The sequence below is a fragment of the Flavobacterium pygoscelis genome (assembly GCF_023162025.1).
Lineage (GTDB): Bacteria > Bacteroidota > Bacteroidia > Flavobacteriales > Flavobacteriaceae > Flavobacterium > Flavobacterium pygoscelis.
Genome location: NZ_JALNUB010000006.1, coordinates 173,014 through 230,684 on the forward strand (window position 1 = coordinate 173,014; position 57,671 = coordinate 230,684).

Annotated in this window: 46 protein-coding genes and 1 tRNA gene (2 of these 47 only partly in view); 32 read left to right on the forward strand and 15 right to left on the reverse strand. The window is 33.3% G+C overall.

The genetic code is table 11. From position 1 onward, the window contains the following. A protein-coding gene (nagB, locus tag MW871_RS11410) for a glucosamine-6-phosphate deaminase (protein WP_248428615.1) crosses the window boundary here: on the reverse strand, nucleotides 1-1,193 show its 5' portion. Its footprint begins 733 nt before the window's first position; 1,193 of the gene's 1,926 nt are visible here — the first part of the coding sequence; it begins with the start codon at nucleotides 1,191-1,193; the stop codon falls past the left edge of the window. 126 nt (nucleotides 1,194-1,319) lie between these two features. Then, nucleotides 1,320-2,069 (reverse strand): DeoR/GlpR family DNA-binding transcription regulator, encoded by a 750-nt coding sequence (locus tag MW871_RS11415; protein ID WP_248428616.1) that lies wholly within the window; start codon nucleotides 2,067-2,069, stop codon nucleotides 1,320-1,322. Between the two features lie 215 nt (nucleotides 2,070-2,284). Between MW871_RS11415 and MW871_RS11420 the strand changes: the two genes are divergently transcribed. The 24 genes from MW871_RS11420 (at nucleotide 2,285) to MW871_RS11535 (ending at nucleotide 35,852) form a co-directional block, all read left to right on the forward strand. Next, a complete protein-coding gene (locus MW871_RS11420; protein WP_248428617.1) occupies nucleotides 2,285-5,551 on the forward strand; it encodes a SusC/RagA family TonB-linked outer membrane protein in 3,267 nt (1,088 codons plus the stop codon). A gap of 24 nt (nucleotides 5,552-5,575) precedes the next feature. Beyond that, the gene (locus tag MW871_RS11425; RefSeq protein WP_188050740.1) at nucleotides 5,576-7,303 is read left to right on the forward strand and encodes a RagB/SusD family nutrient uptake outer membrane protein; all 1,728 of its coding nucleotides are present in this window, start codon (nucleotides 5,576-5,578) and stop codon (nucleotides 7,301-7,303) included. Between the two features lie 223 nt (nucleotides 7,304-7,526). Further along, nucleotides 7,527-8,732 (forward strand): exo-beta-N-acetylmuramidase NamZ family protein, encoded by a 1,206-nt coding sequence (locus MW871_RS11430; protein WP_248428618.1) that lies wholly within the window; start codon nucleotides 7,527-7,529, stop codon nucleotides 8,730-8,732. Nucleotides 8,733-8,798: 66 nt separating this feature from the next. Continuing rightward, nucleotides 8,799-9,626, forward strand: coding sequence for an N-acetylmuramic acid 6-phosphate etherase (gene murQ / locus MW871_RS11435; RefSeq protein WP_210646065.1), 828 nt, complete (start codon nucleotides 8,799-8,801; stop codon nucleotides 9,624-9,626). Nucleotides 9,627-9,679: 53 nt separating this feature from the next. Continuing rightward, nucleotides 9,680-11,188 carry a sodium:solute symporter gene (locus MW871_RS11440; protein ID WP_248428620.1) on the forward strand — a complete coding sequence of 503 codons (1,509 nt, stop codon included), beginning with the start codon at nucleotides 9,680-9,682 and terminating at the stop codon, nucleotides 11,186-11,188. An 86-nt stretch (nucleotides 11,189-11,274) separates the two neighbouring features. Continuing rightward, nucleotides 11,275-14,274, forward strand: a complete 3,000-nt coding sequence (locus MW871_RS11445; protein WP_248428622.1) for a serine hydrolase domain-containing protein — start codon at nucleotides 11,275-11,277, stop codon at nucleotides 14,272-14,274. Between the two features lie 172 nt (nucleotides 14,275-14,446). Next, the gene (locus MW871_RS11450) at nucleotides 14,447-15,655 is read left to right on the forward strand and encodes an anhydro-N-acetylmuramic acid kinase (RefSeq protein ID WP_248428624.1); all 1,209 of its coding nucleotides are present in this window, start codon (nucleotides 14,447-14,449) and stop codon (nucleotides 15,653-15,655) included. A 28-nt stretch (nucleotides 15,656-15,683) separates the two neighbouring features. Next, nucleotides 15,684-16,955 (forward strand): acyltransferase family protein, encoded by a 1,272-nt coding sequence (locus tag MW871_RS11455; protein WP_248428626.1) that lies wholly within the window; start codon nucleotides 15,684-15,686, stop codon nucleotides 16,953-16,955. Nucleotides 16,956-17,106: 151 nt separating this feature from the next. Then, entirely contained in the window at nucleotides 17,107-18,639 is a 1,533-nt protein-coding gene (locus tag MW871_RS11460) for a glycoside hydrolase family 10-like protein (protein ID WP_248428628.1), read from the forward strand. Nucleotides 18,640-18,664: 25 nt separating this feature from the next. Next, nucleotides 18,665-19,975 carry an MFS transporter gene (locus tag MW871_RS11465; RefSeq protein ID WP_248428630.1) on the forward strand — a complete coding sequence of 437 codons (1,311 nt, stop codon included), beginning with the start codon at nucleotides 18,665-18,667 and terminating at the stop codon, nucleotides 19,973-19,975. Between the two features lie 145 nt (nucleotides 19,976-20,120). Next, nucleotides 20,121-21,731, forward strand: a complete 1,611-nt coding sequence (locus tag MW871_RS11470; RefSeq protein WP_248428632.1) for a glycoside hydrolase family 3 protein — start codon at nucleotides 20,121-20,123, stop codon at nucleotides 21,729-21,731. A 220-nt stretch (nucleotides 21,732-21,951) separates the two neighbouring features. Continuing rightward, entirely contained in the window at nucleotides 21,952-23,409 is a 1,458-nt protein-coding gene (gene nhaC, locus MW871_RS11475) for a Na+/H+ antiporter NhaC (protein ID WP_248428634.1), read from the forward strand. Nucleotides 23,410-23,589: 180 nt separating this feature from the next. After that, a complete protein-coding gene (gene katG / locus MW871_RS11480) occupies nucleotides 23,590-25,770 on the forward strand; it encodes a catalase/peroxidase HPI (protein WP_248428641.1) in 2,181 nt (726 codons plus the stop codon). A gap of 226 nt (nucleotides 25,771-25,996) precedes the next feature. Next, complete coding sequence (locus MW871_RS11485; RefSeq protein WP_188050752.1) at nucleotides 25,997-26,635, forward strand: peroxiredoxin; 639 nt, start codon at nucleotides 25,997-25,999, stop codon at nucleotides 26,633-26,635. A gap of 72 nt (nucleotides 26,636-26,707) precedes the next feature. Further along, nucleotides 26,708-27,016, forward strand: coding sequence for a thioredoxin family protein (locus MW871_RS11490; RefSeq protein ID WP_210646056.1), 309 nt, complete (start codon nucleotides 26,708-26,710; stop codon nucleotides 27,014-27,016). Nucleotides 27,017-27,072: 56 nt separating this feature from the next. After that, nucleotides 27,073-27,330 carry a DUF6952 family protein gene (locus tag MW871_RS11495; RefSeq protein WP_210646055.1) on the forward strand — a complete coding sequence of 86 codons (258 nt, stop codon included), beginning with the start codon at nucleotides 27,073-27,075 and terminating at the stop codon, nucleotides 27,328-27,330. A gap of 190 nt (nucleotides 27,331-27,520) precedes the next feature. Then, a complete protein-coding gene (gene tpx, locus MW871_RS11500; RefSeq protein ID WP_248428643.1) occupies nucleotides 27,521-28,018 on the forward strand; it encodes a thiol peroxidase in 498 nt (165 codons plus the stop codon). 10 nt (nucleotides 28,019-28,028) lie between these two features. Continuing rightward, nucleotides 28,029-28,403, forward strand: coding sequence for a diacylglycerol kinase (locus MW871_RS11505; RefSeq protein ID WP_210646053.1), 375 nt, complete (start codon nucleotides 28,029-28,031; stop codon nucleotides 28,401-28,403). An 18-nt stretch (nucleotides 28,404-28,421) separates the two neighbouring features. Next, nucleotides 28,422-30,866, forward strand: a complete 2,445-nt coding sequence (locus MW871_RS11510) for a DNA translocase FtsK (RefSeq protein ID WP_248428644.1) — start codon at nucleotides 28,422-28,424, stop codon at nucleotides 30,864-30,866. A 4-nt stretch (nucleotides 30,867-30,870) separates the two neighbouring features. After that, nucleotides 30,871-31,548 carry an outer membrane lipoprotein periplasmic chaperone LolA1 gene (gene lolA1, locus MW871_RS11515; protein WP_188050878.1) on the forward strand — a complete coding sequence of 226 codons (678 nt, stop codon included), beginning with the start codon at nucleotides 30,871-30,873 and terminating at the stop codon, nucleotides 31,546-31,548. Nucleotides 31,549-31,556: 8 nt separating this feature from the next. Beyond that, nucleotides 31,557-32,990: an LptF/LptG family permease gene (locus MW871_RS11520; RefSeq protein ID WP_248428645.1), complete on the forward strand. Its 1,434-nt coding sequence runs from the start codon at nucleotides 31,557-31,559 to the stop codon at nucleotides 32,988-32,990. 8 nt (nucleotides 32,991-32,998) lie between these two features. Then, a complete protein-coding gene (gene ribB, locus MW871_RS11525) occupies nucleotides 32,999-34,132 on the forward strand; it encodes a 3,4-dihydroxy-2-butanone-4-phosphate synthase (protein WP_210646051.1) in 1,134 nt (377 codons plus the stop codon). A gap of 167 nt (nucleotides 34,133-34,299) precedes the next feature. Continuing rightward, nucleotides 34,300-34,387 (forward strand) — tRNA-Ser (locus MW871_RS11530). 250 nt (nucleotides 34,388-34,637) lie between these two features. Then, nucleotides 34,638-35,852 carry a site-specific integrase gene (locus MW871_RS11535; RefSeq protein ID WP_248428646.1) on the forward strand — a complete coding sequence of 405 codons (1,215 nt, stop codon included), beginning with the start codon at nucleotides 34,638-34,640 and terminating at the stop codon, nucleotides 35,850-35,852. A gap of 138 nt (nucleotides 35,853-35,990) precedes the next feature. On the opposite strand, the gene MW871_RS11540 is transcribed toward MW871_RS11535, so the two are convergent. Then, complete coding sequence (locus MW871_RS11540) at nucleotides 35,991-36,284, reverse strand: MerR family transcriptional regulator (protein WP_248428647.1); 294 nt, start codon at nucleotides 36,282-36,284, stop codon at nucleotides 35,991-35,993. Between the two features lie 1,534 nt (nucleotides 36,285-37,818). On the opposite strand from MW871_RS11540, the gene MW871_RS11545 reads away from it, so the two are divergent. Together MW871_RS11545 and MW871_RS11550 are read left to right on the forward strand one after the other, a co-directional pair. Further along, on the forward strand, nucleotides 37,819-38,211 hold the full coding sequence (locus MW871_RS11545) for a single-stranded DNA-binding protein (protein WP_188050761.1): 393 nt from the start codon (nucleotides 37,819-37,821) through the stop codon (nucleotides 38,209-38,211). Nucleotides 38,212-38,256: 45 nt separating this feature from the next. Then, nucleotides 38,257-39,330: a DUF932 domain-containing protein gene (locus MW871_RS11550; protein WP_248428649.1), complete on the forward strand. Its 1,074-nt coding sequence runs from the start codon at nucleotides 38,257-38,259 to the stop codon at nucleotides 39,328-39,330. Nucleotides 39,331-39,707: 377 nt separating this feature from the next. Here the strand turns inward: MW871_RS11550 and MW871_RS11555 are convergent, their stop codons facing one another. The 9 genes from MW871_RS11555 to MW871_RS11595 form a co-directional block, all read right to left on the reverse strand. Then, the gene (locus MW871_RS11555; protein WP_248428650.1) at nucleotides 39,708-39,986 is read right to left on the reverse strand and encodes a molybdenum ABC transporter permease; all 279 of its coding nucleotides are present in this window, start codon (nucleotides 39,984-39,986) and stop codon (nucleotides 39,708-39,710) included. A gap of 212 nt (nucleotides 39,987-40,198) precedes the next feature. Continuing rightward, complete coding sequence (gene traN / locus MW871_RS11560; protein ID WP_188050764.1) at nucleotides 40,199-41,101, reverse strand: conjugative transposon protein TraN; 903 nt, start codon at nucleotides 41,099-41,101, stop codon at nucleotides 40,199-40,201. Between the two features lie 33 nt (nucleotides 41,102-41,134). Beyond that, entirely contained in the window at nucleotides 41,135-42,424 is a 1,290-nt protein-coding gene (traM, locus tag MW871_RS11565) for a conjugative transposon protein TraM (RefSeq protein ID WP_248428651.1), read from the reverse strand. A 285-nt stretch (nucleotides 42,425-42,709) separates the two neighbouring features. Next, entirely contained in the window at nucleotides 42,710-43,333 is a 624-nt protein-coding gene (traK, locus tag MW871_RS11570) for a conjugative transposon protein TraK (protein WP_188050766.1), read from the reverse strand. A gap of 19 nt (nucleotides 43,334-43,352) precedes the next feature. Further along, a complete protein-coding gene (gene traJ / locus MW871_RS11575) occupies nucleotides 43,353-44,345 on the reverse strand; it encodes a conjugative transposon protein TraJ (protein ID WP_248428652.1) in 993 nt (330 codons plus the stop codon). A 2-nt stretch (nucleotides 44,346-44,347) separates the two neighbouring features. Beyond that, a complete protein-coding gene (locus MW871_RS11580; RefSeq protein ID WP_248428653.1) occupies nucleotides 44,348-44,980 on the reverse strand; it encodes a DUF4141 domain-containing protein in 633 nt (210 codons plus the stop codon). Nucleotides 44,981-45,003: 23 nt separating this feature from the next. Next, a complete protein-coding gene (locus MW871_RS11585) occupies nucleotides 45,004-47,508 on the reverse strand; it encodes a TraG family conjugative transposon ATPase (protein WP_248428655.1) in 2,505 nt (834 codons plus the stop codon). 5 nt (nucleotides 47,509-47,513) lie between these two features. Beyond that, a complete protein-coding gene (locus MW871_RS11590; RefSeq protein WP_248428657.1) occupies nucleotides 47,514-47,837 on the reverse strand; it encodes a DUF4133 domain-containing protein in 324 nt (107 codons plus the stop codon). Nucleotides 47,838-47,847: 10 nt separating this feature from the next. After that, nucleotides 47,848-48,153 (reverse strand): DUF4134 domain-containing protein, encoded by a 306-nt coding sequence (locus MW871_RS11595; protein ID WP_248428659.1) that lies wholly within the window; start codon nucleotides 48,151-48,153, stop codon nucleotides 47,848-47,850. 274 nt (nucleotides 48,154-48,427) lie between these two features. On the opposite strand from MW871_RS11595, the gene MW871_RS11600 reads away from it, so the two are divergent. From MW871_RS11600 to MW871_RS11610, 3 genes are all read left to right on the forward strand, one after another. Continuing rightward, nucleotides 48,428-48,568 carry a hypothetical protein gene (locus tag MW871_RS11600; RefSeq protein ID WP_248428661.1) on the forward strand — a complete coding sequence of 47 codons (141 nt, stop codon included), beginning with the start codon at nucleotides 48,428-48,430 and terminating at the stop codon, nucleotides 48,566-48,568. Between the two features lie 177 nt (nucleotides 48,569-48,745). Then, nucleotides 48,746-50,830 carry an ATP-dependent endonuclease gene (locus MW871_RS11605; protein WP_248428663.1) on the forward strand — a complete coding sequence of 695 codons (2,085 nt, stop codon included), beginning with the start codon at nucleotides 48,746-48,748 and terminating at the stop codon, nucleotides 50,828-50,830. Beyond that, nucleotides 50,812-52,737, forward strand: coding sequence for a UvrD-helicase domain-containing protein (locus tag MW871_RS11610; protein ID WP_248428665.1), 1,926 nt, complete (start codon nucleotides 50,812-50,814; stop codon nucleotides 52,735-52,737). The genes MW871_RS11605 and MW871_RS11610 overlap by 19 nt, the downstream gene beginning before the upstream one ends. A gap of 34 nt (nucleotides 52,738-52,771) precedes the next feature. On the opposite strand, the gene MW871_RS11615 is transcribed toward MW871_RS11610, so the two are convergent. Genes MW871_RS11615 through MW871_RS11625 form a run of 3 tightly spaced genes read right to left on the reverse strand, consistent with a single transcriptional unit; the run spans nucleotide 52,772 to nucleotide 54,609 of the window. Further along, the gene (locus MW871_RS11615; RefSeq protein WP_427854651.1) at nucleotides 52,772-53,437 is read right to left on the reverse strand and encodes a conjugal transfer protein TraD; all 666 of its coding nucleotides are present in this window, start codon (nucleotides 53,435-53,437) and stop codon (nucleotides 52,772-52,774) included. Beyond that, a complete protein-coding gene (locus MW871_RS11620) occupies nucleotides 53,412-53,837 on the reverse strand; it encodes a DUF3408 domain-containing protein (RefSeq protein ID WP_248428667.1) in 426 nt (141 codons plus the stop codon). Before MW871_RS11620 ends, MW871_RS11615 begins: the two co-directional genes overlap by 26 nt. A gap of 4 nt (nucleotides 53,838-53,841) precedes the next feature. Then, entirely contained in the window at nucleotides 53,842-54,609 is a 768-nt protein-coding gene (locus tag MW871_RS11625) for a ParA family protein (protein WP_248428669.1), read from the reverse strand. A gap of 729 nt (nucleotides 54,610-55,338) precedes the next feature. Here MW871_RS11625 and mobA point away from each other — a divergent pair. The 3 genes from mobA to mobC form a co-directional block, all read left to right on the forward strand. Next, nucleotides 55,339-55,779, forward strand: coding sequence for a conjugal transfer protein MobA (gene mobA, locus MW871_RS11630; RefSeq protein WP_248428713.1), 441 nt, complete (start codon nucleotides 55,339-55,341; stop codon nucleotides 55,777-55,779). Further along, on the forward strand, nucleotides 55,776-57,080 hold the full coding sequence (gene mobB / locus MW871_RS11635) for a conjugal transfer protein MobB (protein WP_248428670.1): 1,305 nt from the start codon (nucleotides 55,776-55,778) through the stop codon (nucleotides 57,078-57,080). The genes mobA and mobB overlap by 4 nt, the downstream gene beginning before the upstream one ends. Nucleotides 57,081-57,196: 116 nt before the next feature. Further along, nucleotides 57,197-57,671: the beginning of a conjugal transfer protein MobC gene (mobC, locus tag MW871_RS11640; protein ID WP_248428672.1), read on the forward strand. Its footprint extends 1,526 nt past the window's final position; the window shows 475 of its 2,001 coding nt (coding positions 1-475); the start codon lies at nucleotides 57,197-57,199; its stop codon lies beyond the right edge, outside the window.

Below are 57,671 nucleotides of genomic sequence, written 5' to 3' on the forward strand. Positions count from 1 at the left end.
ACAACATGTACATCGTGCCCTTGCTTTATTAATTTAGAAAATGTTCCTCCCATAGAAATCACATCATCGTCTGGATGTGGACTAAAAAGAATAACTCTTTTTTGGGCAGGATTAGAACGTTCTGGTCTATTACTGTCATCGGTATTGGGCTTTCCTCCAGGCCAACCAGTTATAGTATGTTGTAAAACATTAAACATATTTATATTGAGATCATAGGAAGAACCTTCGAGCGCCAATAGATCAGACATACCATTATTGTTGTAATCACGATCGGTGAGTTTAAGTATCGATTGTTTGGTTTCATTACAAAGCCAAATAATTGCTTTACTTTTTAATTCTTGTGTCCAAATACATTCTCCAACCAACCAAGGGGTTTTAAATCGTGTAAGTTCTGAAGCCGCAAACTGATCTAAAACAAAAGTGGTATTCGAATGATTTTGCAAAAAAGTAGCAGGAACGTCTGCGCTAATGTCTCCTTGAATTGTCCTTTTTACAATATCAGCTTTATTTTGTCCCCAAGCCAATAGTACGATTCTCTTTGATCTTAAAATAGTAGAAACGCCCATGGTAATCGCTCTTTTAGGAACGTTTGCAATACCATTAAAACCCGAAGAAGCATCAATTCTAGTAATATGATCTAAGGTTATAATTCTAGTTCCAGAATTAATGTGAGATCCTGGCTCATTAAAACCAACATGACCCGTACGCCCAATTCCTAATAACTGAAAATCAATCCCTCCAAGCTGCATAATTTTTTTATCATAATCTAAACAGTATTGGTTTAATTTGTCTAATGTAACAGTTCCATCTGGAATATTTATATTTTCGGGCTTTATATCTATGTGATTAAACAAATGTTCATGCATAAAATAGTGATAACTCTGGCGATTTTCCTTGGTCATCGGATAATATTCATCTAAGTTAAAAGTGATCACATTAGAAAAACTCAATCCTTCCTCTTTGTGCATTCGAACTAATTCCTCATAAACCTTTATAGGCGATGATCCTGTAGCTAATCCTAACACACATAATTCGTTTGAAGACTGCTTATATCGTATTAATTGTGCTATTTCTTGTGCAACATTTTGAGAAGCCTCGATTGCACTTTTAAAAATTACATTATGATTTTTTTCAAATCGAGTTTCCTCAAATTTGCCAGGAACATCATAAGCCAAGGAAGCATTGTCTTTCATAATCGATGATATTAGTTAAAATAGTTTAACAAATATATACAAAAAATAAAAATATTATTTTATTTTGCATTATTTAACAAATAAAAACAAAATAACGCATAAAAACGCAAAATTAATTAGATACAATTAGATAATAGAAACACCTGATTTTTTAAACTCTTCTAGTTTGATCTCCTCTGGATCTAAATCGGTCACAATGGTATCTAACTTACTTAAATCACAAACAACATGTGCTTTTTTAGTATTCAATTTATCCGAAGTAAACATTGCTATCACCTTATCTGATGATTCTATCATTGCTTTTTTGACAACCGAAACCTCATATCCTTCTTCAGTAAGTCCTTGCTTTATATCGATACTACTAACCCCCATAAAACAAATGTCTGCTTTAATTTTTGAAAGAACCTGCAAAACATCAATACCAATAGTAACCATTGCATTCTTTTGCATTTTACCACCAATAAAAATCAAATCAATGTTAGGGTATTGCGATAATTGCATCGCTATAGGCAAACTATAGGTATATATTGTCGCCTTTAACATTGTTGGAATGAGTTTTGAAAAAACTAAGTTAGTAGTACCACCACTCATTATGATCACTTGCCCATCATGTAATAAAGACAATGCCTTATAACCTATTTTCTTCTTCTTGTCTTCATTAGTTATCACAATATCAAAAACACTTTTGTTTTTTTCAGTAATAGGAATTGCGCCACCATATACTTTTTCAAGCGCGCCTTTTTCATGTAGTTTATTCAAATCTCTCCTAATAGAATCCTCTGAAATTCCCAAATCTAAAGCTAATTCAATAGTACTAACACGATGCTCCTCAGCAAGTTTAGTTTTTATGTAATTATGTCTTTCTGCTTTTAACATATTCTTTTTTGTAGATAGGAGGCAAATGTATAAAATATTTGATTTAATATAAGTTATATCCTATCATAAGTTAGCAAAATAATTATAAAATAACAACAAAATTATGCGTTATCTTGCGTTATTCGACAAAAATATTAAAATAATTCGAAAAATGTTGCAAAAATACAGTGCGTTTAAATATATTTGTACTATAACCATAAAAAAACCAAATAATTATGAAAAAATCATTGCTGATTTCATTATTGTTTTTTTTAGTACAATTGACATTTGCACAAACGAAAACAATTTCTGGAACTATTACAAACAATGCAGATGGAATCCCAATTCCGGGTGCCACAGTTCTAATTAAAGGCACAACAAAAAGCAGTGTTACGGACATGGACGGACAATATCTAATCAATGCATCCGTAAATGATGTTCTTGTTTTTAGTTATATGGGCTTTACCACGAAAGAAGTTAAAATTGCGCAACAACAAACAGTAAATGTTGCTCTCTTAGAAAACACATTAAATTTAGATGAAGTTGTAGTGGTTGGTTTTGCCTCTCAGAAAAAAGCAAACTTAACAGGTGCAGTTGCAAAAGTAGATGTTGAAAGAGCGCTTGGTAGCAAACCTCTAACTGACATAAGTAAAGGACTTCAGGGTACAACTCCTGGTTTAAACATTACTTTTAATTCTGGTAATATTGGTAAATCTTCTAATATAAACATTCGTGGAGCCGGAACAATTATAAATGGTACTGCAACTGGATCTCCTTTAGTATTAGTAGATGGTGTCCCGTCTGATATGTCTTTGATAAATCCAGAAGATGTAGCCTCTATGTCGGTTTTAAAAGATGCAGCATCGGCTTCTATCTATGGTGCTCGTGCCGCTTTTGGTGTAATCTTAATTACGACTAAAAATGGGAAAGATTCTAAAGGAAAAGTTCGTTTTTCATATAGTAATAATTACGGTTGGAGCAATCCTATCTCTCTAATTGAGTTTAATGATCCTACTGTAGAACTTCCAGCTATGATTCAGGCACAGGAACGCGCAGGAAATGCAAATCCAGAATCGTTTGGAATGAATTATAAAACATTACTACCAGGAATTATAAATTGGCAACAAAAATATGCTTCATCACGAAATAGTAATGATAAAAACATGATTTTAGGCGAAGATTTTGAAGTTATTGGTGGAAAAGAATATTTTTATAGAGTTTGGGATCCGCATAAAGAAATGCTTAAAAAGAATGCAATTCAATCTTATCATAACTTTTCTGCACAAGGTTCTTTATCCGAAAAAAGTTCCTTTATAGTTTCCTTAGGAGTGGCCAATCAACAAGGAGTTATGAATATTAATACCGAAACAAATCAAAGGATTAACCTAAATATGGGTATGAGTACCCAATTAGCAGATTGGTTAACAGGAGATTTCAAAATCCTTTCTTCCATCCAGAAATACGACTCACCATTTAACTATTACAATAGCGGATTAGATACGGCTGGTAATGGATATTTTGGTTATTATATGCGTTGGGGATCTTATTTTCCTTACGGTACTTACAAAGGTGTTTCTTTTCGTCATGCACCAGGTTATATGAATAATGCGTCAATGAATGAAAGAGTTGAAAATGACACTCGAATCAGTGCTAAATTGACTGCTCAGGTTACAAAAAACTTTAATATAATTGGTGAATACAGTGTAGATAACAATTACCTAAGTAATAAAATGAATGGTGGGCAAATTCCGTTATGGGATTGGTGGACAAGTGCTGCCGATTTAGTAGCTGGAATACCAACAATGATGGAATCTGGGAATGATTTTGTTGCTCAAGCAAAGTCTTCTTACATCATTAATGTAGCAAACGTTTATGCCAATTATTCTAAAACACTAAATAGCGTACACAACTTTAAAGTTTTAGGTGGATTAAACTCAGAATGGCAATCATTTGAAAGAACTTATGCTCGAAGAAATACATTGTTGGATAAAAACAAACCCGAATTTAACCTAGCCATTGGGGATCAATTTACCTCACCCCTTTCTTCTAATTCAACCCTTAATCCTGGATTGTCGCAGTATGCTATAGCAGGATTCTTCGCTAGAGTTAATTATGATTATGATGGAAGATATTTATTAGAATTGAATGGTCGTTATGATGGTTCGTCAAAATTTCCAACACAAGAGCAATGGGGATTTTTCCCTTCAGCATCTGTTGGATATAGAATTTCAAACGAGAAATTTATGGAAAGTACACGCAGTTGGTTAAATGATTTAAAAGTACGTGCATCCATCGGATCTATTGGAAATCAAAACATTGCCAACAATGCCTTTTTACCAATTATGACCAATTCAAATCCTACTTGGTTAGGAAGTGGATCTACTGTACCCCCTTCAGTATCATTACCAAGTAATGTCGATGCAAATTTGACATGGGAAAAAGTAACGACTCAAGATATTGGATTAGATGTAAGAGTATTCAACATGTTAGGTTTGACATTTGATTATTATCAAAGAGATACCAAAGGAGTTTTGTCTCCAGGGAAAACGCTTCCAGGTTCTTTTGGTCAAGCAGCTGCTAATACCAACTCTGGAAATCTTAGAACTAGAGGATGGGAATTAGGAGTTAATTTTAATAAAGAAATCACCAAAAACATTGGTGTTTATGCAGATCTAACACTATCCGATTATACAACTGAGGTGACCGAGTGGAATAACTCTTCTAAACTATTAGGCTCTTTTTATGCAGGACAAAAAATTGGTGAAATCTGGGGTTTAACCACAGAAAGACTAATACAATCTTCTGATGTTATAGATGCTACTGGATTAATTGTAAATGGTGTTGATTATAAAGATGTTCGTTCTGGTACCTTTAAATATGGTGCAGGAGATGTTATGTACAAAGACCTTGACGGAAACGGAAAGATTACAAGAGGTAAAGGAACAGCAGATGATTCTGGAGATTTAAGTGTTATTGGAAATGCAACTCCTAAATACCAATATGGAATACGTCTTGGTGGAAATGTTTACGGATTTGATATCGATGCTTTCTTTCAAGGAGTTGGCGAAAGACAATATTGGGCTACTTCTGATTTAGTGTTGCCATTTTACAGTAGAACAGATGCGATGTATGCTAATATGAATGATTATTGGACACCCGATAATACAGATGCTTATTACCCTAATCCATACCCAAAACATGATGCTAATGCTTTTGGAACCTACGCTCCGGGCTCTAACAACTTTGTAGCTCAATCTAGATACTTGCTAAACATGGCTTATTTAAGATTAAAAAGTTTAACTGTTGGTTACACTTTACCTAAAACATTGACTAAAAAAATTGGTGTAGACAAATTTAGATATTATGTTTCTGGTCTTAATCTATTGACTTTTAAAGATGGTAATTTACCTGTAGATCCAGAAATTAATGAATCTGAGGCGACTTGGGGAAGAACTTTCCCTTATTCTAAAACATGGTCGGTAGGTATTCAAGTTGCATTTTAAAAATTAAATTAAAAATTAAAGAAAATGAGAAATTTAAAAATAAACGCTAAGATAAAGCTATCCGTTCTTGCCCTTTCACTAGCAGGACTGTCTTTTAGCTGCTCGGATTTTCTAGACACACCACCAAAAGATATATTTACAGATAGTAATTTTTGGACCTCTGAAAACAATGTTAAAACCTATTCTTGGTTAAATTATGATACCTTTTTAGGATACGGAAATAATTCAGGAACAACTGCTGATTTTTATTTTCATAATTCAAATAATTTTGATGATAATTTAGCGATGAATGTTTTTACTACATTCAATACTACTGCTAATGCAACCAACGCAAACTGGAATTCATATTACACTTTGATTCGTCGTTGTAACTTAATGCTTGAAAGAGTGCCTGCTGTCTCTATGGAGGAAGCCAAGAAAAACCACTATTTAGGGGTTGCAAAATTTTTTAGAGCTTTTAGTTATTTCCGCTTAGCACAAGAATTTGGTGACGTTCCTTATACTGATGCCTACTTAAATCAAGATGACGCTAAAGTGTATAAACCAGCACTTAGCAGAGCTGAAGTAATTAATAATGTGATTAAAGATCTAGAGGAAGCAACAACTTTGATGCTCCCTATTGATGATAAAAACATTACTGTAAATAAATATACTGCTTATGCTTTATTAAGTAGAGTAGCGCTTTACGAAGGAACTAATAGAAAATACAATCTTGCACAACCAGGAACTCAATACCTTCAAAAAGCTAAAGATGCGGCATTGGCAGTTATGAATAATGCGGCATATAAATTAAATCCCGATTGGAAATCGTTATATAATTCTTTAGAATTACTAAATAACACCGAAGTAATTTTAGGCAAAAGATACCTTAGAGGTGTGTTGGGTAACTCTATTCAAGCCTACACTAATACTTCTACCGTACAAAGTGGTTTATCAAAATTTGCAGCAGAAAGTTATACAACAATAAATGGTTTACCGGTAAAACAAATCGGAGGAAATGCTGAATATCTTGGAGATAATACGATTACAAATGTATTTGCAAATAGAGATCCTCGTTTTGCTAAAGCTTTTGGAAATGTTGATTATGCCTATTCTGACAAACCCTTAAACGGATTAACATCAATTACGGGTTATGTATTTCAATTGTATAATAATCCTGCTGCCACTGGGACTGAGGTGACAACTATTGGTCAAAACCAAATTGACGCTCCCATATTCACTTTAAGTGAAGTTTATTTAAATTATGCAGAAGCTTGTGCAGAACTTGGAACAGCGACCAATGCAGATCTTAATTTATCAATCAATAAAGTTAAAGCACGCGCTGGTATTGCTACCTTGACTACAGATGGCTCTAATGCATCAGTGGGCGGAATACAAATTAACGATCCTCAGAGAACATCCGCTTTAGAGCAGATATCGGGAGTTGTAAGTCCACTTATTTGGGAAATACGCCGCGAACGCAGATTAGAATTCATGAGCTGGACCAGTCTTAGAAAAGCAGATATTTTACGTTGGAAAAAAGGAGATTATCTTGACGGTACCAAAAATCCAGATGTATTATTAGGAGCAAGAATTCCTTCATTAATAGGAACTGCGTCTAAAACAAAAGTCGATGCAAACGGTTACGTGATACCCTACACTGTTTCTAGAACTTTTATCGCACCAAAGCACTACTTATCAGCCATCCCAACAAATGATATTAGTTTATTCCTTGCTGAGGGAGTAGAATTAAAACAAAATCCAGGTTGGTAATACTATAAATTAACTAGCTCTAGAGATCAAACCTAGAGCTAGTTATATAAATATTGCTCTTTTATAAATTAATTAAACGATAAAAAAACTCATTAATTCTCGTTTAACTAGTTCACTGTATCCATAACTGTAATCCTTTAAGCTGTATGAAAAAGGAATTATTAAGTATAAAAGTTACTTTTACTTAAAATTTAAGCTTACCAACAATAAACTCCTGTTTAAAATGATCAAATTTATAAAAAGAAGTATAGCTATCACATTTGCTTTAAGTTGCCTAACAACTTACAGCAACTCTCTTGGTATAAATACAGCTAAAATTGATATAGAAATTAAAACCCAAACGATCAAGACTGGTGCAGATAATTTTGAGAAATACCTTCCTTTATTAAAGAACAAAAAAGTTGGAATCGTTACCAATCAAACTGGGATTTTAAGTGATAAGACACATGTTGTCGATTTTTTGGTTGAGAAAAAAATAAATATTCAAACTATTTTTGCACCCGAACACGGTTTTAGAGGAACTGCAGATGCTGGCGAACATGTAGTTGATGGTAAAGATGCTAAAACAGGATTACCTATTATTTCGCTTTATGGCGATAATAAAAAACCTAAGAAAGATCAATTAGCCACACTTGATGTAATGGTATTTGATTTACAAGATGTTGGCGCTCGTTTTTATACTTATATTTCTTCTTTACATTATGTAATGGAAGCTTGCGCTGAAAATGGAATTCCATTAATAATACTCGACAGACCTAATCCAAATGGAGCTATTATTGATGGTCCACTTTTAGAAAAAGATTTTTCAAGTTTTGTTGGCATGCACCCTATTCCGTTGCTTCATGGAATGACAATTGGAGAATATGGCCAAATGATTAATGGTCAAAAATGGCTTAAAAATGCTGCTCAATGCAAACTAACTGTAATACCTTGCCTTAACTACAAACATACAATGTCTTACAGTTTACCCATAAAACCTTCTCCTAATTTACCAAACGATCAAGCTATTAATTTATACGCTAGTTTATGTCTTTTTGAAGGTACCAATGTAAGTGTAGGACGCGGAACAGAGAAGCAATTCCAAATTTATGGTTCGCCTTTTTTAACCAAACAGTACTTTGATTATACTTTTACTCCAAAACCAAATTTTGGAGCTAAAGATCCCATGCATAATGGTAAAGAATGCTTTGGAGAAGATTTATCATCTAATAAAAAACTGACACAATTAGAACTTAAATGGCTTATCAAAGCGTATCAAAATACAACTGATAAAACTAAATTCTTCAATGCTTTTTTTACAAAATTAGCTGGATCCAAAAATCTACAACAACAAATAGAAAATGGTGTTCCTGAAAATAAGATAAGAGAGAGTTGGCAAAAAGATTTAGCTTCATTTAAAAAAATGAGAGCGAAGTATCTTATCTATTAAATAAAAAATTAATTAATGTCGACCTCGAATTACTAGAATGACAATGATCCTTTAAAAAATAAAAAAATGGCTAAAAACAATCCTGATACCGAACAAGAATCACTGTACGCTAATCTAGAAAAAATGAGTACTGAGGAAATACTCATGGGAATAAATGCGGAGGACAAGAAGGTTTCAAGCGTGATAAAAAAACAAATTCCGAATATCGAAAAACTAGTAGATGCCATTGTAATTAAAATGCAAAAAGGCGGACGCTTATTTTACATTGGTGCAGGAACTTCTGGAAGAATAGGTATTTTAGATGCTTCTGAGTGTCCTCCTACCTTCGGAGTTTCACATGATTTAGTAATTGGTATCATTGCTGGAGGCGATTACGCAATTAGAAAAGCAGTAGAAAATGCCGAAGATGATTTTAATCAAGCTTGGGAGGATTTAAAAAAACATGCTATAACCAGTAGTGATTTTGTAATTGGTATTGCTGCTTCTGGAAATACACCTTACGTTATTGGGGGTTTAAAAATGGCTCGCGAACATAATATTAGCACCGGAAGTATCTCATGCAATAGCGAAAGTCTAATTTCTAAAGAAGCTGATTTTCCTATAGAAATTGTTGTCGGTCCAGAATTTCTAACAGGAAGTACTCGTATGAAAGCAGGAACTTCACAAAAACTGGTTCTCAATATGATTTCTACTTCGGTAATGATAAAGTTAGGAAAAGTGTACGGTAATAAAATGATAGACATGCAGTTATCTAATAAAAAACTAGTACAAAGAGGTGTAGAAATGATTGTCGAAGAACTAAAAATTGATGAAAAATTAGCTTCTGAATTATTAAACAAACACAAAAGTGTACGAGCAGTTCTATTAGCTGAGAATAAAAACTTAGAACATTAATTCCAAAAATAGCTATTACGCTCTGTAAATTACCAAACTAACCACCACATAAAATGACACCAAGCGCCATCCTAATTCTTATTCTTGTTTACTTCGGAGTATTATTTTATATCTCGCATATTGTGAGTCGGAAAGATGATGGAAATGAAGCTTTTTTTACAGCGAATAAAAACTCTAAATGGTATTTAGTAGCTTTTGGAATGATTGGAACGGCTCTTTCTGGGGTAACCTTTATATCAGTTCCTGGCGAAGTTGGTGCGGCCAGTGGGGAACAATTTAAATATTTTCAGTTCATCATAGGAAATGCTATTGGCTTTATAGTAATTACAAAATTATTATTGCCGTTGTATTACAGAATGAACTTAACCTCAATTTATAGCTATATTGAGCAAAGAATGGGTTTTTACAGTTATAAAACTGCTGCATCAATATTCTTAATTAGTAGAACCATTAGCTCTGCTTTTAGATTGTACTTAGTCGTTATTGTGTTGCAGCGTTATGTTTTTGATTACTACGGAATTCCTTTTGCGGTTACCGTTTTAATTTCGCTACTACTTATCTTTTCTTATACATATCGCGGTGGACTAAAAACAATTATTATTACCGATACTTTACAAACATTTTTCTTAGTAACATCGGTTTTCTTGACAATCTATTTTATTTGCGACAGTATGGATTTAAGTGCCATTGGCGCATTTGAAGAAGTAAAAAACAGTAACTATTCAAAAATATTTTTCTTTGATGATTTCTTAGGAAGTAAATTCCATTTTGTAAAACAAATTTTAGGCGGAATGTTTGTCACCATCGCTATGACAGGCTTAGACCAAGATTTAATGCAAAAAAATCTGAGTTGCAAAAATATTGGTGAAGCCCAAAAAAACATGTTCACCTTTACAGGAATATTTGTTCTTATTAATATCTTTTTCTTGAGTGTTGGTGCTTTACTTTATATTTATGCCAATAAAAACGGAATAGCAATACCAACCGATTTAGTTACTGGCAAACCAAGAACCGATTTGCTTTTTCCAGAAATAGCTTTAAATCATCTCTCCATAGTTCCGGCAATCGTGTTTTTACTTGGTATTATTGCAGCTACTTTTGCCACTACAGATTCTGCTTTAACAGCTTTGACAACCTCCTTTTGTGTCGATTTTTTAGGAATGGACAAAGAAGAAAATCAAAAAAAGAAAAATAATGTCCGCATTAGGCATTTAGTTCACATCAGTTTTTCCACACTAATTTTCTTGGTGATACTTGTTTTTAATTCTATCAATGACAGCTCAGTTGTAGGAATGATATTTAGAGTAGCATCCTATACTTACGGACCATTGTTAGGATTATATGCTTTTGGCTTATTTCAGAAAACAAGAAATGTAAACGATAGATTAGTGCCATATATCTGTTTACTTTCTCCCCTATTTACGTACTTAATAAATGAGTATTCCAGAACCTTATTTTCTGGATATGTATTTGACAACGAACTTATAGTACTCAACGGACTGTTGACTTATTTAGGTTTATTAATAACCAGTTCTCATAGTGCAAAAAAAATAAGCTTTTAGCTCTACTAAAGATAAAAATTACTGACTAATGAATTGTGTCTATCAAAAAGAAATGATGGGTACGCAATTCGCTTAAAATAAACTAAATGAAAAATTACTTTATAAAGATTAGCCTTTACATTGCGTTTCTATTTTTAATTACCAATTGTGCAACTACAAAAAAAGCAACTATAACAGGGAATTTAAAAACAGATTCTTTTAGAAACGATACTATGGTTTATAAGGGTTTAAATAAATCAGAAAGAAAAAATTTTTTAAAAGATTCTGATTCTGAAACACGTTGGGTAGATAGCATCTATAATAAATTATCGGTCAAAGAAAAACTTGGTCAACTTTTTATGGTTTCTGCATATTCCAATAAAGATTCTATACATGAAAATAAGGTTAAAGACTTAATAGAGAATTATAAAGTGGGTGGAATTATTTTTTTTCAAGGCGGTCCGGTTCGACAAGCGAAATTAACAAATGAATACCAAGCTAAAGCAAAAGTTCCTCTTTTTATAGGTCTGGATGCCGAATGGGGTTTGAGTATGAGATTAGATTCTACTTATGTTTTCCCTTGGAACATGACCTTAGGAGCCATTCAAGATTTAAATTTAATAGAAAAAGTAGGAATACAAATGGGTGCTGAAGCAAAAAGAATGGGAATCCATTTTAACTTTGGTCCTGTGCTAGACATAAATACCAACCCTAAAAATCCGATTATAGGAAATCGTTCCTTTGGCGAAAGCAAAATTAATGTGGCAAATAAAGGGGTTGCATTAATGAAAGGGGTTCAAAGTCAAGGTGTATTTAGTACTGGGAAACACTTTCCAGGTCATGGCGACACTTCTGCTGACTCGCATTACACGTTGCCATTAGTAACATTTTCAAAAGATAGAATTGATAGCGTAGAATTGTATCCTTATAAAAAAATGTTTGATGAAGGTTTAGTTTCAGTGATGGTGGGACATCTTAATATACCAAGTTTAGAAACTAAAGCTGATTATCCCTCCTCGGCCTCCTATAATATTGTTACGAATTTGTTACAAAATCAATTGGGTTTTGATGGTTTAATTATAACCGATGGTTTAGCGATGAAGGGCGCTACGGATTTTAAAGGTCCAGGCGATCTTGAGTTAGCCGTACTTCTTGCAGGAAATGATATGTTGTTAGGTCCAGAAAATGTTCCTGTTGCAATGACAAAATTAGAATCTTATTATAATGAAGGAATTCTTACCGAAGAACGTCTTGCACATTCTGTCAAAAAAATATTGCGTTACAAATTTAAAGCAGGCTTAAACAATTATAAAGCAATAGAAATTAAAAATCTTATTGCTGATATCAACCCTTCTCAAAATGATGCTTTAAATTACAAATTATACGAAAATGCAATCACCGTCCTAAAAAACAAGAAGGAAATTCTTCCTATAAAAGATTTGAGTCAAAAAATAGCCTATGTAAAATTAGGCGATGATTCTAATAGTACTTTTGTGTCTACACTAAAAAAATATACCAATGTAACCGAATTGGCAAGTAACAGTATTGATAGCCTAAACACGGAATTAAAAAAATACGACATTGTAATTATTGGTTTTCATAAAGAAAATAAAACTTGGGCCAAACAAGACTTTACCGAAACAGAAATGCTTTGGCTACAAGAAATTGCAAAGCACAATAAAGTGATTCTAGATGTATTTGCTAAACCTTACACCTTACTTCCTATTTCAGATTTTGATGCTATTGAAGGACTCGTAGTCTCCTACCAAAACTCTGATATAAGTCAAATAGTTTCTGCAGAAGTAGTGTTTGGTGCGGTCGAAGCCAAAGGAAAACTTCCTGTATCGATCAACAAATCTTTCCGTGTAAATGATGGTTTATCGACAACTAAACTAAATCGTTTGGGTTTTACTGCTCCTGAGAATGAAAACTTAAATCCAAAAATTTTAGCTAAAATAGATGGTATCGCACAAAAAGCAATTGATGGTAAAATGACTCCAGGAATGGAAGTTTTAATTGCTCGAAAAGGAAATGTTATTTTTCAAAAATCATACGGGCATCTTACTTATGAAGGCACAAAAGAAGTAATCAATTCTGATTTATATGATGTAGCTTCACTTTCTAAAATGATTTCGACGCTTCCAAACGTGATGCAATTATACGACCGAAAAAAAGTTACGCTCGATACAGAATTAAAAAAAATGGTACCAATTTTCGCAAAATCAAATAAAGCAAACATCAATTTCAAAGATTTACTGACCCATTATGCAGGGCTTCAAGCTTGGATTCCGTTTTATAAAGCAACATTGGATAGCAATAATAAACCATTAGAAAAATATTATCATAAAGTTCCAAGCGCTGCATTTTCTACCAAAGTAGCTGACGATCTCTATATTAGAAATGATTATCATGATACGATTATGAAAATCATTGCTAACAGTCCTTTATCGATTAAAAAGGAGTACAAATACAGTGATTTTACCTTCATTATCTTAAAAGAATATTTAGAGCGAAAAACAAAACAACCACTTGAGGTATTGAGTCAAAAAAACTTTTATAGTTCCCTTGGTATGAATTATACGCTTTACAATCCCTTGACAAAATTCAATAAAAATGAAATCGCACCATCAGAAATAGATACTTATTTTCGCCATCAAGTGGTGCAAGGATATGTACATGATATGGCCGCAGCAATGGAAGGTGGAGTTGCGGGTCATGCCGGAATTTTCTCGAATGCAATGGATGTGGCTAAAATGATGCAACTTTATTTACAGAAAGGAAACTATGGTAATATTCAATATTTTTCTGCTGCAACATTCGATGCTTTTAATACGTCTTATTACGCCGCTGAAGGTGTAGAACGAGGCTTAGGTTTTGATAAACGAATAGGAAAAGATGGTCCCACTTGTGGTTGTGTATCGAAAGCTAGTTTTGGTCATACTGGTTTTACTGGAGATATTGCTTGGGTAGATCCAGAAACCGAAATTGTTTATATTTTTCTATCTAACAGAACTTATCCTGAAGTTACAGCCGAAGGAAATAAATTAGCAAAAGAAAAAATTAGAGAAGAAATTCAACAAATAATTCAAGATGCAATTATCAAATAGCTTCGTAAAGTCTAAAAATTAAATTGCATGAATTTTTATAATCGGATGTAAAACTTTTAACTTTACCCAATAAGATATCTATTATGCGTTTAAAAAATCAATAAAGCAAAACGTTGATATTCTTTATTTTTTTACATGGTCAAAAAAAGACTTTATTTTTATTACTTAAATTATGAATTCAAATATAGAATCTCTTTATCAAATTGCACAAAAGCCAACACGTACAATTATTGGTTTGATGTCAGGAACTTCATTAGATGGTTTGGATGTGGCTTTATGTGAAATTTCAGCTTCAGGTGAAGAAACAGAGGTAAAATTAATTGAATTTGAAACTGTTGATTATTCCGAAGACATAAAATTGGAAATCAGATCTGTTTTTGCAAAACAAACAATTGATTTTCAAAAACTCGTTTTACTGAATGAATGGATTGGTATTCTACATGCGAATATGATTTTGGAATGTTTAAATAAATGGCAAATTGATGCAGATAAAATCGATTTAATCGCATCCCACGGTCAAACAGTTTTTCATGCTCCTAAGATTTTACACCAACAAGAAAAATTCCCAAATGCCACATTGCAAATTGGAGATGGCGATCATATAGCAGTTAAAACAAGAATTATAACCGTATCTGATTTTAGACAAAAACATGTTGCCGCGGGCGGCGAAGGCGCACCTTTAGCCGTTTATGGTGATTACTTCCTGTTTTCAAAAAAAGGAGAAAATAGAATTATGCTCAACATGGGCGGAATTTCAAATTTCACTTACTTGCCTACTTCTAGTAATCCAGAAGAGGTTTTTGTAACCGATACAGGAACCGGAAACACCTTGAGTGATGCCTTTACAAAACTTCATTTTCCAAATAAATCATTTGATCAAGATGCAGAAATTGCTAAAACGGGTTCGGTAAATGAGTCACTTTTAGAAAGTTTAAAATCACATGATTTTTTTACAAAGTCGTTTCCTAAAACTACAGGTCCAGAACTTTTTAATATAGATTATGTAAAAAAAGCTCAAGCCCAAAGCAACACAACAAACATTTCAATTTCTGATTTATTAGCAACATTAACTCGCTTTAGTGCTGAAACTATTGCCGAGGCTATACATTTTGTAATAAATACCAGTATTTATGATCCTCAAACATTTACTATTTACATGTCTGGTGGCGGTGCACACAATCCATTATTAGTGCAATGGCTTAAAGAATTATTGCCTTGTACTTTTGCAAAAACCGATGATTTAGGAATTTCGGGAGATGCTAAAGAAGCGTTACTATTTGCTATTCTGGCTAATGAAACTGTTTCTGGAGGAAAATCAAATTTTGGAAAACTCAAAGGAATTCCTTCCGTATCTATGGGGAAAATTTCTTTCCCGTATTAAAAAAACTAAAACTAACCAAACTAATACCATGCAAAAAGAACGTTTAATTTCACTTGATGTCTTCAGAGGATTTACCATTTTACTGATGACTATTGTAAATAATCCCGGAAGTTGGTCTCATATTTATCCTCCGTTAGAACATGCCGACTGGAACGGCTGTACCCCTACTGATTTAGTTTTCCCCTTTTTTATTTTCATAATGGGAACAGCAATTCCATTTGCTATGCCTTCAAAACTGTTGGATTATGCCGTTTTTAATAAAATTTTGGTTCGTTCGTTACGCATTTTCTGTTTGGGTTTATTTTTAAATTTCTTTAGTCGAATTGAAGTGTTATCATTAGAAGGCATTCCTTTATTAATTGCAAGACTGATAATAACATTTGCAGTAGCTTATGCCCTTTTAGGAAACTTCACTTTAAAAATTAAATCGTACTTAGTTTTTCTATTATTAGCAATACTATTATTCTTGGCTTATAGTGGTATTCCGGCTTATGAAGACGTTAGAATTCCAGGAGTTTTACAAAGAATTGGAATTGTTTATTTCTTTAGTTCCCTATTATATTTAAAAACAAATCTTAAAACACAACTTGTAATAGCATCCATTATCTTGCTGGTTTATTGGGCTCTGATGACCTTAATCCCTGTTCCCGGATTTGGGCCAGCAAATTTAGAAAAAGGGACCAACTTAGCTGCTTGGATAGATAATTTAGTACTCAATGGTCATTTATGGGCTTCCTCTAAAACTTGGGATCCAGAAGGGATTTTAAGTACCTTACCAGCAATAGCCTCGGGAATCTTAGGAATGTATATTGGTCAGATTTTAAATAAACCAATTGAAAAATTAGAAATAGTTAAAAAAACAGCCATTGCCGGAATTATTCTGCTAATTCTAGGACTAATTTGGGGAATTGTTTTTCCAATAAACAAATCATTGTGGAGTAGTTCTTATGTTTTATACACAGCAGGAATTGCCTCTTTGTGCCTAACACTTTTATACTACATCATTGATGTAGCAGATTATAAAAGATGGACTAAATTATTTTTAGTTTGGGGTGTAAATCCAATGATTGTATTTTTCTTTTCTGGAATAATTCCGAGAGCTTTAAGCGCTATCAAAATTGAAAATCCTAATGGAACGAGTGAACCAATTAATCTTCAAAAATTTATATACGATTTTAACATCGTTCCTCTTTTTAGTGATCCGTTAAATGCATCTCTATTTTATGCTGTGGGATACGCAGTGTTTTGGAGTTTAATTTTATGGGGATTTTATAAATATAAATTATTCTTTAAAGTATAAATTTTAAAATCATTATTAAACATTTTACACAGGAGCAACTCTAATTTGGCAAAGAAATTGAAGCAGGAAAATAAGTCAAATTATAAAACCTATTTCTCTGGTAAATTTCACTAAAAAAACTAATTTTGATTACTTTATAAATAAAAATCTGATGAACAATTACAAGCACATTCTTTTAGTTATTTCCTTTCTTACATGCTCTTTTTCGAAAGGAAATGCACAAGAATTGGTAGCCCATCCCAAAAATGAATTTAGAGCCGTTTGGATTGCAACGGTAGCAAATATAGACTGGCCAAAAACGAGCACAGATAACGTTGCCAAACAAAAAGCCGATTATTTAGAGATTTTAGATACTTATAAGAGATTAAATTATAATGCTGTCATTGTTCAGATTCGTAGTGTAGGCGATGCTTTTTATCCATCAAAATTAGCACCTTGGTCCAAATATTTAACTGGAAAAGAAGGAAAGGCACCCAACCCCTATTTTGATCCATTAGAATGGATGATTACAGAAGCACATCAAAGAGGCTTCGAATTTCATGCTTGGTTAAATCCGTATCGTGCAACAATGAATTTAAAAACGGAAGAATTAAGTCCTGAGCATGATTTTTATAAACATCCAGATTGGATGATTAAATATGCTGGAAAATATTATTATAACCCTGCACTTCCAGAGGTTCAAAACCATCTAACGGCTGTTGTTGAAGAAGTAGTGGCTAATTATGACATAGATGCTATTCACTTTGATGATTATTTTTATCCGTATAAAGTTCCAGGAGAAAAATTTAACGATGCGGCCTCTTTTATAAAATATGGAGACGGAATGTCCTTAGAAGATTGGAGACGATCTAACGTAAACGATTTTGTAAGATGCATTGCTATTGCCATAAAAAACAGTAAACCTTGGGTACAATTCGGAATCAGTCCTTTTGGAGTTTGGCGCAATAAATCTGTAGATTCTAGAGGTTCAGAAACAGAATCTGGTCAAACCAATTATGATGATTTATTTGCAGATCCAATGGCTTGGATGGAATACAGGTGGATTGATTACTTAATACCACAATTGTATTGGAGTATGGATCACCCAAAAGCTTCTTATTCAAAACTCTTACGCTGGTGGTCAGAAAACTCCAAAAATGTAGCCGTTTATATTGGAAACGGAAGTTATAAAATCAACGCAGATTCTGACAAAAGATGGAATAATCCAAAAGAAATTCCAAATCAAATTGACTATGCAAGAAACTATAAAAACATTCAAGGAAATGCTTTTTTTAGCGCTAAATCATTTATAAATAGGAATCAAAGTGTTACAAAATTACTTATAGAAAATCAATATAAATATCCAGCGCTTCCTATAGTGGTGCCAAATTCTGTTAAAAAAATGGTCATTGTACCATCACCAACTAATATCGTTACAGATTCTCTATCGACGCGTTTTAATGTGCAATATCCTTTATATAGTAAAGTGCGTTATCTAATGGTTTATAGTGCTCCATCCAGTATAAAAATTGATATTAACGATGCCACTCAAATTAGTAATAAAATAGCTTACAAACAAAATAGTGATACTGTAGAGGTTGTTATTCCTACTGACAAATTTGATAAAAATGCGACTTATGCGATCACATTTATAGACTATTATGGTAATGAAAGTGAACCTACAGAACTACAATTTGCACAATAAACTTAACTGACTTTAATTTCCCTAGATGAAAACAGATAATAGACCTTGGTATTGGATTCCCGTTTTAAATTTTGCTTCTGGATTTCCCTACGTAATAATCATATCCGTTTCTGTATTAATGTACAAAAACCTGGGAATAAGCAATGAAGACATTGGTTTTTATACTAGTTTACTTTATTTACCTTGGGTAATAAAACCATTATGGAGTCCATTTATAGACTTGTATGGTACTAAAAGAAAATGGTTTTTATTGATGCAATTACTAATTTCGATTGCATTTTTAATAGTAGGTTTTATTATTCCCACGAGCCAATTTTTCATACTGAGTTTAGCTGTTTTTTGGATGGCTGCATTTGCATCGGCATCCAATGATGTTGCCAGTGATGGCTTTTACATGTTGGCTTTAGAGAAACAACAACAATCTTTCTTTTTAGGAATTCGAAGCACGTTTTACCGAGCATCAATGCTAACTGGAAATGGCTTAATTATATTATTAGCAGGTTATTTAGAACATCGCTTTGGTAATAATTTTCAGGCATGGTCTTACACGATGATTTTCGTTGGAATTGTAATGTCATTATTAACACTTTACAACTTTTTTGCTACGCCAAAAACAGAGCTTCCAATTGCTTTAGGCGAAAAGGAAGAGAAAAATTTTGGAAAAGTATTCAGCAGTTTTTTTAAGAAAAAACAAATCGGATTAATTCTAGCATTTATTCTTGTATTTCGTTTAGGAGAATCGCAATTATTAAAAATGCTAACTCCTTTTTTAGTAGATCCAATAGCAAATGGTGGAATGGGTTTACAGACTGAAGATGTAGGTATTATATATGGAACTTTAGGATTAATTGCACTAACGATTGGTGGGATTTTAGGCGGAATTGCTATTTCTAAAGATGGATTAGGAAAATGGCTCCTTCCTATGATTTTAGTGATGCACTTGCCTATAATAGGATTTGTTTTATTATCACATTTTCAGCCACAAGATGTCATGCACATTGTCATAAATAATTCTTATGCAAACATAGATTATTCAATGAATACTTATACCAGTTTAGTAGTAATAATTGAACAATTTGGTTACGGTTTTGGTTTTGCTGCTTTTATGATGTATTTAATATATGTTGCAGATGGCGAATCTAAAACATCCCACTACTCTATTGCGACTGGATTTATGGCACTTGGAATGATGCTACCGGGAATGATAAGTGGTTATATTCAAGAATATTTAGGATATGGAAATTTCTTTATTTGGGTGTTCCTGGCAACTATTCCAGGATTAATATTATCTCGTTTTTTAGTTTTTCCAAAGGAATTTGGTAAGAAAACGGTATAAAAGGGTTCTAAAAAAAATCTACAAAATTCTAATGTAAAATTGTAAAATTTTTACAATGCTGTAACACGATACAAAATGAGTAGTAAAATAATAATCTTCGCTGAAAATTTTTAAAATTTTATCTGGCACTACTAAATTAAATACAATGACTTTAGAACAAAAAATAGGACAATTCTTTTTTCCAGCCGTTTTTATAAACGATACCGAAGAAAATATTCAAGAAACAGAACGATTAATAAGAGATCATAATATTGGTGGTTTAACTTTTTTTCATAGTAGAGCCAGTGCCGCTACCAATTATGAAACCAAGAAAAAAGTAATTCTAAACGATGACAGTTGCCAGCGTTTGAAAGAACTTATCGTTCGTTATCAAAAATGTGCTCCTACACCACTATTGATGAGTATTGATGCCGAATGGGGATTGGCCATGCGTGTCGAAAAAACACCCCAATATCCTTATGCTATTACTCTTGGTGCATTGCCAAAATCGCAATCCCATCTAGTTTACGAAGTTGGAAAGCAGATTGGTTTAGATCTAAAATCAGTTGGAATACATTATAATTTAGCTCCTTTGGCTGATATCAATAATAATCCAAATAACCCCGTAATTGGCTATCGTTCATTTGGTGAAAACAAAGAAAAGGTAAGTGATTTTGCTTTAGAATATCTTAGAGGAATGAACGATGTGGGTGTTTTAGGATGCCTCAAACATTTTCCTGGACACGGAAATACTAATGTGGACTCTCATTTGGGATTACCCATTTTAGAGGAAAATTTAGAGCAATTATTAGCAAACGAACTAGTTCCATTTATCAAAGGAATCGAGAATAATGTAGATTCGATAATGATTGGTCACTTAGCTGTTCCTGCTTTAAATGAAGGAAAAGACACTTCTGCAACTTTATCAAAATCAATTATAGAAACCCTTTTACGCAAACAATTAAATTATGATGGTTTAGTAATTTCTGATGCACTTAATATGCGAAGCGTTTCTGATTTATATGAAAAGAAAGGGCAATTGGAGTGGGAAGCTTTCAATGCTGGAAACGATATCTTGTGCTTTGCAGTAAATGTTAGAGAAGGAATTCAAGAAATTCTAAAAAACGCTTCTCCTCAAAGAATTGAAGAAAGCTATAATCGTTTGTGGAAATGTAAAGAAAAAGTAGGCATTTTAAATGAAAATTTTAATTTCATACAAAACTCCACTATCAATTTTGATTTTGATAAAACCTCAGAATTAAATTTAAAAATAGCCCAAAATTGCATTACTAAAATTAAAGATAACCAAAATACAGACCTTGTTTATTCTGCAAAAGCAAACAACAGTTTAGCCAAAATAAGCCTCTATAAAAACTGTGATAATTCATTTTTTAAAAATTTATCTCCCAATTTATCTTCTCCAGAATTTTCTTTTGAAATTGAAAACGAAATTAGCTTAACTAATTTAGAAGAAAATCTAAAAGAGTTTGATACGTTAATTATATCCTTGTTTGTACCAAAAGCAAAACCATTAAATAATTTTGACTTAGAAGACTCTATTTTAGAATTTTTAAAAAAAATATTTTCATCTAAAAAATGTATTTTATATGTCTTTGGTAATCCTTATGTTTTACAAGTCATTCCAAACGTAACTTCAGCACTGGGAATTATACAAATGTATCAGGATTTTGAAGAATTTCAACAAGCAGCAGCCAATCAATTACTGTTAGATTCTGAATGCCAAGGAACACTACCTGTGACCATTAGCAATTTATAAAAAAAGAAATTATTTAAAAAAAAATAATGCTTTATATAAATGCTATTATTTACAAAACATTAAAATAATCCCATAAATTCAAAAACTAATAATACTAAATTACATCTATAATTTGGAGTTGAAAAAGAGTTTAAAGATCATTTGAAATAGGAGTTTTCAAAAATTCACTTTAGGCTCATAGCAACATTTTTATCTATATTGCAAACTTAAACGATATAGAATGGATACCAAAATTAACAGAAATAAAGAATTATCAATTGGAGAAGCTTTAATTCCTGTTGCGGCACTTATTACAATGTTAGGTTTTAATGTTTATGTTTTTGGCGATGAAGCTTTAAGCGGCAGTAATCAATTTGTTTTATTACTAGGGGCTGCAGTGGCTGCAATAGTGGGCTTTTTTAACAAAGTTACTTTTATCAAAATGATGGAAGAAGTAGCCGAAAATATTAAAGCTACCGTTGGCGCTATTTTGATATTATTAATGGTCGGTGCGTTGGCCGGTACTTGGCTTATTAGCGGAATCATTCCCTCAATGATTTATTATGGTTTACAAATCCTAAGTCCAGCAATTTTTTTACCGGCTACTTTAATCATATGTTCTATAATTTCTATAGCAACAGGAAGTTCTTGGACTACTAGTGCTACGGTTGGTATTGCACTAATTGGTGTAGGTGGCGCTTTAGGTTTTGATCTAGGAATGGTAGCAGGCGCAGTAATTTCTGGTGCTTATTTTGGAGATAAATTATCACCAATGTCAGACACAACAAACCTTGCTCCTGCTATGGCCGGAACAGATTTGTTTACGCATATTCGCTATATGGCATTGACAACCATACCAACTTATATCCTCACACTTATTTTATTTATTATTCTAGGTTTATCAGTAGATATTAAGGGTGATGTTGATATAGCCAAACTACTAACAGATATTCAAACTTCTTTTACAATCTCACCTTGGCTATTTGCTGTACCTGTAATTGTTATTGGTTTAATTGTTAGAAAAACAGAACCATTAATTGCTTTATTAATAGGCACATTATTAGCTGGCTTTTTTGCTTTATTTTTTCAGCCACAAATCATTAATCAAATCGCAGGAGTAGAACAAATGACTTTTCAATCGGCATATAAAGGAATTATGAATGCTATTACTGCAGAGGTAATTGTACCAACGGAAAATAAAACATTAGAAACACTTTTCACCTCTGGTGGAATGCAAAAAATGCTGGGTACAATTTGGTTAATTCTTTGTGCAATGGTTTTTGGTGGTGTCATGGATGCTATTGGTGCTTTGTCAAGAATTAGTCAATCATTGCTTAAATTAGCGCATACTACTTTTGGTTTATTTGCAGCAACCGTAGGAAGCTGTTTAGCACTAAACATAACGGCATCAGATCAATATTTAGCCATAGTAGTTCCAGGAAAAATGTTCGCAAAAGCTTATAAAAATAAAGGTTTAGCACCAGAAAATTTAAGTCGAACTCTTGAAGATGCAGGAACTGTTTCTTCTGTTTTAATACCTTGGAATACTTGCGGAGCTTATCATGCTGGAACTTTAGGGGTTTCAACTATAGATTATTTGCCTTATGCCTTTTTTAATATTATTAGTCCTTTCATGACTTTAATTTTTGCTGCTTTTAACATCAAAATTAGACAGTTAGTATCAGAAGTAAAAATTTAATTTTAAAATGCTGTATTTCAATTATTGTTTCCAATTTCACAATATTTTGCTCATTTTCTAATATTTTTTAATGATATAACAAAAAACTATGATTTAATAAAAAGTTATAATCATAATCAATTAAAATTATCTATCTTTAGAGTAAATTTGTATTAGAAAATAACGAATAAATAAAAACATATGGAACATTCTAACGAAATTGGCAAGTGTCCTTTTAGTCAAAAAGAAGATACTTCAAAAGAAGTAATTACCAATCAACATTGGTGGCCAAAATCACTAAACTTAGATATATTAAGTCAACATGATTCAAAAACAAATCCTTTAGGAAATGACTTCAATTATGCTGAAGAGTTTAAGAAATTAGATTTAGAAGCATTAAAAAATGATCTTAAAAAATCAATGACAGAAAGCCAGGATTGGTGGCCTGCAGATTGGGGTCATTATGGTGGATTGATGATTCGTTTGGCTTGGCACTCTGCTGGAACGTATAGAATTTCCGATGGCCGTGGTGGTAGTGGAACCGGAAATCAACGTTTTGCACCTTTAAATAGTTGGCCTGATAACGGAAACTTAGATAAAGCACGCAGGTTATTATGGCCTATCAAGAAAAAATATGGTAACAAAATATCTTGGGCAGATTTAATCGTTTTAGCCGGAAACATGGCTTACGAATCAATGGGTTTTAAAACTTTTGGATTTGCGGGTGGACGAAAAGACATTTGGAATCCTCAAAAAGAAGTGTATTGGGGAGCTGAAAAAGAATGGTTAGCAAAATCAGGAAGTGAAGGCAGCAGGTATTCTGGAGAAAGAGATTTAGAAAATCCTTTAGCAGCTGTAATGATGGGATTGATTTATGTGAACCCAGAAGGAGTTGATGGGGTTCCTGATCCTTTAAAAACGGCACATGACGTTCGCGTTACTTTCGAAAGAATGGCTATGAATGACGAAGAAACTTGTGCATTGACTGCAGGAGGTCATACCGTTGGAAAAGCGCACGGAAACGGGGATGCTTCTAAACTAGGAAAAGAACCAGAAGGCGGAGAAATTCATGATCAAGGTTTTGGTTGGATCAATCCAAGTGGAAATGGTGCTAATACCATAACTAGTGGTTTAGAAGGTTCTTGGACCACAAATCCTACGCGTTGGGACAATGAATATTTTCATTTGCTATTAACTTATGATTGGGAATTGAAAAAAAGTCCAGCTGGTGCTTGGCAATGGGAACCAATTAATATCAAAGAGGAAGACATGCCTGTTGATGCTTATGATCCAACAGTAAAAAGAAATCCTATTATGACGGATGCCGATATGGCGATGAAAATGGATCCGAAATACAGAGTGATATCAGAGCGTTTTCATAAAGATCCTGCCTATTTTAATGATGTTTTTGCTAGAGCTTGGTTTAAATTAACACACCGGGATTTAGGTCCAAAAAATAGATATTTAGGCGCTGATGTTCCTAATGAAGAATTGGTTTGGCAAGATCCAATTCCAACAGTAGATTACACTTTATCAGAAACTGAAATTGAAGAGTTAAAAGTAAAACTACTTAATAGTGGTTTAACAAGAGTAGAATTGATCAATACCGCTTGGGATAGCGCAAGAACTTTTAGAGGTTCTGATTTTAGAGGAGGTGCAAACGGTGCAAGAATTCGTTTAGCTCCTCAAAAAGATTGGATTGCAAATGAACCAGAACGATTACAAAAAGTAATTACAAAATTGACTGAAATTCAATCTGGATTAGCAAAAAAAGTCAGTATCGCTGATTTAATTGTACTTGGCGGAAGCGCAGCTATTGAAAAAGCGGCTCAAGATGGTGGGTTTAATGTAAAAGTTCCTTTTTATGCAGGAAGAGGAGATTCTAGTGACGCACAAACCGATGCAAACTCTTTTGGCGTTTTAGAACCAACCAATGATGCTTTTAGGAATTTCATGAAAAAAGAAAACACTGCTCAACCCGAAGAATTAATGCTGGATAAAGCACAATTATTAGGATTGATCGCTCCAGAAATGACCGTTTTGCTTGGCGGAATGCGTGTTCTTGGTACAAACTATAATGGTACCAAAATGGGCGTTTTCACTAATAATGAAGGTGTTTTGACCAATGATTTCTTTGTTAATTTAACGGATATGAATTACAGTTGGAAATCAGTTGGAGAAAATTTATATAACATTGTAGATAGAAAATCTGGAGTAACAAAATGGACCGCTAGTCGTGTAGATTTAGTTTTCGGATCTAATTCTATATTAAGATCTTATGCAGAAGTATATGCGCAAGATGATAATAAAGAAAAATTCGTCCAGGATTTTGTCAAAGTTTGGACAAAAGTGATGAATTTAGATCGTTTTGATTTAAATTAAAATTTAATATGTTTTGCTTAAAATCCACCATTTATATGGTGGATTTTTTTTTACAAACAGATAATTTACAGAATATAAAATGAAAAAAAACATTAAAAAGTATCTTTATAACGAATAGGTTTTGCTTATGATTTGATAAGAAAATACCATAAATTTATACAAATAGCTTGTCCTTTTTTTGTACTTTTGTACTACAAAAAATAATAACAATCTAAATTAAAATTATATGTCTTTAGTAGGAAAAAAATTCCCAAGTATTGCAGTAGATGCCATTTCAGAAATGGGTGATAATTTAAAAATTAATATTTTTGAAGAAGCTACAAAAAACAACAAAAAAGTACTTTTGTTTTGGTATCCAAAAGATTTTACTTTTGTTTGCCCAACGGAATTACACGCTTTTCAAGCTGCTTTACCTGAATTTGAAAAAAGAAATACAATCGTAATTGGAGCTTCTTGCGATACGAATGAAGTACACTTTGCTTGGTTAAATACTCCAAAAAACAATGGTGGAATTGAAGGAGTAACTTATCCAATTCTAGCTGACACTAATAGAAATTTATCAAATATTTTAGGAATTCTTGATATTGATTCTACAGAGTATTCTGAAGAAACGGATTCTGTAATTGTTGAAGGATCTAATGTTACTTTTAGAGCTACTTATTTGATTGATGAAACTGGAAAAATTTTCCACGAAAGTGTTAATGATATGCCATTAGGTCGTAACGTAAACGAATACTTACGTATGGTTGACGCTTACACACACATCCAAGAAAAAGGAGAAGTTTGTCCTGCAAACTGGGAAGCTGGTAAAGAAGCAATGAGTGCAGACAGAAAAAGTACAGCTGAATATTTAAGCTTAAACTAAATTAATAACAATGTAATTTGTCATAGCAGTTTTAAATAATGCTATGACAAATTATTTTTTAAATTCAAAAATATGTTAATCGAATTAACCGAAGATACGTTACAGGATTTAATCTCAAAAAATGAGAAAGTTGTAGTTCAATTTTCTGCCTCTTGGTGCGGAAACTGTAGAATTATGAAACCTAAATTTAAAAAATTAGCCGCTGAAAATGAAGCTATTACTTTTGCTCTAGTAGATGCCGAAAATTTTCCAGAATCTAGAAAACTAGCTAACGTGAGTAATCTGCCAACTTTTGCCACTTTTGTAAATGGTAAACTAGTAAATGAAACTCAGACTAATAAACAAGAAGTACTTATTGATTTAGTGCAAGAGATTGTTTAATTTATTTAGCCGTTTTATTCCAAATTAAAATTTAAAAACACAAAATAACTAAACCTATGAAATTACCTGTAATTAAGCATTTAACTCAATTTATAGAAGAAAATGATGAAGATTATATCGTAGAAACTATTGAAGTACTAGAAGCAATGACTGAGATTTCATCACTTAAAGATGAGGAATTAGATGTAATTGGAGAGTTGATTTCAAACATGTATGGTTCTTTAGAAGTGAATAAATTAATAAAATCTGGAGTCGATAAAAAAGAAGCTTTGAATACTTTTATGAAAAGAGTTTTAGGCGCTATAGACAAATAAAATAATTCATACTACCCTATTGAAGAACGTACTCCTAATCAAGTACGTTTTTTTTTGTTTAAGAAATTAAACAGTAAGAATTTATACTACTTACTATTTCAACCCAAAAAAGGGAAACTTTAAACCTAGAATTGAGAACAAAATCTTAAATAATTTTCATACTTTTGAACCTCACAAAAAAATTGACATCATGGCATCAATAACATTAGGAGGAAATCCTATTCACACTTCAGGACAATTACCTGCAGTTGGCACTAAATTGAGTGATTTTAAATTAATTAACACTGATCTTTCTGATGTTTCATTAGGAGATTTTTCAGGAAAGAAAGTAGTCATAAATATTTTTCCAAGTATTGATACAGGTACCTGTGCAGCATCCGTTAGAAAATTTAACGAAAGTGCTAGCCAATTAGATAACACTACTGTTTTATGCATTTCAAGAGATTTACCATTTGCACAAAAACGTTTTTGTGGCGCAGAAGGACTTGAAAATGTAGTTAACTTATCGGATTTTAAAAATGGTGATTTTGGAAAAAAGAACGGTTTAGAAATAACTGACGGACCTTTAGCTGGTTTGCACTCAAGAGCAATTATTGTTTTAGATGAAAAAGGAACAATAATACACACCGAGCAAGTAGCCGAAATTGCTGACGAACCTAATTACGAAGCTGCATTAGCAGTATTATAAAACTTCATTAATGGAATTTCAAAAAGACAATACCTTCATCACAGGTAGAATGAAGAGCATGACCTATGCTTATAAAGGGGCTATAAAACTAATCACAACGGAACACAGTGTAATGGTTCAATTTTCCTTAGGAATTTTGATGACCATTGCTGGGTTTTATTTTGGTATTTCAAAAACAGAATGGCTCTTTCAAATTTTTGCTATTGGTTTAGTTTTAAGTGTAGAAGGTTTGAACACTGCTATTGAGAAAATAGCAGATTTTATACATCCTAATTATCACGAAAAAATTGGATTTATTAAGGATATCGCTGCAGGAGCCGTGTTCTTTGCTGCAATGACAGCAATCGCAATTGGTTTAACAATATATGTGCCTCTATTTTTATAGGCTTTAGTACAAAAAAGAATGGCAAAAACAATAAAAACAGCTTCTTCAAACAAGAAAAATGAAACTATTGCGGAGACAAAAACTCCAATAAAACTTACCAAGCAGCACAAAATTGTTATTGGTTCTTTATTAGTTTTATTTTCTATAGCTCTATTGTTTGCGTTTGTTTCCTTTTTTATTTACGGACAGCAAGATCAAAGTGCCGTTGGCGAATTAACCGACCGATCTGAGATCGTAGAAAACTGGTTGGGTAAATTTGGCGCTTTTTTAGCCAATTTATTAATATACAAAGGCTTTGGCCTTGCTGCATTTGTATTTGTACGTTTATTTTTTCTTACCGGAATTTATATGGTGCTGGGCATTAGTGTACGAAAATTAAAAAACACTTGGTTTTGGGATTTATTCGTAATTATAATTTTGTCCATATTGTTTGGTTTTTTTGCAACATCAGCACCAGAATTAGGCGGAACAATAGGATATGAATTAAATTTATTTTTGCAAGATTACCTCGGTAAAACAGGAACTTTATTAACTTTAATCTTCGGATTAATAATTTACATTATTTTCAAAATAAAGTTATCACCAGAAAGCATACAATCCTTTTTTAGTGATACTAAAAAAGAAACAAACCCTACTGTTAATACTGAAATTTCAAATAATAAAAATACTGATTACAATTTAGAAGAGTTTGCTGTTGTTGATGAAGAAGACACTATTCACCTAAAAACTAATGGCACTCAATTTGAAATCAATAAAGAAGCGTTAAAGCCTACTATTAACAACTCGTCTGATATAAATAGAGATCCTATTGCAAAACCTCTTGCAATGGAAATTATGCCACCACCATTACCTGAAGTTATGGTTGGTGCAGGTGAATCATTTGTAATTGAAACCGCTCCCGAAGAAGATATAATTGAAGAGAATCTCGCATCAAGATTAGTGGCTGATTTTGGTTTATTTGACCCTACATTAGATTTATCAAATTATAAATTTCCAACCATTGATTTATTAAAAGAATATTCAACTGGAGGAATTACGATAAACCAAGAGGAATTAGAAGAAAATAAAAACCGAATTGTAGATACACTTCGAAATTATAAAATTGAAATAGCTCAAATAAAAGCAACCGTAGGACCCTCAGTTACTTTATATGAAATCGTACCAGAAGCCGGAATTCGTATTTCTAAAATTAAAAGTTTAGAGGATGATATTGCGTTATCACTTTCGGCATTAGGAATTCGTATCATTGCTCCAATTCCTGGGAAAGGAACGATAGGAATAGAAGTTCCTAATAAAAATCCAACGATGGTTTCTATGAAAAGTGTAATTGGCTCTGCCAAATTTCAAGAAGCTGAAATGGAATTACCAATTGCCCTTGGAAAAACAATTTCTAATGAAACATTTGTAGTTGATTTAGCTAAAATGCCTCACTTATTAATGGCTGGTGCAACTGGTCAAGGAAAATCAGTTGGATTAAATGCGGTTCTTACTTCACTTTTATACAAAAAACATCCAGCAGAAGTTAAATTTGTTTTAGTCGATCCTAAAAAAGTAGAATTGACTCTTTTTAATAAAATAGAAAGACATTATTTAGCGAAACTTCCAGACATGGATGACGCCATTATCACTGATAATGCAAAAGTGGTTAATACATTGAACTCACTTTGTGTAGAAATGGACAATCGCTACACTTTGTTAAAAGATGCAATGGTACGTAACATCAAAGAATACAATGATAAATTTAAAGCAAGAAAACTGAATCCTGAAAATGGACATCGCTTTCTTCCTTATATCGTGTTAGTCGTAGATGAATTTGCCGATTTGATTATGACTGCGGGTAAAGAAGTAGAAGTTCCTATTGCTCGTTTAGCACAACTTGCGCGTGCTATTGGAATTCACTTAATTATTGCAACACAAAGACCATCGGTAAACGTGATTACAGGTTTGATAAAAGCCAACTTCCCTGCTAGAATTGCTTTTAGAGTTACTTCAAAAATTGACTCTCGAACAATTCTTGATACACAGGGAGCAGATCAATTAATTGGTCGTGGAGATATGCTTTACACCAATGGAAATGATGTAGTACGTGTACAATGTGCTTTTATCGATACACCTGAGGTTGAAAAGATAACAGAATTCATTGGTTCACAAAAAGCATATGCAACTGCTTATTTACTTCCAGAGTTTATTGGAGAAGATAGTGGCATCAATCTTGATATGGATATATCCGACAGAGATACTTTATTTAGAGAAGCAGCAGAAATTATTGTTAATGCCCAACAAGGATCAGCCTCTTTATTACAAAGAAAACTAAAATTAGGCTACAATAGAGCGGGTAGATTAATTGACCAACTTGAAGCTGCAGGAATTGTTGGCCCATTTGAAGGAAGTAAAGCACGAAGCGTAAATATTCTAGATATGAGTTCTCTTGATCAATTTTTCAATAATGAACAAAATAAATAATACAATGAAAGTAACAAATCAAGATTTTATAAAAAATTTAGGCTCAAAAATTCTTCTCATAACCGCCTTATTCCTTATTGGATTTTCAGGGCAAGCACAAGATAAGAAAGCTAAAGAACTACTAGACCAAGTTGCAGCTAAGGTAAAAAGCTATGATAATATCACCATTGACTTTAAATATTCTTTAAATAATTCTAAAGAAAATATAAACCAAGATAGTAAAGGAAATGTAATTATGAAAGGCAATCAATATGTCTTAAATTTCATGGGCGTTACAAAAATATTTGATGGTAAAAAAACCTATACTATCGTACCAGAAGATGAAGAAGTGACTGTTTCGACGGTAAATGAAAAAGATGACAATGCAATAACACCATCAAAAATGTTGACTTTTTTCAATACGGGATACAAATACAATATGGACATATTGCAAAATGTAAAAGGAAGAAAAATTCAATACATTAAATTAGTTTCTACAAACCCAAAAGACCAGAGAAAAGAGGTGTTATTAGGTATTGATGTGCAGACCAAACACATTTACAATTTAATTGAAGTGGGTAAAAAAGGTACAAAAACAACATTAACGGTTAATTCTTTCAAAACGAATCAACCTTTGTCAAAAAATCAATTTACCTTTGCGGGAAGTAAATATCCAAATTACTACATTAACAAATTAGATTAATGCATTAGGTGAAAATTCTTGACAAATACTTATTAAAAACCTTTCTGACTACATTTGCTACGGTATTTGTAATCCTATTTTTCATATTTATACTTCAAACTGTTTGGTTATTTATATCGGAACTTGCGGGTAAAGATTTAGATTTCTTGATGGTTCTTAAATTTTTGGCTTTTTCGATGCCAAGGATTGTACCACTAGTATTACCCCTATCTATATTGCTTGCTTCGATCATGACTTTCGGGAATTTAGCCGAAAATTATGAATTTGCTGCAATGAAATCATCTGGAATTTCGCTTCAAAGATCCATGCGAAGTTTAACTGTTTTTATAATCTTATTAAGTATTGTTGCTTTCTTTTTTGCTAATAATGTGATTCCTTTTGCTGAGTATAAATTTATTAATTTTAGGAAAAACATAGCGCAACTCAAGCCTGCATTAGCAATTGCAGAAGGACAATTTAATGATGTTGGTTTTTATAATATCAAAGTAAATAAAAAAAGTGGACCAGAGGGAAATACTCTCACGGGAATCACCATTCATAAAAAATCTCAAATAGGTGACGGCAGTAAAACCGTAATTAAAGCTAAAAATGGTAAATTGATAAGTAGTGAACAGTCTAGCATTCTACAATTGGTGCTTAATGACGGTTATTATTATGAAGATATTGTACCCAAAAAATATGAAGATCGCGATAAAATGCCTTTTGCGAAAAGTTCCTTCAAAAAACAAATTATAAACATTGATTTATCTGAATTAAATAAAGTAGATGTTGATAAGGAATCCGTATCCAATACCAACACTATGTTAAATATTAGTGAACTCAATTACACATTAGATTCATTAAATAAAAACATAAAAACTGATATTCTCTCTTTTGCTGAAAATAGCAATAGTAAAATTGAATTTCCCAAGAAAAATAAATTTATTTCGACACCTAAGAATAAGCCATTACCTAATGATATTTTATCATTATACACAAATGCTGAAAAAATAGAGGTTTTAAAAATGGCTAATAGCAATATAGCGAATAGCATTTATTCAATAGAAGCATCAAATGCAGAGTTTTTAAACAAACATAAAAACATTAACAATCACCTATTAGCACTTTACGATAAGTTTGTAATTATTTTTGCTTGCTTTTTAATGTTTTTCATAGGAGCTCCATTAGGTGCAATTATTAGAAAAGGTGGATTAGGACTTCCTATTGTTTTTGCTATTTTGATATTTATAACTTTTCACTTTATAAATACTTTTGGAAAAAGATTAGCACAAGAGAACGGAATGACTCCATTTATGGGCGCATGGTTATCCTCTCTAATTCTGACTCCATTAGCTATTTTATTGACTTATAGAGCTACTAATGATATAGGTTTAATCAATATGGATGTTATATTAGCTCCATTCCAAAAACTACTAAAAAAACTATTCCCAACACAAAACTAATACCCGAAATGGACTTAAATAAAATACAACTCAACACAATTGAAGAAGCAATTGAAGACATTCGTCAAGGCAAAATAATAATTGTTGTTGATGATGAAGATCGTGAAAATGAAGGTGATTTTTTGGCTGCTGCCGAAAAGGTAACTCCTGAAATGATTAATTTCATGGCTACACACGGACGTGGTTTAATCTGTGCTCCTTTGACAGAAAGCCGTTGTAAAGAATTAGGTCTTCACGTAATGGTTACTAATAATACTGATCCAATGGAAACTGCTTTTACAGTTTCAGTAGATTTAAGAGGGAATGGTGTAACTACAGGAATATCTGCAGCTGACAGAGCAAAAACTGTTTTGTCATTGGTTAATACTGATACAAAACCACATGATTTGGCAAGACCTGGACATATTTTTCCTTTAATTGCAAAACAAGGTGGTGTTTTAAGACGTACAGGGCACACAGAAGCTGCTATTGATTTTGCGCGCTTGGCGGGTTTTAAATCAGCAGGAGTAATTGTTGAAATTATGAATGAAGATGGAACTATGGCACGTTTGCCTCAATTGGTAGAAGTCGCTAAAAAGTTTGATTTAAAATTAGTTTCAATTGAAGCTTTGGTTGCCTATCGCATGCAACATGACAGTTTAATTATCAAAAAAGAAGATTTTGATATAGAAACGCGTTTTGGAGCTTTCCGTTTAAGAGCGTATCAGCAAACGACCAATAAACAAATTCATATTGCATTAACAAAAGGAACCTGGAATCTAGGAGAACCTATTTTAACACGCATTAACTCATCTCAAGTAAATAATGATTTATTAGGAACGCTAACAAATAATGCCGACCAGCAGTTAGACGATATGTTCAAAATAATTAATGAGCAAGGCAAAGGAGCTGTTATTTTTATTAATCAAGATATGCAATCTGTAAATTTATTAAATCGTATCACTGAATTAAAAGAATTACAGACAAAGGGTGAAATGAAAGCACCAAAATTAAAAATCGATAATAAAGATTTTGGAATTGGTGCCCAAATTCTACATGATATTGATATTTCAAAGATAAGATTGGTGTCTAATACGAAACAAGAAAAACGCGTTGGAATGATTGGTTATGGACTTGAAATAACAGAATACGTTAGTTATTAAAAGTTTTTAGTTTCATTTCTGAAATTATTTTCAAAGCTAAAACAAAGGAAATGAAAGGTTTAAAAAATACTTTAAAAAACAGTTGAAATTTTTATTAAAATTGTTTTTGTAAACCGAAAAAGGTGCTTATATTTGCACTCGCAATCAGATAACGAAAGCGACATATTGGAGAAATGGCAGAGCGGTCGAATGCGGCAGTCTTGAAAACTGTTGACTGTAACAGGTCCGGGGGTTCGAATCCCTCTTTCTCCGCCACATAGAGTTTCAAAAGAAACTTTAAAAGTCAAAAGCCTTTAAATACTAGTATTTAAAGGCTTTTTTGTTTTCTGTCAAGACTCAAAAGACACATATACTATCAAAGGCTAGTGTCCCTATTAGTGACCCTCTTATTTTTCATTAAAAATAGGGACACTAAAATTCAAGTATTCCCTGGGAATTCCCCGTGAATGCTAGATACTTTCAAAGTTTTTAAATCAATTTGATTATTAATTTAAAAACCTAAATTATGTTAAAAGTAATTTTTTTCCTCAAGGCCGGAAAAGCAAATTCAAAAGGAGAATCTCCTGTCTTTGCGCGAATCTCCCACAATCAGCAATCTATTGATATGACCACCAGTAAACGTATCTCTAAAGAGAGATGGCAATTTACTAACAACCTTCGAAATGTGCTTAAACTTGAAAAAGAAAAAGTACTCAAACATGCCTTGGACATATTTGAGTTGAACCTCGAAAAAAAATTTAATGAGTTGACTAAAGTTGACCCAGAAATCTCTTTGACTCAACTTAAAAATGAGTTTACAGGGAAAACAAAAACTGAAGGGACAAGCATTTTACACCTGATAGAAACGCATAATAACTATTTTCAAAAAAAGGTCAATACAGACGAAAGATCTAAAGCATCTTTCCAAAAATATGAACGCTCCAAAGAACTACTGACCATCTTTATGAAAAAGCAATATGGAATTCAAGATATTTCATTAAATGAAATATCTAGCGCCTTCATTTATAATCTAGAATCTTTCCTTAAATATGAAAGTGTTTATAAAGGGCGGGTTGGCATTAAAAACAATTCGGTGGTAAAGTATATGAGAATGTATAAAACAGCCTGTTATTACTGCATAAGGATGGGTTTGATAGATAAAAATCCATTTATACTTTACGATGGTAAATTAAATATTAAGAATGCAGTATTCCTAACTCAACAAGAGTTAAACCGCATTGAAAATAAAATGTTCACGACGGAGCGTCTTGAGAGAGTAAAGGACACTTTCCTTTTTAGTTGCTACACAGGATATGCTCCTGTAGATGCATCAAAACTTACTTCAAATAATATATTCCAAGACAATAATGACGCACTTTGGATTATGACTAACAGAACAAAAACGGCAATCAGAGCAAACGTACCTGTACTCCCTCCCACTCTTAAAATTATCAGTAAATATAAAGACTTACAAATAGGATTAATCCCTCAAATATCAAATCAAAAAATGAATGCATACCTTAAGGAAATTGCGGATTTATGCGGAATTGATAAAAACCTGACCTGGTATGTCGCAAGACATACTTTTGCAACCACCGTAACTTTAGGTAATGGTGTTAGAATAGAAAATGTTTCTTCAATGATGGGGCATACAAATATTAAACAAACGCAACATTATGCTAAGGTTTTAGATGTAAACGTAATGGAAGACATGGAAAAACTGAAGGAAAAATACGTATAGTCTTTCATCACCATTCCTAATAGAGATATCTTTTAAAAAACCAGGTATTCTCAACAAAAAAGGATTCCCGCAGGAATCCTTTTTTGTTCTAATTATTCGTATCGCAAGAATCTCCAGTTCTTGATTTTATTTCTATTTTCAATGTCCATTCTTATTCAGTAATTTTTCTATTTTACTTGCCTCATACAAAAATATATCACCCATCTTAGTATACGGCAGAATTCCTGTTTGTCGATACTTAACAATAGTGTTACTTGAAAATCCAAAAACTTTTTTTAAATCTTCATTTCTATAATACTGTGGAAACTTGTTATTATTAGAAGATACAAGCTTAACTTCAATTTCATCTAATTTGGAATATAATGGTAGTAGTACTTTTTTTAAAATTATTATCATCTCTTCATGTCTCTTTTCTTTTTCTTCTTTTCCCATAACGTATACATTTTAATAGTCAATTAATTTTCTGAATCGTAAGATTGCAGCCCCTTAAATACATACTATGATTTAGTTAAATATTCCTTCTTTGATAGCAATATCATAATAATTTTTTCAAGGTAGCGCAATTGCTTCTCCCTATACGTATAACCTACACATTCCGAAAAATGCCTACTCGAATCTAAGATGCGATGCTGGAAACCGCCGTCTCCAAAGTATGTGAAATTTTTTTCAATGAAGTTTTGAAAAAGCCTTCTGTTCCTTTTCTTATCTACTGGATCAAAATATAATATTCCATCTTCCATCAAAATGTGAAACAAATAGACTAATTCACCTTTTTGCAGACTAGAACCACATTTAACAGTTTCAACACCTTCCGTAAGTAATATGTGATGACTTTTCACAAAGCCAATTCTAAATAGATAGTCCTCAACAATTCCTAGTCTTTCATGTAAATTCTTGACCATATATAGATCATCGCCTAAATTTTTTCTATTACACTTCATAATTCCATAGCATTGCGGAAGTACAAATCATTGTTCTTAATCTAAAATTATTTTGCACTTACTCGTTTAACATTTAGCTCCAAAACTTAAATTTAAAGCAATACAGCGTAAACAAAACTATATGTCATACAAAGTCACTTTTTGACCATTTTTGTCCAACCGTACTAAACAACTATAATTCAACGAATTAACTTTCACCTTCACATCAAGAATAATATATTTATTAAATAATTTATACAGTTCACAATTTAGGTTGATCCTCAAAGCACATTTATAACTCCGCTACGCTCCATTATAATAGAGCTTAATCGGATATCTTATAAAATAATTTTAAAAAATAATGGCGTTATACTATTCATTATTTCTTAAAATACTTTTACGTGGCTTTCATAGCCAGATATTATAATAAAATATTATCGAATGGAACTTTTAAAATTGATCCTCAAAGCACATTTATAATTCCGCTCCACTCCATTAAAAAAGAGCTTAGTCGGATGTCTAATAAAATAATCATAAAAAATACTATTGATTATTTTTTAAGATCCTTTTACCTGGCTTTCGAAGCCAGATTTTTTAGCAAAGTAGAAAAAACTTAAAGTTTTGAAGTCATTCTTTATGGCTGATCTCTTTTTTCGAACACATTGAACCATTTTGAACAGACCTTTTCTACAACTTCCACTCCTTTTTTATTCAAGTGCGAATATGCTTTTCTGTCCCATTTCAAGAGCAAAGGTATACTAGTGTTCTTAACGCAAAAAAAAGGTCATGCCCTACGGGTTTGTCAAAAAATCTCCATCCGCCGAGGCGGATAGTATTTATTTGACAAAACCTTGTTTTTGCTAAACACTAACCTTTTATGCTCTCGAAATGAAACATAGCATACTCCGACTCTTTAGACGAATAAAAAAAATGTCAATCATGGAAAATAACAGCTTTAGAAATGGAAACAGAGTGAAACGAAACAGCTCCTCCTCTCATTGCCGAATAAATTAATTAAAAAATTATAACTCTAAAAATTAGAAATTATGAACATCATCGGAAGACTGACATGGGATGCGGAAGTACGCACAACGTCACAGGAAAAACAAGTAGTAAACTTTTCGATAGCTATCAATGAAAGCTATCGCAACAAACAGGGCGAACGCATAGAGCAAACAAGCTATTTTGATTGCTCGTATTGGCGAAGTCCAAATGTAGCGAAGATACTGACCAAAGGCGCTTTGGTAGAGCTTACAGGCAGAGTAAGCACTAGAGCGTGGACAGCGAACGACGGGGAACTAAGAGCAAGTTTAAATTTTCATACGGCTACTATTAAATTGCATGGAGGCGGTAAGAAAACAGACAATCTACTTGACATCTCAGATCAAGAAAAGAGGAAAGTTACAGAACATGAAACGGTCGATGATCTACCTTTTTAACACCTTTTATTTAATTATTTTTCAACCTTTTAAAATTTTAATATCATGGCACACAATTTAAATTTCAACGAAAGAACGGGACGTTATTCATTTTTTAGCGTACAAGAAAAAGCATGGCACGGCTTAGGTCAAATAGTAACAGACTATCCTACAAGTTCGGAAGCTATCCAGCACGCTGGACTTGATTATGAGGTAATAAAAAGCCCTATTTTAACAAAAGTCTCAAATAGTATTGAAAATACAAACGCTACCGAAATCAGAGATAATGAGCTGGAAGTTCCTAATTATTTTGCTACTATCCGCAATGATAACAATACTGTATTGGGCGTAGTAGGCAAAGATTATCATATCGTACAAAATCGAGAGGCCTTTAGTTTTTTTGATTCTATTGTAGGTGGTACAGATGGAATCATGTACGAGACTGCAGGCGCATTGGGCAATGGGGAACGCATTTTCATTACTGCAAAATTACCTGACTATATTCGTGTGGGTAATGGTGACGATGTCACAGAAAAATACATTTTCCTTACCACTTCTCATGATGGTAGTGGAAGTATTACGGCAGCTTTTACACCTGTTAGAATTGTTTGCCAAAATACGCTTAACGCTTCACTTCGAAATATGAGCAATGTAGTACGCATCCGCCATACTTCGGGAGCTAAACAACGTTTAGATAACGCTCACAAAGTAATGGGATTAGCAAACGAATTTAGTAATCAACTTGAGGGGATTTTTAATGAATGGGCAAAAGTAAGAGTAAATGACAACGAGGCAAAAAAATTGATACAACTAGCACTATGTCCCAATAAGGAAACCTTACAGCATATTAAAAACGGAAATGAGGACGAAATATCCACCGTTTTTAAAAACACGGTTGAAGATGCTTTTGCCTATGCTATGACAAGCGACTCACAACAAATGGAAACGACAAAAGGCACTTTGTTTGGAGCTTATAACGCAGTTACAGGCTACTACCAAAATGTACGTAGCTATAAGGATAATGAAGCCAAATTGCAATCTATCATTTTGGGCGGTACTGCACAGATAAAATCACAAAAAGCTTTTGAACTGTGTGCCTCATTTCAAAAAATAGGTACTGACGTTTTTAACTTCAATTAAACAAATTTTAAAATTAAAGGCGACTACTCACTGAAGCAGTCGCCTTTAATTATTTTTTTTATTTTTAAGAAAAGAGTTTTTTCTAAATTTTAAGAATTTTAGAACATAACCTATTCCGGTTGCATTACTCCAAAATTTGGCTGCAAAAAGACACTCCCTTCCCTTGGTCGGAAAAGTCTTTTTGCAGGAAGCGGTACAACCATTTTACCAAAACAGCAATAGCGCAGCTTCTCATTGCTCTTGCTATTTCACCAAAAAGGTCGCGATTATAATATAGTATATTCATTATCCTATTAATTTTTACTGGACTTCTTTTCTTTCAATATAAGCGTCAAAAGAAACGAAGCAAAAGAATGCCGCTTTATTTTATTTTGGTTTTAAACGTGTACATACGATACCTCTTTTTGAATCATCTCTTTACTATCTTTATTTTCTCTTGAATAGCTCCACAAAAAAAGGAGTCCAAAAACAATTAGAATATAGGCTATCCATTTTCCTGTACGTTCCAGAAATGAAATAAAGACTGATTTTTCATAACTGGAAAAACCTTCTGCACCCAAAGAACTTCTTCTATAAAATTTTCTTCTGTTAATCCAATAACGCATACCGAAACCACTTAGTAAAGCTAGAATACTTAAAACTAATGTTGCATACATAATGTGATTATTATAGTTTTCAGTTTCTAAATTTAAGAGAAATTATTTTTAAAAAACCTAAGCTATTGATTTAAAGCTAATTAAATAATAAAATATGTAAATCAAACAAAAACAGGCTCTGTCATTACGAGTGACACAGCCTGCTTTCCATTTTAATATTTTGAAATTTTGTAGAGACTAATTATAAACAGCCACCTTCAAAAGCATCTATTTCAGTCACGAGAATTGCTGTCCGTTATTAGTCTCGCCTTGACCAAATCTGAATTTTTAAGTTTTAACAGCTGATGTCTATCTCCGTTTTTCTCATAAATCTCTATCAGCAATACTTTGTCATTAGCAATTGTAAATTGATTTAATAGAAATATATTTGGTTCTACTGTTTTACCTTTAATTTCGCCCAATGGCTTATATAATTTCAGTGGATTCAACGTCCTTTCTTGTATTACTGTGCGTTTAGCTAGCTTTTTGTCCACTACTTTGAAAGTAACAAAATCGATATTGAAGGAGACATGACTGCAATTAGTAACTTGAGTATGGAAATAGAACTTGCCATCATCGATGTAGAGTCCTTTCAATAAGAATTCGATACCAAAACTTCTAGCTCCCTTATTTTTTATTATACGTTTGTCTTTTTTATATATCGTTTCCATTAAATCGCTTACCAATGAAGGCGAATTCTTTCCGAGTTCCTCAAAAAGAACATCATTTGTAGGTGATCTACTAATCCCTTTCTGCATTCCTAAAAGATTATAATTCAGATCTACAGCTAGAGGATTGTAATCCACATTGAAATTATAAAAATGGCCATCTTCGGTAATTACAGAAAAGTTGGTTTCTTCCTCAAAATTGCGCACTGAAGCTTTTACTCGTAATACATTTTCCGCATCTTCTGCTTTGCTCGCAATCAAATAATCACTTCCTAAATCTACGTATCGGATTGCAGCAGGAAATACTAGATGCGAAGTTTTATTGTAAGTTACCTCTATTTTATATGGGTCGATTTTTTCTAAATTCAATTTTTGGGCATTATTAACAGTCACTTGCCCTTCTGATTCCGTACTGTATCCTAAAACTAAGACCAGTACTAGTATTAAAGCTTTTATTGTTGTTTTCATATTTTTTTTATTAAATTTTATAAAGGGGAGCATTTAATTTTTTGAGACTAGAAACACTTGAAGTCCTGACTTCAATGTTACTTTTGGAGTTTTCATTTTTTTTGAAAAATAACCTGATATACCTTGTACCAGACCACGGCTCAAATCGCCGGCTATTTGTTGCCCAGGGGAACTAGAAAGCATAATACTGCTTCCTGAGGTTTGCCCCATATTGGCAGCCATTTCTTTTACAGCGCTCATTTCGGGGGAATAGGGTACAAATAATCCTTGTTGTCCATCTAAACCATAAATAGTAAGATCAACTGGAAGGATAGTGCCATCCAACTCAATGGAAGAAATTTTCATTTGCAGCCTTCCTTGATTAAATTTTGAATTTGCCGTCAATACTGTCCCTTGTGGAATAATACGGTTTTGCATTTTGGCAGGCTCTAACAAACGTAAACGAACATTACTTTCCACTGATACTACCTGTGTGGTTTGAATGATGGCACGAACACTATTTTTGGGTTGTGACTCTTGTTCTATTTTCCCAACTGTAATGAATCCTCGATTGCGACTTTCGCTCCAATTGGCTATAAAAGTGCTATCAGGAAGATCTCTATGCAATGACGAAACCGCACTTTTGCGAGCAGGAACAATTGAAATAAACGACTCCTTTTGACTCGAAGAATTAGCAATAGGTACCGTTTTTTCCGTTGATGCTGTATTCGTAGGCAAGTATTTTGCAGCCATCTGATAGGATTTTTCCATTAGCTCCAATTGGATATCTACTGGATTCATAGGCGCTTCGTCTTTTCTAGCCAGTTGTGCTTTTAATTCATCCAATTGTTTCTGCAATTCTTGTGTCTCAGCAGTATCGTTTTCATAAAAAGTACCTAATGTCTTTTTGGCATTGCGATAACTATTCAGCGAAGTATTGGCATTAGCTTCTTTTTCATTTTCAGGATCATCATCAATTGCGTCATGGGGGTTACCTTCACTCCAGTAATCGGAAAGCGAGCTTAACGTATTTTGCTTTTGTTGATTTTTTTCGTCCACCAATTCTTGTTCATAGGCTTTTTGTTTATCATGCTGTAAGCCGACAGTAGAGGCTTGAGGAACTGAATCATTAAGACCTACTCCTTCTTTCTTTTTTATGTCTTCCGATGGTTTAAAAATTAAATACATACAACCAAGAAATACTATACTCATCAACGCGAACAGGATTGGCTTTTTAAATTTTTCTAATTTATTAGCTGAATGTTCTCGTACTATATCTGTACTTTCATTTAAGTTTCCATCCGTAACCAAGACCGTATTTTTTTTGTTTTCACTTTCTTTCATGTTTTCTGTTTTTTATAATTAATAGCAATGAATCCCCGAACCTTGTCGTGGATTCGTTCTTTTTGAGAAGAGCGTTTTCAATACGCTCCACATCCAGCTTACTGCTGTCCTTTCTTGTTTCAAACCAAACGCTAAGGGTAACAACTACCGTAAGAATCAAATAACTGATAAAACAATACAGAATATACTTGTACTGTTTCTTTAAAGGGAGCGCTCTCCAGCGTTCATCAACCTTTACTAACCATAAGTCAATATTTGTTCGTAGATTTTCCATCTTGGTTTATTTTAGCGTTCTATAATTTCTAAATCATTATTCTGCACTACAGTAAACTTTTCTATGTTGAAGCCTTGCGGATTAGTATCTGAACGCACCGAATTCACAAGATAGCAGGAGGTAATTAGATTGCGTTTGGTTACATTACTAGAGCGAATGATGATTTGTTTAGCATAGGTTTTTACAGCATAAGGATAGGTTTCGAAGTTACACACCACACTATCTACTTCAAGTCGCTGTTGTACATTCCCCGAAATGATCCGATTGTAATATCCCTTTTCAGCTAAGTCTTTGTAATAATTAAAAGCGCTTTTGTCTGCTAGATTGAAGGCTCTTTTCACATTATTTTCTATAGCATCCTTGTCAGGTGCGAGCGTAAAAAAAAGCTCATGAAATCGGCGTACATGCTCCCGAGCTTCTACAGGACGATTGATTGAAGCATCTTGCGCCAGCGCTAGCATTAATGATTTTCCGTTATCCAATACATAAACTTTTTGACGCTGCAATTCTGCAAATCGATACGATTCCCAAATTGCATATCCTGCTACTCCACTACAGAGTACTGCAAAGACTATGGCATACAGTCTGATTTGCTTAAAGCTATTTTCGATATTTCTTAATGTTTTAAATTCCATTTTCTTCAATTTTAAATTGTTACTGCATTAATCTGCCTCCAATATTTCCGGCAACTGCTCCCGTACCAGCACCTACCATATTTCCAGTTTTGGTGGTAGTTTGGTTTAGGTTGCGCATAAAATTACCTGCTCCCCCAGCCTGAATAATCCAGCCAGTCACCGTGGGAATCGTGAAGTAGCCAATGATGCCAATAATCATAAAAATGATGTACACCGTACTGGATGAATCTGGAATAAAACTGGGATCGGATAAACTGTCGATATCCTTTTGGAGTATTAACGATTGGATCTTGGACAACATCGCGCTAAAAAGATCAGAAACTGGCAACCAGAGATACACACTAATGTATCGGGTAAACCACTGCGTCAGCGTGGACTGAAACCCATCCCAGACGGAAATAGCAAAAGCTATAGGTCCTAAAATTGATAGCACAATTAAAAAAAAAGTTCGAATCGTGTCAATGACTAGTGCGGCAGCTTGAAAAAGCACTTCTAAAAACTCTCGAAAACTGTCCCGAATCATTTTCTTTACCCCGTACATTTCTCTTTCGATATACATACCCGATATGGTTGCTAAATCTGAAGGTGTCCAGCCGAGTTCATCTAGTTTTTTATCAAATTCTTCATCCGATGCTAAATAGGCAGTCTCAGGATTTCGAAGCATTGCCTCTCTTTCCAGTTGGTCTTTCTGCTGTTGTAAAACATTCAAATCCAAAACTTGGTTTTCTAAAATACTATGTGTTCCTTTTACAATTGGACTAAGCACCCCATTTAGTGTTCCTAAAACAATCGTTGGAAAAAACATGATACAGAGTCCTAAAGCAAAAGGTCTAAGTAGCGGAAATACATCTATCGGTTCTGCGCTACTTAGTGCCTGCCACACTTTTAATGCAACATAAAACAAAGCACCCAATCCAGCTAAACCTTTTGCTACTGCTGCCATATCAGCTGATAGTGGTAACATCTCGTCATAGAGCGAACGTAGTACTTGGTGTAGATTACTAAATTCCATGATTACCAATATTTTTGATTAGCAGTTCCATAAAGCTCCAATACCCTTTTACTACTGTTTGCTTTCTTAGCTCGCAGATAACTAACCGATATATTTTTATTGGTAAAATAACGAACCAAATTGTGGTACTCTTTTACTTTTATATACACACTATCAATAATATCCATACGCTCCTTATCCGTAAGTGACAAGCTGGAAGAGTTTACAATTTGCTTTAGCTCTTTTAGAAGTTCAGTACTTTCATTCAGTAAGATGGAATACCCGTTAGCAATAGCCGTTAATTCTTGTTCATTGAAATTAGTATCGTTCAACATTTTTCCAAAATTCTTTACATACATCTCAGAAACATCACCAACAAGTAATACAGTCTGTTGTACTTTTCGAGCATCTTTCACTAGATTGTTTACTGCCTTTAGCTTATCATAATATTCTTTTCCCTGATTGTACACTTTTTGGACTTCTTTAAAGTTATTAATCATGTTAGTCGCAGTGCTCGAAGTCTGTATGATCTGTCTCGCTGAATTGACAATTCCTTGGGCTAAATTAGTAGGATCAGTTACCACCCATTGTGCCTTAGCAGTCGGTATCACAGCAAATAAAATTGCCATGCATACCATAATTTTTAAATTTTTCATTTTTACTTGTTTTTAAATGTTTACTATTTGTTTTCTTTTTCTCTTTTTTCAAGAGCTAATCTTTTGATGGCTTGCTCTACATTTCCATCCAGTTCTCCCGCAAGACGCATCACTTCTAACTTTTCGGTTTCTTCTGTCGTATACGCTAAATATTCTTCAAGACTCACTTCTGTGGCATATACTGCAGAATGCGTTCCTCCTAACCCAATCCAAACTTCTTTGTACAACCTATTGGGATCATTGTTCATATTGATCGAAAGTACCTGCGCTTTTTCTTTCTCGGTTAGACCAAGCATGGCTTGGATATCATCAAATTTGTTCATGTACTTGCGTTGATCAAGAAGTATTTTGCAATCCGAATTATTAATGATACTTTCTTTCACAATTGGAGATTGGATGATATCATCTACTTCTTGGGTTACCACTATCGCTTCTCCAAAAAACTTCCGTACGGTTTTAAAAAGGTATTTGATGTACTCCGCCATTCCTTCTTTTGCAATAGCTTTCCAAGCTTCTTCAATCAGAATGAGCTTCCGAACTCCTTTCAAACGTCGCATCTTATTGATAAAGACTTCCATTATGATGATGGTCACAATTGGAAAAAGGATTTTGTGATCCTTGATGGCATCAATTTCGAAAACAATAAATCGTTTGGAAAGTAAGTCGAGTTGATTTTCAGAATTCAGTAGGTAATCATATTCTCCACCTTTGTAATAGGGTTCTAATACATTGAGAAAGTTGTCAATATCAAAGTCTTTTTCTCGTACCTTTTTTTCTTCCAATACCTTTCTATATTCTCCTTGCACAAATTCATAAAATCCGTTGAAGGAAGGAAATTCATCTTTCTGCTTGATACGCTCGATATAACCGCTCACGGCATTGGACAATGCTACTTCTTCGGATCGAGTTGGTGGTTCATCATCCCTTTTCCATAAGGTTAATATCAAAGTTTTGACACTTTCTCTTTTCTCAATATCGAATATGCCATCATCGGTGTAGAAAGGATTAAAGGCAATTGGATTGTCTTCGGTGTACGTGAAATATACCCCATCTTCGCCTTTGGTTTTTCCTTTGATGAGTTCGCATAATCCTTGATAGGAATTACCCGTGTCTACCAATAAAACGTGTGCACCTTGCTCGTAATATTGCCTGACCATGTGATTGGTGAAAAATGACTTTCCAGAGCCTGAAGGCCCCAAAATAAACTTATTCCTATTCGTGATAATACCCTTTTTCATTGGCAAATCAGAAATATCCAAATGGATGGGTTTTCCTGTAAGTCGGTCAGCCATTTTAATTCCGAAAGGAGACGGCGAACTTTTATAGTTGGTTTCCTCCGTAAAAAAACAAAGCGCAGGTTCGATGAATGTGTAAAAACTTTCTTCACTTGGAAAATCTCCTGCATTGCCTGGCATTCCTGCCCAATAAAGCGTCGCAACATCAGTAGTGTTGTGCCTTGGCTTGCATTCCATCAACGCCAAAGCACTACCTGTATCGTTCTTTAATTGTTTTAGTTCTGCCGGATTGTCAGACCACGCCATCACATTGAAATGCGCTCGAATAGAAGCATGACCAAACGAATGCGCTTCGTTCAAATAGCGTTCTATCCATTCTTTGTTGATTTGATTAGCTCTGCTATACCGTGCCAAGGAATGCATATTTCGTGCTGATTTCTCAAACTTCCGAAGGTTGTCCTCACTGTTATCCAAAAAAAGATACTGGTTGTAGATGTGATTGCAAGGTAACAGTAATCCAACTGGTGCAGCGAAAGACAACAAACAATCACTCCTATCGGTGGACAGCTTTTCGTAACGGGTCTCCGCAGTTACCGAACTTGGCAAATCATCGGTATCAGACAACGTATGCAGGCAAAGTCTTTTATTTCCAATACGAACTTCTTCCGCTCCCAAAGCAATATCTTGCATTGGTGTTCCCTCCTCTCTTGAAAGACTTAGATATTGTTCCAATAATCCTTGTTTATCATTTGTTCCAATGATGTCTTCCTCACTCAATCGCTCTAATTTTATAAAACCAGAATCATTGACAATCCGCTCAAATTGCGCTACCGATTCCATAAAACGATGCATTGTTTCCTTATCTCTTATTTCTTTTGGGATAAGGACACCTTTGCAAAGCGAAGAGAAATTACTCTGCAATCGCATACGCTCTTTGGACGTTTTTGTTAAGAACAGATAACAATAGTGATTGAGAAACGGACGCTCATTAAAATGTTGTTGGTAGGATTTTGCCAAAAAACTCAAATCTTCTTTTGCAATATCCGGAGCATAATTTTCCTTAATGTACCAATCCTGTTTGTGTACTACAGTATAATCGGGCAATGTCTTGATCGCCTTGTGCCATGCCGAATGAATGGCTTCATATTCCGCAGAGGCTACTGTGAAAAGTTCTGGTAGCTGTACTCGAAAACAAGCGGTGATATCAGCATCCTTTGAGATGATACAATTATGTTCTACTGCCAACAACGGAAACTTACTTTCCAGCGTAGTTGCTTTTGATTTATTTCTCATAGCTATTACAATTTGGATTTAAACTTAAAATAACGATGCACAGGCTTTCGACAGATGATATAACGTGGATGTCGTTTATTGGCTCCTACTTTCATCAAACCATGTTCACCGTACTTTTTGTTTAGTGAAAAAGTTTGCCACACCAATAGTGATCCCCCACCGATTCCGATAAACAGACACAAATAAGAATTGACTCCAGTCATGTATAAGATCATAATTAGGATAAGCATCCCAAGCAGTCCACCTGCAAATAGGAACAAGTACTGTGCTTTCAGTCCTTTGAATTCTACTGTTCTTCCTATTCCCTTATTAATATTGTAAGTATTCATAAGGCAAAAACTAAAGGAAAAAAGAACGTAAAACCGTCGCCGCTACAATCAAAAAGATACAAGCACCAAACCAACTCGCTGCAGTCTTGCTAGTATCAGGATCACCACTACTAAACTTGTTGTACACCTTGACCCCTCCAATGAGCCCTACAACTGCTCCAATAGCGTAAATAAGTTTTGTAGCAGGATCAAAATAAGAGGTAACCATTTGCGTAGCCTCAGTAATTCCCGCTGTTCCGTTTCCTTGTGCAAATGCACCAAATGCTGACAGCATAGTCACCGCTACCAGAACTACTTTTTTTCTGTTTTTTTTCATGATTTTAATAGATTAATTTGTTCTTAATTCCTGCACTTTGCAGGATTTCCCAACAAAGGTGTTTTAGAAAAAGAGACGTTAAAATAATTTGGCATTATATGGAATCACTTGGTTGCAGGTGGCTTTTGCAACTTCGATTTGGCAAGCGAAATTGAAGTATTCTAGCTAAACTGTATTGAAACTTGACTGTAAAAATATGATCTTGTCAAACTTGTAATTTATTCTCCTATTTTGTTTAAATTTGAATTATTAGGACAAGTCTTAGAAATTCAAAATGTCATTAGTACAGCTCATAAAAGAATTAAGAGACTGTAATATTTTATTCCTGAAGGAAATCGAAGCCGCCTTACAATTAGACAATGCATTTATCAGTAAAATAGAAAATGAAAAAGGTTATTGCCAAGAAAACATTTAGGAAATCTTTTAAATTTTATGAATGTTCCGTTAGATGAATTATTGATTTTGTGGTTATCCAATAAAATGGTTGAGTTATTACAAAATGAACATTTATCCGAGCAGGCTATGAAAATGACCCATAAATGATTAAAGCAGATCAAGTAGAAAAACTAATAAGAAACTATTAAAAGCGATTATGAAAATAAAAAAAATAGAAGTTGAGAATTTCAGATTGCTGAAGGATTTTTCAATGGATCTGGAAGACGAGCTTTCACTTGTCATTGGAAAAAATAATACCGGTAAAACTTCGATTCTTACGATCTTGGATAAATTTTTGAATGAAAAAACCAAGTTTTCTTATGATGATTTTAATATTGATTTTAAAAATGAATTAGAAGGTTTAATTTTATCTGTTGAAACATCTCCAAATTTTTTGGATAAAGGCGTTAAACTAAAATTATTTATTGAATATAATGAAGCCGATGATTTGTCAAATGTTAGTAGGGTTTTAATGGACTTGAACCCTGATAATAATAAAATTGTTTTGGGCTTTGAACATAAAATTAATTATGACGATTTTTTAAAAATAAGAAGTGATTTTACAATTTTTTCTGCAAACGAGATAGCCAAGAATGCTAAAAAGCAGGAATACAAACCACGAGAGCTAAAAGACTTCTTAAAACAAGAGATGGACAAATATTTCCGTACTCATAAAATGTCTTTTGAATATAATATTAGCAACGATGCAGTTAATGAAATGAATTTCATTAATCTTGACAAAGAAGGTATTGGTATAAAAGATATAATTAGCTTTAAATACATTAGTGCACGAAGAGATGTAACCAATAAGGAAAAAGAAAATACACTTTCAAAACAAACTTCAAGCTTGTATAAAAAAGAAGAAGATAGTAGTGATAAAACTCAGGCTACAGAAAATTTTAAAGACCAACTATCAGAAACAGACAGTACATTAAGCGATATCTATAAAGACCTATTCAAAGGTGTTATAAAAAAGGTTCAAGATTTTGGTGGTATTAAACTCAACGATACGGAAATTGCTATCATATCTACACTACAGCATAGAGAATTGTTGGAAGGGAATACAACGGTTGTTTATACGCACGATGACCATAAGTTGCCAGAGCACTACAATGGCTTAGGCTATATGAACCTCATAAGTATGATTTTTGAGATTGAAATTCTTGTCCAAGATTTCAAAAGAGATAAAGACAAAAAACCAGCAGACATCAATTTATTAATTATAGAAGAACCCGAAGCACATACGCATCCACAAATGCAGTATGTGTTTATTAAAAATATAAAAAAATTACTTGGTGAAGGTGTAATTAGAGAAGACGGAATAAATAGACCACTGCAATATATTATTACAACACATTCATCTCATATTGTTGCCGATAGCGATTTCGATGATATTAAATATTTGAAGGCAAACGGAAAAAATAATGTAACTGCAAAAAATTTGAATGATTTGAGAAAGCAATATGACGCCGACCCAAGTCAGTACCAATTTCTAAAACAATATTTAACGATTAGTAGAGCTGAAATTTTCTTTGCAGATAAAGCAGTTCTAATTGAGGGAGATACTGAAAGAATCTTAATTCCAACCTTTATGCGAAAGGTTGATTTAGAAGAAGCTGTTCGGCTAAAATCAGAAAATAAAGAAGATGCTTTTCTACCATTATTATCTCAAAACATATCTATTATTGAAGTTGGTGCATATTCACAAATTTTCGAAAAGTTTATTGCTTTTTTAGGTGTGAAATCTTTGATTTTAACAGACATTGACGCAAAAGGAGACATTGGGAATAAAAATAAAGATGGTAATCCAATTATAGAAGCTTGTCAAGTGACTAATGGAACAGAAACAAGTAATACCGCTTTATTACACTTTTTATCTGGCACATCTTGGGATGATTTAAAAACCCTCACGATAGAAAAAAGAATAAAAGTCATAGACGGAATGACTATTTGTCTATGTTATCAGCAGGTAGAGGATTCTTATCACGCAAGAAGTTTTGAGGATGCTTTCATTCACATTAACCGAGCATTTGTAGATGGTAAAAAAGAAGAATTTCAAGGATTGAAAAACAGAAATTTATTTGATGATGCTGCAAATAATGCTTTTGTGTTAGCTGATAAATGTATCAAAAAGAAAACTCACTTCGCGTTGGATATTTTATATCATAGCGATGAAAAATTTGGTAATTGGAATATTCCTGCATATATTAAAAATGGTTTGTTATGGCTGAAGGAAGATTAGATTTAGAACTCGAAGTACAAGAAATATTTCAATCAATTGATGCAGGTAGAAATTTTCTTCTTAGTGGTGGAGCTGGTAGCGGCAAAACCTATTCATTAGTAAGTGTAATTCGTCAAGCAATTTTAGAAAATCCAACTGCTAAAGTTGCTTGCATGACATATACGAATGCAGCGGTAAAAGAAATTGAAGAAAGGGTTAATCACAAAAACCTAAATGTATGTACAATTCACGATTTTCTATGGGATAATATAAAGCACTTTCAAAAAGAGCTTAAAGAAGCTATTATCTCATTGAATAATGATGAAGAAGTTACTAGAATTTCTATTGATGATATAATTCCTGATACGTTCTATGAGGATTTAGAAAAAGGAATACAATATAAGGAGTATATTAGGTTAAGAGATGGTATTATATCTCACGATGAATTGCTTTTAATTGCAAACTATCTTTTTGACAAATATCCAAAGCTGAGCAGTATTGTAAAGGATAAATACCAATTCATATTTATTGATGAGTACCAAGATACAAGTGAAACGGTTGTAGATATATTCCTAACTCAATTCAAGAAAAGTGGAAGAAAGAATACTATTGGTTTCTTTGGTGACGCTATGCAATCAATTTATGAGGATGGAATCGGAAATTTAAATGAATACAAAGGTGATGGTGAAGATAAAGTAAAAGAAATTCCAAAGAAACAGAACAGGAGAAATCCTCAGCTTGTTATTGATCTGGCAAACAAGTTGAGGACAGATGGTATTATACAAGAACCCTCTATTGACACTAATGCACCTAATATGACTGAAGGTTTGGTGAAACAAGGTACAGTGTTGTTTTTACATTCAACCGATGGTGATATTGACAAAGCAGAAAAGTTCTTAGCGGAAAATTATGCTTGGGATTTCAATAATTCTAAGCAAACAAAAGAGCTTAATCTTACACATAATTTGATAGCTGACAAAGCGGGGTTTAGAGAATTAATGGATATTTACGATAGTGACCCTATCATTGGATTAAAGACTGACATCCTTAAAAAAATAAAGGATAACAAAAAAAATAATAAACCAGAAATTGCAATAGATAATAATGACACTTTTGATGTTGTAGTCGATAAATTCCAGTTGAAAAACATACAAAGAAACTTAAAGAAAGATATTTTATTAGCAGACCCAATAAAGGCAGAATTGTACAATAAATTAAAAGACAAGCTGTTTTCAGATGTAAGGAAAATTTATATGAATAAAGATGCCCTGACTGACGATAAAAAACAAGATAAAGATGATGAAAACAAGAAAGGGTCAAAAAGAGACAACTTAATTAAACATTTGTTCAAAATTCAGAATAGTATATCTCTTTATAAAAACAAGCAATATAACGAATTTTTGAGAGTTACAGATTATAGAATACATATAAGAAGTATAGCCAACAAAAGGCAGTTGAAAGAGAATATCGATAATCTTATAAATGTTGGAGAAAAAACAATTGAGGAAGTTATTACTGATGCTCACGAAAAAGGTATTTCCGTGATAGACGACAGATTACTTAAATTTAAGGAGAATAACGAATATTTATATAATCGTGTCATGGATGTCAAATTTAATGAGTTTCAAAAGTTGTATGAATACTTAGAAGGTCAAACCCCATTTTCTACGCAACATAAAACTAAAGGTGCTGAATTTGATAATGTATTAGTTATTCTCGATAATGGAGGGTGGAATAATTACAATTTTGAAAAAATGTTCTTGGGAACAGCTACTCCAAGTGTCTTAGAAAGAACTCAGAAATTATTTTACGTTTGTTGCACAAGGGCTAAAGAAAGTTTAGGTGTATATTTTCATAATCCAGACGCATCGGTAATTTTAAAAGCTAAAGAATGGTTTGGCAACGATAACGTAATTAAAATTGATTAAGTAGCTAATTATTTATAAAAAAACAAAGGGGAGCCTATACAAACTCCCCAATATCAAAATCTTCCAAATCCTTTTTATGCAAAAAAGAAGAACCAGAATCCGTCTCTGCAGAAAGTGTACCGTCTAGCAGCTTGGCTATTTTTTGAGAAGCATCTTCGATAGAATTTTCCAATAGGTCGAATAATTCAGTTCCTTGTATTTTCTGAAGTAGGACTGTTGCTGTTTCCTTTTGAGAGGGTCTCATTTTCTCTTTTTTTAACAACGTTTTTACAATGCTTAATTCTTCAAAGGTAACCCCTTGGGCAAAACCGTTATCGCCATCGGAAATTCCATAACTATTCCATTCTTCTTCTTCATTCTCAAAATCAGGTGCATCCCCAAAAACTTCATCCAGCTCTTCTGGTAGCCTTTGTATTTCGATTTTTTTTTCGTCGATTTCAATGTCAAAATTATCACTAATTTGTTCCTCTTTTTGCTCCTGACTTTCATTGTCGTTTTTTGGCACAGCAAGGCTTCTTTGAGGCTTGGGTTGTCCCATAATATCAGGAAGCTTTGGATTGTTTTTATGCTGTATTGGCTTTTGCTCGTGATGCTTTTTAATGAGAATTTTGTCTTGTAACAGCAGTACAATAACAATAAGCAAGCAAATTACGATTACTGTTTCCATAACTTCTTTATAAAATGGGTTTGTATTTATCATTAAAACTCTTGGTAATCTGCTCACCAAATTCCTGAAAATGGTAATCCAGTAAATTATCTAAATAAGCATAAATAGTAATCTTGTCTTCACCTATCACCTGAACGATACGGGAAAGTTTTTCGTGAAAATCGGGTCTGATATAGACCGTTTTTCCGTCGCGTGCATTGGTATCGATTCTTTTGAAAAAGATACTTTCGTAAGCATCTTCGCCTCCCCTTTTACCCCTACTCTTTTCCTTAATCATAGTTTTTACCTTGGGAAGCTCTTTAGGATTAGTATTTTCTATTTCCTTTTCTATAGGAATTTGAAATCCTTCCTTTTTTATACCATCAACCATCAGGTTCATCATCAACTCCTCATTAATTTCGGGAGTAGATTTATTCTTATTTTTTTTCTCCATAATTCTATAATTGAATGATTTTTAAAAATTCGTTTATAAATTGATCTAACTGACAAGCTTTCATCAAACGTTCATCGGGAGGCATTACCGTTGAACGAAATACGGTTTTGCTATTCTCTTCGCTTTCTTTGCGGAAGCGAGTACTGTTCTTGATTTGGCTTTGCATAAGACTTAATCCCAACTGCTCGATAAGTTGGTTGTAAACATCGTACAAAGGGGTACTTTCCCTGCCATCGACCTGATTCCAAAACAGATTGATAGTTTCTATAAAAGTTGCTCCTTTTTTCATAATTACATCTTGTAAAAGTTGTGTAAAAATGAGTGTACTCTCCATTACCAAGCGGTCAGCCGTAATAGGCGTAAAAATGTGGTGCATTCCAGCCAAAGCTTTCAGGATACCGGGAGTGTTGACTGTTCCAGGGAGATCAAAAAATAGAATATCAATTGGTACAGCAGCATTATTTAAAAATTCCTGAGCAGCCTCCAATACGCTTTCCGCTTTGTGTTGAAGAATGGGATAGGCTTTTTTGTTGATGGTGGTAAATTGTTTGTAAGCTAGTTTTTTCAAATGCTCATTTTCCATTACCATGGCAAGATCCCGAGATTTCATTTTAATCAAACTGTGCTGTGGAAAATCGGCATCAAATACGGCAACATTGTAACCCAATCGATAATGCAATGTACTTGCAACCAATGTTGTAAACGTACTTTTTCCGACACCGCCCTTTTGAGAAGAAAAGGCGATAAATTTTGTTTTGTGATTTGCATTCATATTTCAGTTTTTTTAATTTTTTATATATTCAATTAATTGTAGATGTACATCTTCACTTAATTGCATAGTACAGTATATCTAATCCTCGCTACCTATGGTTTTATGTAGTCAAGTAGGTAACGAACAAAGTATCTATACACTTATCTGTGTCTTTAAATCGATAGGTAAATAGATAAATATTGACCCGCTGATGTACTTAGAAACCTAAATAGGTCTGTACTTAATCTTATAATTAGGTAGTTCAATTCATAGCTAATTATAGCTGTATGACAGTACTTTTCTACAATACTACATGCGTAGTTGTGTTGTTATTCCTGTACCTAAATATGTATTTATGTTTGTTTATGAGTACAAATAAAGGAGCTAATACATCTATGTTTTAGTAGAAGGTATTTATTGGCTTTTAGTGGCGTTGTTTGGCAATGCTTCCTTCTACAACATTCTAAAATTCTATTATTTACTTTGTTTAAATACAAATAAAATGAACCAATGAAAGGATCTAATCAATATCTGGGTACGAACTGGAAAGGCTTAAAGCCGTTTTTTCCCTGCTATACTAAATCCTGTTCCGCCGACAGGTGGACGGATTATCTGTTTACCAGAACAGAGCAAGTTGTGTTTTGAGGCACTCGAAATGAATTCCGTGCCTCAAAACAACTTGCCCCCTGCGGCGGGGCTAAAAACTCCTTCCAAAGTCGGGGTTTTCTAAAAATTAAAATTGGAATGATGATGGAGAATCAAGAGAACAAAAAACAACACAAAGGTGGTAGGAATCCCAAAAAGGATCCTAGCATACACCGTTATGTTTTTCGTTTAACGGATCAGGAAAATGCTAAATTCCTATCTCTTTTTGAAACTTCAGGAGCAGACAATAAAGCTCGTTTTATTACTTCGGTTCTATTTGAAAAGCAAATAAAAACGGTAAAAGTAGACATGGCAGCAATGGATTATTATATGCGCTTAACCACTTTGTATGGTCAGTTTCGTGCTGTTGGTGTTAATTACAATCAAATTGTGAAGATACTGTACCGTAATTTTTCCGAGAAAAAAGCAGCAGCCTATCTATTTAAATTGGAAAAACAAACGATAGAACTAGCGCAGTTATGCCGCTATATCGCTCAATTAACAGCAGAGTTTGAATTAAAACATTTGAAAAAAGAAGAAAAATGATAGCAAAAATAGGTCGTGGAGCAAATATAATTGGTGCGCTTTCGTATAACCATTTGAAAGTTGATCAAGAAAATGGAACAATACTAGCCACCCATAGAATAAGAGAAACAGTCAATGGACAGTTTACCGTCAACCAATTATACAGTTCTTTTGAACCTTACCTATTTGCGAATAAACGAACAGAAAAACCAGTTTTACATATCTCTCTCAATCCCAATCAAAAAGACGACGTAAGCGATGAAGACTTTAAAAACATTGCAAAAGAGTATATGGAACTTATGGGATATGGAGATCAGCCCTATGTTGTATTCAAACATACAGATATTGAACGCACTCACATTCATATTGTTTCGACCTGTGTAGATCGTTACGGTAAAAAACTACCTGATTCCTATGAAAAATTACGTTCGATGGAAGCTTGTCGTTCATTAGAACTGCAATTCCAATTACAACCTGCAACTGCAAAAAATCGAAATCCAAAAGAAGCAATTTTCAAACCAATTGACTATAGAGAGGCTAATATAAAGAGCCAAATAGCATCAATAGTTAGGCATCTTCCAAAGTATTACCAGTATCAAAGTTTAGGAGCGTATAACGCTTTACTTTCTCTTTTTAATATAACCGCTGAAGAAGTAAAAGGAGAGCTCAATGGCATACCAAAGCAAGGCCTTGTCTATTTTGCATTGAATCAAATGGGACAAAAAGCAACTAATCCATTTAAATCCTCTCTTTTTGGAAAACAAGCTGGAATGGATAGTTTGCAAGAATATTTCGAAAAATCGAAAGAAAAAATGAAAACTGAACCTGCAAAAGAAATCCTAAAAAAAACGATCGAAGTTGCGATTCATACCTCTTCTAATGAAACCGATTTTAAGAAACAGCTACTAGAACAAGGTGTAAATACGGTTGTTCGAAGAAATGACCAAGGACGCACTTACGGAATGACTTTTATCGACCATGAATCACGTACCGTTTGGAATGGATCACAATTGGGTAAAAATTTATCTGCTAATATTTTTAACGACTGTTGGAAAGAAACAACATCTCAAAAACCTCAGGAAACTATAAAGAGTTCATCGTTCGAATCTAAAAAGGAAACTAAAATACAAACAGAAAAACCACATTCACTTTTTGATTTTGTTGATAGAAATCAGTCAACCCAACCTAGTACTACTTTTGGACTTACAGAAAGCCTTGCTAGTTTATTGCCCGAATCTCAAGGTGAAGATTACGAAGAACAGACTTTTGCGAATCAGATGAAGAAAAAGTTGAAACGAAGAAATTATCGAGGAAAGAAATAGATTCTTAAGTTCTCCGACAGACAAATAGCGCCACTAATAGCCATTTGAAGTCACTTCGTTTAATGGATTTATCCTAACTATTAAATTCACTTGCTGAAATTTTAACTAGTTTAAACATGCAAGGAGAAGACGATTTAAGAGGGCTCGCCAAAATAATGGCCTTCATGCGTGCGGTAAGCATTCTATTATTATTGATGCACTTTTACTGGTTTTGCTATAGCTTTTTCTTAGAAAAAGGTTGGACCCTAGAAATCATTAATAAAATACTAGGCAATTTTCAGCGGACGGCAAGTCTGTTTTCTCACACCCTTTACACCAAGATTTTTGCTTTGGTGTTGTTAGCTTTAAGCTGTTTGGGAACGAAAGGAGTAAAAAACGAAAAAATTAGTTGGTCTAAAATATCCGTTGTCTTAATTATTGGTTTTATTCTTTTTTTTTTCAATACACCATTACTCAAGCTATCCGCAAGCCTAGCTACTTCTTTATATATCGTGACCACCTCATCAGGTTATATTTCGTTAATGATGGCTGGCGTTTGGATTAGCCGTTTGCTTCGTACCAATCTCATGAACGATGTATTTAATAACGAAA

Excerpts from the sequence above, each read along its gene's own strand:
- MW871_RS11580 (WP_248428653.1), bottom strand. The coding sequence starts at position 44,980 with ATGAAAAATTTAAAAATTATGGTATGCATGGCAATTTTATTTGCTGTG.
- MW871_RS11535 (WP_248428646.1), top strand. The coding sequence starts at position 34,638 with ATGTTAAAAGTAATTTTTTTCCTCAAGGCCGGAAAAGCAAATTCAAAA.
- traM (WP_248428651.1), bottom strand. The coding sequence starts at position 42,424 with ATGAAAGAAAGTGAAAACAAAAAAAATACGGTCTTGGTTACGGATGGA.
- MW871_RS11550 (WP_248428649.1), top strand. The coding sequence starts at position 38,257 with ATGGCACACAATTTAAATTTCAACGAAAGAACGGGACGTTATTCATTT.
- MW871_RS11415 (WP_248428616.1), bottom strand. The coding sequence starts at position 2,069 with ATGTTAAAAGCAGAAAGACATAATTACATAAAAACTAAACTTGCTGAG.
- MW871_RS11620 (WP_248428667.1), bottom strand. The coding sequence starts at position 53,837 with ATGGAGAAAAAAAATAAGAATAAATCTACTCCCGAAATTAATGAGGAG.
- mobA (WP_248428713.1), top strand. The coding sequence starts at position 55,339 with ATGGAGAATCAAGAGAACAAAAAACAACACAAAGGTGGTAGGAATCCC.
- MW871_RS11585 (WP_248428655.1), bottom strand. The coding sequence starts at position 47,508 with ATGAGAAATAAATCAAAAGCAACTACGCTGGAAAGTAAGTTTCCGTTG.
- MW871_RS11485 (WP_188050752.1), top strand. The coding sequence starts at position 25,997 with ATGTCTTTAGTAGGAAAAAAATTCCCAAGTATTGCAGTAGATGCCATT.
- MW871_RS11455 (WP_248428626.1), top strand. The coding sequence starts at position 15,684 with ATGCAAAAAGAACGTTTAATTTCACTTGATGTCTTCAGAGGATTTACC.
- traN (WP_188050764.1), bottom strand. The coding sequence starts at position 41,101 with ATGAAAACAACAATAAAAGCTTTAATACTAGTACTGGTCTTAGTTTTA.
- MW871_RS11465 (WP_248428630.1), top strand. The coding sequence starts at position 18,665 with ATGAAAACAGATAATAGACCTTGGTATTGGATTCCCGTTTTAAATTTT.
- MW871_RS11540 (WP_248428647.1), bottom strand. The coding sequence starts at position 36,284 with ATGGGAAAAGAAGAAAAAGAAAAGAGACATGAAGAGATGATAATAATT.
- traJ (WP_248428652.1), bottom strand. The coding sequence starts at position 44,345 with ATGGAATTTAGTAATCTACACCAAGTACTACGTTCGCTCTATGACGAG.
- mobB (WP_248428670.1), top strand. The coding sequence starts at position 55,776 with ATGATAGCAAAAATAGGTCGTGGAGCAAATATAATTGGTGCGCTTTCG.
- MW871_RS11495 (WP_210646055.1), top strand. The coding sequence starts at position 27,073 with ATGAAATTACCTGTAATTAAGCATTTAACTCAATTTATAGAAGAAAAT.
- MW871_RS11510 (WP_248428644.1), top strand. The coding sequence starts at position 28,422 with ATGGCAAAAACAATAAAAACAGCTTCTTCAAACAAGAAAAATGAAACT.
- MW871_RS11590 (WP_248428657.1), bottom strand. The coding sequence starts at position 47,837 with ATGAATACTTACAATATTAATAAGGGAATAGGAAGAACAGTAGAATTC.
- ribB (WP_210646051.1), top strand. The coding sequence starts at position 32,999 with ATGGACTTAAATAAAATACAACTCAACACAATTGAAGAAGCAATTGAA.
- lolA1 (WP_188050878.1), top strand. The coding sequence starts at position 30,871 with ATGAAAGTAACAAATCAAGATTTTATAAAAAATTTAGGCTCAAAAATT.
- traK (WP_188050766.1), bottom strand. The coding sequence starts at position 43,333 with ATGGAATTTAAAACATTAAGAAATATCGAAAATAGCTTTAAGCAAATC.
- MW871_RS11615 (WP_427854651.1), bottom strand. The coding sequence starts at position 53,437 with ATGATAAATACAAACCCATTTTATAAAGAAGTTATGGAAACAGTAATC.
- MW871_RS11450 (WP_248428624.1), top strand. The coding sequence starts at position 14,447 with ATGAATTCAAATATAGAATCTCTTTATCAAATTGCACAAAAGCCAACA.
- murQ (WP_210646065.1), top strand. The coding sequence starts at position 8,799 with ATGGCTAAAAACAATCCTGATACCGAACAAGAATCACTGTACGCTAAT.
- MW871_RS11595 (WP_248428659.1), bottom strand. The coding sequence starts at position 48,153 with ATGAAAAAAAACAGAAAAAAAGTAGTTCTGGTAGCGGTGACTATGCTG.
- MW871_RS11625 (WP_248428669.1), bottom strand. The coding sequence starts at position 54,609 with ATGAATGCAAATCACAAAACAAAATTTATCGCCTTTTCTTCTCAAAAG.
- MW871_RS11445 (WP_248428622.1), top strand. The coding sequence starts at position 11,275 with ATGAAAAATTACTTTATAAAGATTAGCCTTTACATTGCGTTTCTATTT.
- tpx (WP_248428643.1), top strand. The coding sequence starts at position 27,521 with ATGGCATCAATAACATTAGGAGGAAATCCTATTCACACTTCAGGACAA.
- MW871_RS11490 (WP_210646056.1), top strand. The coding sequence starts at position 26,708 with ATGTTAATCGAATTAACCGAAGATACGTTACAGGATTTAATCTCAAAA.
- MW871_RS11440 (WP_248428620.1), top strand. The coding sequence starts at position 9,680 with ATGACACCAAGCGCCATCCTAATTCTTATTCTTGTTTACTTCGGAGTA.
- MW871_RS11425 (WP_188050740.1), top strand. The coding sequence starts at position 5,576 with ATGAGAAATTTAAAAATAAACGCTAAGATAAAGCTATCCGTTCTTGCC.
- MW871_RS11430 (WP_248428618.1), top strand. The coding sequence starts at position 7,527 with ATGATCAAATTTATAAAAAGAAGTATAGCTATCACATTTGCTTTAAGT.
- MW871_RS11605 (WP_248428663.1), top strand. The coding sequence starts at position 48,746 with ATGAAAATAAAAAAAATAGAAGTTGAGAATTTCAGATTGCTGAAGGAT.
- katG (WP_248428641.1), top strand. The coding sequence starts at position 23,590 with ATGGAACATTCTAACGAAATTGGCAAGTGTCCTTTTAGTCAAAAAGAA.
- nhaC (WP_248428634.1), top strand. The coding sequence starts at position 21,952 with ATGGATACCAAAATTAACAGAAATAAAGAATTATCAATTGGAGAAGCT.
- MW871_RS11470 (WP_248428632.1), top strand. The coding sequence starts at position 20,121 with ATGACTTTAGAACAAAAAATAGGACAATTCTTTTTTCCAGCCGTTTTT.
- MW871_RS11600 (WP_248428661.1), top strand. The coding sequence starts at position 48,428 with ATGTCATTAGTACAGCTCATAAAAGAATTAAGAGACTGTAATATTTTA.
- MW871_RS11545 (WP_188050761.1), top strand. The coding sequence starts at position 37,819 with ATGAACATCATCGGAAGACTGACATGGGATGCGGAAGTACGCACAACG.
- MW871_RS11460 (WP_248428628.1), top strand. The coding sequence starts at position 17,107 with ATGAACAATTACAAGCACATTCTTTTAGTTATTTCCTTTCTTACATGC.
- MW871_RS11420 (WP_248428617.1), top strand. The coding sequence starts at position 2,285 with ATGAAAAAATCATTGCTGATTTCATTATTGTTTTTTTTAGTACAATTG.
- MW871_RS11505 (WP_210646053.1), top strand. The coding sequence starts at position 28,029 with ATGGAATTTCAAAAAGACAATACCTTCATCACAGGTAGAATGAAGAGC.
- MW871_RS11610 (WP_248428665.1), top strand. The coding sequence starts at position 50,812 with ATGGCTGAAGGAAGATTAGATTTAGAACTCGAAGTACAAGAAATATTT.
- MW871_RS11555 (WP_248428650.1), bottom strand. The coding sequence starts at position 39,986 with ATGTATGCAACATTAGTTTTAAGTATTCTAGCTTTACTAAGTGGTTTC.